The following is a 46,355-nucleotide window of genomic DNA, read 5'->3' on the forward strand; positions in this document are numbered from 1 at the left end:
CCACGCTGGATCTCTGGAAGGCGGAGTTCGGCGCGGGCGAAGTGACCCTGCAGGGGAACAAGGCATCCGGCTGGGGCGGCGGTGTGGCCACGAACTATGTTCCATTTGTTCAGTGCCGGTGAGAGGAGGAGCGCAGTGATCAGGAAAGTGGAGTGGGGAAGACGGTTGGCACAACGCGATGAGCGGGGTTCGGTTCTTGTTCTGGCGGTACTCATGATCGCGCTCTTTGCGATGGCGGGGGGGACCTTTCTGGCAATCTCCACATCCGAGGGGCGAATCGCAACGAACCGGGAGAAAGCGACGCAAGCGCTCTATGTCGCAGAGGCGGGTGCGCATGTGGCGTACCGGGAGTTCGCGGCGTCGAACTTCCGGGGGAGAACGCACAACGGGGACGGCACAATGGCCTCTGCGGGTCTCTTGGCTGTTGCCGCGTTTCAGGGCGGACTCACGCTGGACGACATGGACGACAACGGTCTTGCGGAAGAGCGGAACGACGGGTGGTATGTGTGGGAGTGGAACTTGGGCGACGATCAAGCGGAATCCCTGACGGGTTCCGGCCTGGCGGAGAGTTTTCGGTTTGCGCTCCGCCCCGCCAGCACCGACGCGGATGAGGACGAGTACATCATCGATGTGATCGGCAGTGTTGGGATCTTCAGTCGAAGGCTGGAAGTTCTTGGGTACACCGAACCGGCGTTCGGATATGCACTCTACTCGGATGGGGATCTGTCCGAGTTCACCCGCGGAGTGGATCAGGACATCAGCGGGAAGATCCATGCCAACGGGAACCTGTACTTTCGACCCGCCGGAACGGTGTTGTCTGTGGACTCGCCCATGATCACGGCAACCGGGCAGATGATTCGCACGGAAGATGCGTGGGGGCGTCCGGCCCCCGGCGGAGAGACGGTGTTGATCAAGGACCGGGACGGGAACTGGGTGGAGATGGCGGGAGGAGGGGCGGGGGTCGCCATGGATTCGAACCACCCGGACTGGACAAACGATGATCCGGACGACGGCGTGGACGGGGCGTTGGATCTATGGGATGGGATTGTACGAGACGGGACTCTGGGCGCGACGAGCGTCGATCCTCCTCCGGTGGAGACGATGGAGGTGGGCGGGTACTTCGATCTGCGGGCCTCGCTCCGGATTCGAGCGGGAGACCTGCAATATGACAATGCCGGAAACGACATCAGCGCGTGGGTCGGGGATGCGATTCAGGAAGTCACCTTCTGGAATCCGTCCGTTGACCAGTATGTGACCGTGCAGGAGATCGACCTGAACATTCTTGCGTCGGGGGGGAACTTCCCGGCGAGCGGTCTGATTCACTCCGATGTCCCGCTTCGTGTGGTCAACGCATCCCAACTCGAGAACGATCTGACGATCGTGGCGGACCACTCGATCTACACAAAGGGCAGCTTCAACAGCGTGAACAAGAGGGCGGCTGCGCTGGTGTCCTCCGGGCGAATCTGGCATGTCTCCGACGCCTGGCAGGATGACGATGCCTACACCATGGCGCCCAAGAGTTCTCGTCAGGCGGCCAATGGAACCACGGAGATTCACGCCGCGATGGTGGATGGCCAGCCGGTAGTCGAGGAAGCGAACTACGCAGACCTGGACGGGGACGGCTTCCCCGACGACCCGGGCGCCGGCGACACCTGGGCGAACAACGACCACCTGCTGGAGTCATGGGGTGGGTCGCGCACTCTCCTCAAGCGCGGGTCCATCGTTCACATGCAGTTCGCCGACATGGCGGACAACCTGAACAATGCGGGCATTCTTCCCGAGGAAGTAGCGTGGTCCAAACACGCAGCGTACAGTCCGCCGCATCGCGACTATGGATATGATCCTTCCCTTGCGGGAATGTCGGGGCAGCCTCCGTATGCCCCGCTGGTTTCGAGGCTCTTTCTCTGGCGGGAAGTCACTCCCTGACACGGGAGGGTCGCGGCGGGATGTTCACGCACTGCTCGCCGTGGAACGCGCAGGTGGAAGCAAATCCCGTTGACCCGCTTCCGTCTCTCCCGCTAGCCTGACTGGTTCAGACGGGCACCTCCACCTCTGTGCATGGGTGTGTGATGGGAACGGGCCGAACCAGGAAGCGCACGAGCAACGGCAGAGGAGACTCGCGTCTGCAGCGTGCGGTGCAGACGGATGTTCTTCACGCTCTTCTAGAAGCGAATCGGGACGCGATTGTGGTGATCGATTCCGACAAACGGTTCGCGGAGTTTTCGGCATCCGCCGAATCCACACTGGGGTGGTCTCGCGCGGAAGCCATTGGCGAAAGCTGCCAGAAGATCCTCAAGTGCCAGGATACGGACGGCGCTCTTCTGTGTGACGCGGGCTGTCCGCTGGATGCGCTCCTGAACGAATCCTCCGTTCGGTCCTGTGCCGCCATGTATATTCTTTCGAAGAACGGAGATGTTCGGTTTCTTGAGTCGGACTATACCTCCGTGCCGGACCGATCCGGGAAGGCCCGCCATTTCGTCGGCGTTCTCCGAAACGCGGGAGAAGGGGAGTGGCTGGGAAGTTTTGGCGCGGAGACGCGTCGGCTCCTGTCACTGGGGACGATCTCTGCGGGGATCGCCCATGAGATACGCAACCCGCTGACGGGAATCCGCACGACAATCCAGTATGTGCTGAAGCATCAGGATCGCGGAGACCCCTACCGGGAGAGTCTGCACGCGTCTATCAAGGAACTGGATCGCATCGAAGCGGTCATTTCCGATTTTCTTGCGTATTCCCGCCCGCCATCTCCACGCCGGCGCTCCCGGGATGTGAACCGCGTTCTCTCCGACTCTCTTGCGCTGGCGCGGGAGTCGCTGGAATCCGTAGGTGTGGACCTTGTGACGGACATGGAAGAGGAACTGCCACGGCTTTCCATCGATCCGGGTATGATGCGGGAGGTGTTTCTGAACATCGTCATGAACGCCCGGGACGCCATGCGAAAGAAGGGGGGAACACTCCGCGTGTCCAGCTGGCTCAGCCCCCGATCGAAGCCGTCGTCGCCGACCGGGATTCGTATCGCCTTCAGCGACACCGGCCCCGGCATTCCCGAGGGAACTTCCGCAGACATTTTTGAACCGTTTATGTCGGGTCGTGCAAAGGGTCTTGGCCTCGGCCTCTCAATCAGCCAGAGAATCTGCAAGGCGCATGGGGGACTTATCTCCGCGACCAACAATTCAGAAGGCGGAAGCCGGTTTACCGTGATTCTCCCCATCCCGCAAAGCGAGACGCGTCCGGTATTGCCCTCGAAAGAACAGAGAGAAGAGAGGGCGAAGCCCGTGTCGGAGGGGAGTCCCGCATGACCGACAGCGTTCTTGTGATCGACGATGAGCAAACGGTGCGCTCCACGCTCCGACGCGCGTTGGAGGACGAGGGCTTTTGCGTGGTGACGGCCCCGTCCGGCCGATCCGGATTGCGTGCTGCCAGAGAGAACGCTCCGGATGTGGCCGTCGTGGATCTGAAGCTGGGCGACATGTCGGGCCTGGAGGTCCTTCGGGAACTCAAGGCGCTGGACCCTCGACCGGTGGCCTTGATGATCAGCGCCTACGGGGAGGTGCAGGATGTTGTGCAGGCCATGAAACTCGGTGCGGAAGACTATGTACGCAAACCTTACGACCTCGACGAGATGGTCCGGTGCGTTTCCCAGAACCTGCGTGCATCTCGAATGCGGCGCTCCATTCCCGCCTCTACTGAGATGAGAGAAGACGGTGGGCTCGGGCGGATTCTCGGGGATTCCGGCGCGATCGAGGAAGTCCGGGAGACCATCCTGAAGGTCGTTCCGAGCGGTGCTCACACGGTGCTGATCCAGGGGGAAACCGGGACTGGAAAGGAGCTGGTTGCGCGAGCGCTGCATCTTGAATCGGATCGACGGGATCACCCCTTCGTCAAGCTCAACTGCTCCGCGATTCCTGAATCGCTCTTTGAAAGTGAGCTTTTCGGACACGAGAAGGGGACATTCACCGATGCACGCGAGACTCGGGAAGGCCTTGCGGAGACGGCGGACGGGGGGACGCTCTTTCTCGATGAGATCGGCGACGCCGGGGCTTCCGCGCAGGCAAAACTTCTGACATTTATCGAGGAGCGATCATTTCGCAGGCTTGGCGGGCGAGAGGATCGAGTGGTGGATGTCCGCATCGTGGCGGCAACGAACAAGGACCTGGACGCAGAGTGTGACGCGGGTGAGTTCCGAAGCGATCTGTTGCATCGGCTGAAAGTGATCGGGATCGCTCTTCCACCACTTCGCGAACGCGAAGGAGATGTGGTGTGTCTCGCCAGAGAGTTCCTTTCAGAGTTTGGGGAACTGGCCGGGAAGCCGGGGATCGCGCTGTCCGAAGATGCGGTGGAGTGTCTGGAGAGTTACGACTGGCCTGGAAATGTGCGCGAACTCCGCAACTCGCTGGAGCGGATTGTTCTTCTGGAAGACATCGACACGCTTCTCCCTGGCCATCTTTCCCAGAAGATCCGCGAGAGCTCTTCATTGTCGCGTGCCCGAGGACTGATCGCGAAGCGTTCGGTTCCTCTTTCTGAAGTGGAGCGCGAACACATCCTCCGCATTCTTGAAGAAACGGATGGCAACCGCACTCGCGCGGCCGAGATACTTGGCATCACACGGCAGACGCTGATCACCAAGCTGAAGTTGTACTCGTCGACCGGTGACGAATGCGCGCCCCTTGTGTCAAAGAAATAGACGCGACTGAGCATGCGTTGTCGAACTTCTTGACGCGTGTTGCGTTCCTGCACCCTTCCTCGGGAGGGGTTGTCGCCTTCCTGTTCTCTCTCGCAGCGTGCTCAGTGCGGCAGAATCGGTAGAGAACACAAGGGTTGGAGGTCGTGAAGCGTTCGTCATGGGCGGAATGATTCGATGTGGGGAGTTCATCGACCAAACTGGCATGAGAGATGCAAGGCTTTCAGCGAACTCGTGCGTTCATGCAGTTCGCCTGTATGTCAATCGAGAGAGCCTGCGGAGCGTGGAGGCGCGTCAGATGCCGGGACGACTGCTGATTCTCATGGACGACGAGCCGGTCACGACAAGAGCATTGGCACTGGATCTTTCGGAAGCAGGGTACGAGGTGGAGACGGCCGTGGATGAAGTGGATGCCCTGCGGAGGTTTGACAAGGATCCGTATGATCTCGTGATCGCGGCCGAGGACGCGGGCTCCGGGGGCGGAGGGTTTGTGAAGAACCTGCGTCTCGCCAGTCCCTCGGCGAAGGTTGTGGTGATGACGACGCGAGGAGGAAGACGGGAGAGGGTCCGGATGGAACCCGGCGGTGCCCGCGTCCGAAAACCCTTCGATCTGGATGAGTTCCGCTTGCTGGTGGATCGACTGCTGGCATCGGAGACGACAGGAGAGTCGGGGAAGACGATGTGACCCTCGCCCTTGGGCGGTGGTCATTCGGCGCTTTCCCGGGATCAGTACTTTCCCGATGCGTCGTTTCCGGAGACGGTGCGGCCCGCGTGCGGGCCGGGAACGAGTTGCCACTTTGGAGGTGGTTCTGAATGGCGATGGCTCGCTCGAAGGCGAAAGCCAAGGCGAAGACCAAGCGTAAGGTGAAGGCGAAGGCCAAGCGCAAGGTGAAGGCCAAGGCCAAGCGCAAGGTGAAGGCCAAGGCCAAGCGCAAGGTGAAGGCGAAGGCCAAGCGCAAGGTGAAGGCCAAGGCCAAGCGCAAGCGCTAGGAAGAGTCGTGCGGGCCTCTGTCCGCAACGGCCAAGTGTGGGAGCGGGGGGGAGCAATCCTCCCCGCTTTTCATTGGGAGCGTTCCGTCAGATCATGGGGAACTCCCCGGGGAGGGTGGGGTTCTCATGGTGCGGCGGACAGGAATCCACAGCGCCAATCAGGCACGCGGCCAGGAGGCTGCGCGGGTTCGATTCCGTCGCCTTGAGCGATTCCGGGCGCAATGACTCCCAAACGACGGCTGGGCTTTGCGAAAGGCTGGTAACCGGTACGCGAAGAGGATAGAGTGACCCGTTAGCGTGGGAGTCGGCTTCCGAGCGAAGTGTCGGAATGGGTCTCTCTGTGTAGATCCTTTAGCGGCAGTTACTTTGCACTTGACATATTTGCGGATACTTGCCTTTATTGGAGTCCATTGAGAGGGTCCGTTTGGCGGACAAACGGGCTGCAAGGATGCCAGGAGCGGAAAGAGGGGACATGACAACACTGGTCCAGGAGACGGCAGAGCGGGTGACGCGGATCAAGGATTGCCCGACCTGCGACGGACGAAAGAAGATGCGGGTACTTCGGGCACTGGACGACACCGGGGTGGAGTGGCTGAACTGCCTGACCTGCAACAGCATTGTTTGCTTTGAAGGAGATGAAGAGACCGGTTCTTTACGGAATCCGACCGCTGTCGGGCTTCTTGGAGACGCGGCACCAGGTGACTTCCGGACCTATGTTCCTGAGGAGTGTTACGAAATAGGCGAGTTTTTCTATCATCAAACCTGGCGCGATGTCGGGCGTGTGATTCGCAAACAAGTGCTTCCCGGCAGCCGGAGTGCCATCGAAGTGGCTTTTCTAAACGGGGGACTGAAGTTCCTGATCGAAGGCTGCACCCCGGTCGAACTCTGAGCCGAGAGATCGGCGGAACTGCGCGCGTTCCTCCGAGGCGGACTCTTCTGTTCCGCTGGCGAGGCCCCCGGGCGATTCACGGGCAGAGCAGATGTTCCTTCCTCTGAAAGATGTGAATCCTGCCACTCGCCGGCCGTGGGTGACGCTGGCACTCATGGCCGCGAACACGCTGGCCTACCTGGCACAGGTGCAGGCGGAATCGCGCGGGTACTCCCTTGTGGCGGTCGGAGGGTTTGTCCCGGTAGATCCCGCACCCGTCGCGCTCCTGACATCGATGTTCCTCCACGGGGGAGTTCTGCATCTGGGGGGGAATCTCCTCTACCTCTGGATCTTCGGGAACAACGTCGAGGATGTGCTGGGGCACGGACGGTTTCTCGTGTTCTATCTCCTGGCGGGACTGGGCGGGCATCTCGCACACGGGCTGGTCTATTCAGGCTCTGCCATTCCCACGATCGGTGCAAGCGGTGCGATCTCAGGCATCCTTGCAGCGTATCTGATTCGGTTCCCGCGTTCTCGCGTAGTGTCCATCCTCTTCCTCGGGTTCTTCTTCCGCCTGATTCGCACGCCTGCCTCCGTGGTGATTGGCTGGTGGATCGTGATTCAACTTCTGCGTGGCGTCGTGGGTTTCGGAGAGGGAGGGTCCCCGGGCGTGGCCTGGTTCGAGCATATCGGAGGGTTCGCAGCGGGGTTGGTACTCTTCAAGTTGCTGGAGGCGATGCGAAGATGAGACTCAGAAGGTGTCTTGCCGCTCCGGCGATCCTTGCACTCTGGGCGGGGTGCTGTCCCCGGCCTTCGGTCTCTCCAGTCATCGATGGCCCGGATTCGACAGACCTTCGTGCCCGCCTGGATTCTCGCGCTTCGCTGGCAGGGAGGATCACGGGATCGCTGAAAATGGAGGATCCGGCCGAGGGCGTGGAAGAGTCCTGCCGCGTCGCCATCACACTGGCTGGTCCCGATCGGCTGCGCATTCGTGGCACCTCCAGGCTCTTCTTCGACGCATTTGACCTTGCGGTGAGTTCGGACACGGCAGTTCTGCTCCTCCCGCGCGAGAAAATCGCTGTGGTGGGGCCACCTGACAGCCCGGGATGGCGGGAACTGGCGTGGTCCCCGCAGGACCTGCTCATCGCGCTTCTGGCGCATCCCCTGGCGGGTCGCCCGTTGGATTCCGGTGCGGTCCGGGCATCCGCCGACGACTCGGGACTGGCGGGAGGGAACTGGCGGCTTGAAGCGGACCCGCCCACGGGGATGCCGTCAGAACTGATCGGAGGGAGCGGCCCGGAACTCCGGATTGTCTGGACCGATTGGCAAGTTCGCGGAGGCGTGGAGTGGCCAATGCTCATCACGATCGAACGGGGTGGCCGACGATTGCAGCTGAGGACGGATCTCGTGCAGCTTGACCATGCCCCCTCAGAAGGCACCTTTCTGCTGGCGCCCCCTGAGGGTTTTGACCTCTACTCACCCGGGAGTGAACTCCTCCGCGCAGGGGAATGACCGCTCCGCCTCGATGCCACCCGACAAATGCACCCAGTAGGCGGTGAATCCCAACAAGCAAGGGACCGCGGGGTCGAGACTCTCGATTTCAGTTGACACTCAGTCGCAGGAAGCCGAACAATGGGAGTCATTCGCAGGTGAGAACCCCATCCTAGGAAAGGGGGGACGAACCATGGCCACCGCCAGAGCTTCGCAAACGGTGCCCCTGGATGACTCCTTCGGCATGTACCTTCGTGACATCGGGCGCATTCCTCTTCTCACCCGAGAAGAAGAGGGCGTTCTGGGCAAGAGAATCCGTGCCGGTGAAGAAGCCGCAGTGCATGAACTGGTCCAGGCCAACCTTCGCTTTGTGGTCAGCGTCGCCAAGCGATACATGAACCGGGGTGTTGCCCTGAGTGATCTCGTTACGGAAGGCAACCTCGGTCTTTACGAAGCCGCACGGCGTTTTGACGAACGCAAAGGGTGCGCGTTTATTTCGTATGCAGTCTGGTGGATTCGCCGAAATCTGAACAAGGCCATGGCGGATCAGGTGCATCTCGTCCACTACCCGCACAGCCGCCGGGATACCCTTCGCAAGGTATGCAGCGCGGAGGAATCGCTGGAGAAGAGGCTCGAGCGGCAGCCGTCGCTTCGGGAGATCTCGGAGGCCATCGGCCGGGCTCCCCAGGAAATCCAGGAGGCCATGGCATCCGTGAGGGCGTATTCCATGGTGACGGACTACGAAGGAGTGAATCGAGAAACGCCGCTGAACCGAATCGCGGACTCCACGCTGCTGGGGACTCCGGATCGCGGCCTGGAGGATTGTGAACTCAACCACCATGTTCACAATGCGGTAGAGCGATTGAGCCAGAGAGAGGAACTCATCATCAACCTCTACTACGGGCTGGCCGGAGAAGAGCCGTACACGCTCGGTGAAATCGGGAAGAGACTCCATCTTTCGAAGGAGCGAATCCGCCAACTGAAGGACCGTGCGCTGAGTCGCCTTCGTACGGGTGGCCTGAGCCGGGCGCTGCACGCGCACCTCAACTGAGCCAGGCGGCGTCGCCGTGGATCAGGTTGTCACGGGGGGATGATACCGATGACTCGCAGACCTCCGGGAAGACCACGCGCAGCCCCTCAGGGCTCCGCGGCGGACTGGCGTCGTGTCGGGCTTCGCCGTACTCCGCAAAGAGATGTCATCCTGAACCTTGTGCGGGGTTCCCCCACGCATCCCACCGCGGTACAGATTCACCAGGATGCCGTTGCCTCGATTCCCGGCATCAGTCTCGCCACGGTCTATCGGACGCTCCGTGTTCTCAAGGAGCGCGGGCTGATTCACGAGTTCGGCGGGGCGGGGGTTTCATCTCGCTACGATGGAGCCATTCCGGACCATGAGCATGTCCGTTGTGTGCGCTGCGGCGATGTTGCGGATATCATGCTCTCCGGAATGGACGAAGTTCGACAGCGAGTCGCCGAGGCCACAGGGTATCGCGTCAGTCATCACCCGCTGATCTTCATGGGGCTTTGCCCTCACTGTTCGAGCAGCGAGAAGGTCAGGACGCCGGGGGCGCGGAAGCCGGGTTCTCCGGATGCGGAGGAGTCGAGGGCGGGAGAAGAAACTCAGAAGGATTCCGACTGGTCCCGGTGGTACTGGTGAGGATCGAAGTCTTCCCGATGGGGCCGTTCCAGGTGAACTCATACCTGCTCACCTGCAAGAAGACGCACGAGGTCGTCGTCGTGGACCCCGGCGATGAGGCCGAAGTCCTCGTCCGACTCCTGAGGGAGCGGGACGCAACCCCCACGGCCATTCTCTCTACCCACGGACACCTGGACCATGTCAGCGGCAACCGCGTTGTGCAGGATGCGTTTGATTGTCCCATCCTGATGCACAAGGCGGACCTTCCCCTGCTGGAGGCATTTGACAGTCAGGCCGCCGCCTTCGGTCTGGATTTGCCCACTCCCCCGGCTCCCGGCGGCACCCTCGTGCCGGGACAGCCGTTCTCATTCGGAGAGTGCTCGCTGGAGGTGCTCCATACCCCGGGGCACTCGCCGGGGAGCGTGACCCTCGTGTCGGGGCAGGACGCGATTTCGGGAGATGTCCTCTTCTCCGGTTCCATCGGTCGGACCGACCTCCCCGGCGGGGACATACGAACGCTCCTGCGCTCCATCGACGAGGTCCTCGTTCCGCTTGGAGATGAGATGCGCATCCACCCGGGACACGGCCCCGCGACGGATATCGGGCGGGAGCGACGGTCCAATCCCTTCCTGCAGCCGGAAATGCGCTCTCAGTTTCTCTAGACGCGCCGGGGGCCGCGCGGCCCCTCGCGCTCAGTGCCGGACGCCGCTCCAGTCGACGGAAGGCAGCGCGTATTCGGTCAGGCCGAGTTTTCGGCGCACCACGAGTTCCCCGTAGAGCCAGAGAGCTTCCTCGTGCGTGGGTGCCACGGCGAGGAACGCGCCGGTTTCCGCAAGCGCCTGTCGCTCATTCCCGAACTTCCGGAGCAGGCGGATGCGTGCGAATCGTTCGGGGAGGGGCAGTGCGTCGGCTGGGCCTCGCAGAAGTTCCTCGGGTCCCCGGGGAGATCCGGCCGCAGGAGGGGGAAGGAGCCGGCCCAGCGACTCCAGGTCGTCCAGCATCGCGAGTGCCAGTGCGAGACCGGTCCGCGCCACAGCCTGATCCGCTTCGGCCAGGAGCTGAAGCGCGAGGTCGCGGGCTTCCCCGGCGTGCCCGCGTCGCGAGAGCGCCACAAAGGCCCCGACCTGATCTTGTGCCGAGCGCGCATTCCACGCGATCCCTTCGAGTGATGCGTTTCGGTACCGAACCTCTGCCGCGAGGAGCGGGTCCAGCGCAAGGCCCGCGGCTTCACTCGCAGCATCTCGAAGTTGCCCCATGGCGAGGAGCGCCTCGGCACGCTCGCGGGAAGCCGCCGGGGAGCGGAGCGTTTCTTCGGGAAGCGCGTCCAGCACCGTCACGGCTTCCTCGGGCGATCTGGTTGCCGTGAGCCACCTCGCAAAGTCCAGTCCGGCTGACGGGTCTTCAGCGGAGACCGCGCGCAGGTCGTCAGCGCACACATCGTAGATGCGCCAGGTATGGCCGATCGACTCCCGGGGGGAGAGCCGCCGGAGCCAGCGCAGGGGACGATCATCAAACGAGAGGATGCTGTGGAGGGCGTTGATGTTTGCGGCGACGACGCCATCGGTGGGCCGCTCCGGATTGACACGAACACCCCGCTCTTTCGCCCATGCCCGGAAACGCCCCTCATCCTGCCCCCAGTCCAGGTTGGAGTCGATCAGTGCCCGATCCCCGCGAGCCGGTCCTCCCGCAAGTTCATTGAAGTACGCGAGATGGTCCGGCGTGACTCGCACGGCGCCAAGGGTCAGCCAGCCGAAGAGCAGCACGAGCGCGCATCGTTGCCCCCGCCCTCCGGAGCCGAGTCGCGCGGCTCCGGCTCCGGCCAGTGCCAGGATTGCCGGAAGCGCGGGGAGAATGTGCCGGTACCCGATGTCGATCCGGTGCAGCAGCGACATCGCCACGAAGATCCATGCCGCCGGAAGCAGGACGAAGGCCAGAAACCCCGCCCGGTCCCGGCACGGCCCGAGGAGCGCCGCGAGTCCGGCAGCGGCCAGAATGAGGATGGCCCCCGGTGTCTTGAGCAGGACGGCCACAAGGAAGTAGTGGGGGAAGCCGTCGGTGGACCGCGCGCCGAACAGGTACGAGAAGTGCCCGGATGCGCCATGCTCCCACTTGCCGAGAATCCCCCGGGCGAATGCGTCGGGGAGTGCGGCGGTGAGCACGCGGGCCACCGGCTTGGTGGCCATCGGCTCAGGGAGTGCCCCCGCCCCAAAGGAGTGAGGGTGGACGAACCACGCGACGGCCAGCACCCCTGCGACAGCCGCCCCCCCCAGCACGAGAGTTCGTCGGATGCGCTCCTGGATCGCTCCGGGAACCAGGAGTGCCCCCAGTGAGATCGCCGGGAGGAGATGGAGCGCCGTGTGCTTGGTGCAGGCCGCCACACCGACGGCCGCGGCGAAAGCCACGAGGCGCCAGGTGGAAGGACGGGCCGCGGCGCGCCATGCGAGCAGACACGCCAGAAGTGTGGAGGCTGTCGCGGGCAAGTCGAGCGTCGCCAGTCGGGAGTGTGCGATCAGGTTCGGCGAGAGCGCCGCGCACGCCATCGCGAGGAGCCCGGCGGAAGTTCCGAAAGCGCGCCGGGCCACCGCGGCCGTGCCCAGGAGTGTGAGGACTCCGAGCAGCAGTACCGGCAGGCGGGCCGGCAAGAGGTGCCCGGGCGAGTCGTTCAGCGGAGCGTCGGCAGTTCCGGTGAGGACCGGCCCGAGGCCCAGCATTCGTTGCCCGAGGGGCGGGTTGTTGAGTCCGCTGGAAGCTCCCCCGGTCTTCCAGAGGAGGATCCCCGCCGGGATGTGTGCCCCGAGTTCGTCGCAGGTGCCCGTCTTGACCGCCAGCCCGTGGAGAGCCTGGGCCAGAAAGAGCGCAGCCAGAACCCAGGGAACAGCCCGGCCAAGCCTCCCCGGCCGGGGAGGATGGCATGTTGGATTGGCGGATGATCCCACGATCACGGCCCCCCCGCGAAAGACCTGACAAACTCTACCAGAGCTACCACAGACCGGGGACCTTCCTTGCAGATCCCGGCGTCGTGGGGTAGAGTGTTCGCCGGTCGGCCCCGCGAGCGGGGGATTTCCCGGTTCTTCCCGGAGAGAGATGAAGTGAAGAGGCTTCTTCTAGTCCCGATTCTGGCCGTATTGCTGCCCGCGGAGGCTTCCGCGCAGGTGGCTCCCGAACGCGTCCGCTTTGAGTGGCTCACCGGTTTCCTTGTGCAGGGGACCGTCGGCACCGCCTCCTTTTCCGCGGATCTCAGCGGTTTCCAGAACGGGCAGCTTGTGGAGCGCGACGAGGGCATCGTGGATGTGGACCCGGCGTTCTGGAACGGCATCGGCGCCACCTACCGGCTGAACTCCCGGTTCATTGTGGGAGCCTCCTGGATGCACTCGGCAGCACGCTATCGTGTGCAGTTCCCCGCGCAGGCTTCAGACCCCGGCAACTTCGACCTGGAAGGATACCTTCTGGCTTCCGCGGACTGGACCAGTCTGTTCCAGGGCGGAGATCCACCGGAGCGGGCCATGAGCGACGCCGTGACCGATGCGTTTCTTCTGTCGGGAACGGTAGAGATTCCCCTCCAGAGCCGCCGAGTCTTCCCCTACGCGAAACTGGGCCTTGGCGTGTTCCGGCAGAGCTCCCAGGGGACGGTGTTCGACATGGTGTACGGAAGCAATCCCCCGTTGTTTGTGAGACAGCTGGAGGCGGCCGGGCTCACCGTGGAGGAGGATGCATTCGGAGTCCCGCTGTTTCAGGTCCGGGAGACGAATGCTCTGGTTTCTCTTGGAGCCGGGGTCCGCGTATCCGTTACGGATCGATGGGCGGTCGGCGTGCACCTGGAGGATCTCGTCCGCATCAACCCGGACCTCTCGGAGTTTGAGGTCTCTTCAAGGGAACCGGATGTCGAGGCGGGTCGTGTCTTTTCCACGACGCTCAGTCCGGTGAGTGGGAGTGTTCACAACTTCGGCGTGCGCCTCTCCGCCAGTTACTCCCTCTGGCCACTGGGTGTGCCCCGCTAGGAAGCGTCAGTTCCCCGGCGGTCGAGTCACCTCTACATCCAGCGGTCCGTCGCCTACCAGCCACTGGCCGGTCACGAGGCCCGTGGCGGCGTGGACCTCGACCAGCACATCCAGATCGAAGTGAACCGCGTAGAGGTGTCCGGTCGCGGTGTCGGCGGCCACGGAAGAGAACCCGGGCGTTGCCAGAATGGGGTCCGGCGGGGGCGGGAGAAGAGTCAGCGTCACGGCATCGTATCGGCGGAGGCCGTCCGCAAAGCCCGCGACCCACGCCGTGCCGTCCGCATCGATCGCAATGTCCGCGGGGGAGCCACCGAGGGGGATGACCCCGGCGACGCCCAGGGTCACCGGGTCCACCACATGGATCTCACCCGCCTGCGGGGGGGTGCCGGTTCCATAGTCGCCGGTGCATACAATGTGCAGCCGACCATCCGGTGCCACGACCACTTCCTGCGGGTTGGTCCCCACTCCGATCGAGGCGACCTGTGACCAGGTGGTGAGATCCACAACATCCACCACGCCGGGCCCATAGGAACCGGTGTCGCCCCGATAGTTCGTGCACGCCACGAAGGCGCGTCCCGCACTCACGGCCATTCCCTCCGGCCCCGGGGCGGACGAATCCAGCGGCGGTTCGCTCTCCCCGAGATAGATGGAGACGGAGCGAATCGTCCCGGAAAGCCAGTTGCTGACGATGGCCCGCGTTGAGGACACGGGAAGGGCGACCCACGGGTTCCGCCCCGGCCCGAGCGCGATTCTACGGCGGAGGGCGAGGGTGGAGGTGTCGAATACATCGACCGCGTTGTCTCCCGATGCGGTCACCAGAAGAGACCGGCCGTCAGGAGTCGCGCGGACGCGGTTCGGCCAGGCGCCGAGCGTCGCTGCGTGAACGACCAGTTCGCCCGTCTCCGGGTCGAGCGACGACAGCGTCTCTCCGAGGCCGTTCACCACCACCACCCGAGCCGGGGGCGGGTCGTCCGTGCCAGGGGGGGTGCCCCCTCCGTCGTCGGGCGGGGAGGGCTCAAGAGGTGGTCGGTCCGCGCATCCGGCCCAGGCCATGGCGATGACGAGAAGCGTCACAATCCGGTGTGCCGCGCGCGTCATCGGAGCACCGTGATGCGGATCACCGGCCCCTCGCGTGAGGCGGCCAGGAAGTAGACGCCGCCCGGGACAGGATGCCCCCTTCGGTCGCGAAGATCCCAGAGGGCGCTGTCGGGCCCGGGCGGTGCGAGGCGACGAACCTCTCGCCCGCGGACATCGACCACGCGCAGCGTTCCAGCTTCGCGGCCTGTTCCGAGGTGAACGCGCACCGGCACTCCGCGACTGGGGTTGGGCCACGCGCGCGCCTCGGCGAGCCGTCGCGGGTTCTCCGGCGAAGCGAATGTCGCGTCATCCGCCAGGCGGCGGTAATGAATGTCAAAGTCGCCGTCGCGGTCGTCCTTCCAGAGGACTGACACGGATCCGCCGTGAGCGATCACACTCGGACGAAGCGAACGCCCGGCAGAGTCCGACACGCGGTGGTCGGCGGCACCGGTCGTATCCCACGGCGCGCCGGGTGCGCGCGACCGGAGGAATACCTCTCGATTGAAGAGGGACACCCGTGCGTCGCTCCAGACGAGATGCATCGCCTGATCCGGCCCCCGGGCAAGGGACGGCTCGTCCGCGCCGTCCGCCGGGCGCGTGATCCGTTCCTCGGCGGACCAGCTCCCGCCGGGGGAGCGCACGCGGACGAAGAGGGCGCGACCGCCATCCCGAGAGTCCGGCCAGACGACATGGGCCGAACCGTCCGTCGCGCAACCGAGAGCGGGGGCCCCGCCGACGGCTCCGGCCGTGTCCACCGTGTCCGGCGTCGTCCATGCCCCGGTTGCGGGATCGCGGAGTGCGTGAAGGATTCTCGCGCCGCCGTCCACGCTTCGCCAGACGGCGTGCAGGGTCCCGTCGGGAGCGGCGTCGGCAGCCACCAGTTCCGAAAGCGCGGAATCGGCGGTGATGCGGTCATCCGGAGCATCTCCCGCCGAGAGATCCCAGGCCGCTCCCGCACCTCGCGACCGGGCCAGGATCTCCGCGAAGTTCCCGTCAAAGCGGAAGTCGTACCACAGCACATGCAGCGCCCCGCTTTCCGCCACCACGGGAACGGGGACATACCCGTTGTCTCCGTTGGTCTCGGGGTGGTCGGAAGTCGTGAATCGAATGTCGGCGGCGGGAGAGGCGTCCCAGCCACTACCGGGGGAGCGGGTCTTCGTGAAGATCTCGACATTCTGGATCCCGGCGACCCGGTAGTCGTGCCAGAAAAGGTGCAGATCCCCGTCGGGTGTCGCGGCCAGCGCCGGGTACTTGGCCCCGGCGAGCGCGCCGGGATACGCCTCCAGATAGTCCACGACGAGTTCAGCAGGTGTCCACTGACCCGACGAACATTGTCGGGAGTAGATGCGGTAGTTCTGGTTCGGGCCGTCGCGCTCCGCCCAGACGACATGGAGAGCCCCGTCGTCGGTCACCGCCATTGCGGCATGGTTCAGCCCGGTTTCGGAATCGGTGGCGGTGTCGGAGAGGTTTCGCTCCGCGGTCCAGTAGCCGCCCGCGTCCGCGGTCCAGACGCCCGCAAAGAGCGCGATGCTTGAGAGCACTCCCAGGAGCCGGGTCATGGCGTTCGCCCCCAGGTCAGTCCCGCCGAGAAGGACCGCCCCGGCAGCGGGTACTGGCGAAGGTCGCGGGCGTCGCGATCGGTCAGATTCGTGACGGAGAGGACTGCGCGAAGATCGGGGCGCACAGGAATGCGAAGGTGCAGGTCACCGAGAAGGCGCCCGCCGAGGGCCTTTGTGTTCGATCGGGTCAGGAAGACGCGATTCACCCCACGCCATACCGTCTCGATCTCCCCGAGGCTCGCATGCCGGACGATGACACCGGCGGACCCGCTCCAGGGAGCGCGGTGGGGGAGTTCCATTCCGTGGGTGTTGGGCTCCCCGGTTCGGTCGCGGGCGTCCAGTCTCGTCACGGTGCCGGAGAGCGTGGCGGACAGCGAATGCCCCAGCGGAAACGCGGCGGCTGCTTCCGCCTCCCATCCGAAGATCCGTGCGCGGCCGATGTTGTGCGGTCGCCAGATTCCCGCAGCCCCCGGGGTCCACTGGATGAGGTCGTGGATGTCGCGGAGAAAGGCGTGCGCTTCCAGACGGGCGCCGCCGGGGAGGCGCGAGAGAAGGACTCCGGCGTCGAGGTCGCGACCCGTCTCCGGGCGCAACCCGGGGTTCCCGGCAGCCGTGGCCCGGGCGGGCCAGAACAGATCGTCGAAGGAAGGCGCGCGACGGGAGAGTCCTGCCGACGCACTGAGTACGGCGCGGCGGGGGAGAAGCTCCCACGACACACCGGCTCGCGGGGCCACGGTCGGCGCGAATCCTTCGATGGCATCGACGCGGAGGGCGGCGGTCGCAGTGAGGTCGCGGCCGAGGAGACGGCCCCGGGAACCCGCACGAAGCGATGCATACCCAAGGACGCGCCGCCGATCGCCGTCTGTCGTGCTGAGGAGATGGTCCAGGCTCGCTCCCGTGGAGGCCACGAGCGCCACCGGTCCGGCTTGCGCCGGGAAGCGTGCGTCACCCGCGAATCTCGCATTTCGGTGGCGGTCGTCCACCGGCCCGAACGCGGCTCCCGGTTCGCGGTAGGTGCGTTCCGCACGGAACCACGAGAGATCCACGAACGCGTCTCCGTCCGGCGTGTCGCTGGTTTCGATGCGAAGCGCGCCCGAGATCCGCGAGTCCCGCAGCCTGGCCGTGGGGGAGGGGAACTCGTCGCTTCCGGGGACGCCGCGCTCCGCGAGGAAGGCGGAGAGGTTCACGCGTGCAGCGTGGCCGCCCACGGCGAGGTCGGTGCGAAGGTCGGCCTCGGTGCGCGAGATGTCGCCGTTCGTGGAACTGCCGGAAGGCGCGTACGAGTCGGACGCGGCGAACAAGCTCGCGCCGACGCGTGTGCGCGTGCCCCACGGCGTGCGTTTCGAGAGCCAGCCCGCCACGCGCTGCTCTCCGCGGGACCCTCCGCTCGCGCGGAATCCGGCGGCCCCGGGGCGCACTTCGCGAGTGCGGACATGGACCACGCCAGCGAGGGCGTCCGTGCCCCAGAGCGCGGACGCGCCTCCGCGGAGAACCTCCACGCGGGACACGAAATCGAGTGGAAGGGACGAGAGATCCGCGCCGCCACCCTGAGCAGTACTCCACCGTCGCCCGTCCACGAGAACCAGCACCTGTTCGGTCGATGAACCGCGAATGGATGCTCCCGTTCCGGTTCCCGGCCCCGCGATGGAAGCGATGCGCACTCCGGCGAGCGAGGCGAGCAGTTCGCCGACATCCCCGCCCGGGCGCCGGTCGATGGCCGCGTCGCCGACGATGCTTCGCGGGATGGGAACCGCCTCGGCGGGCCATTCGTCGGCGCGAATGACCACCGGAGGCAGGCGCCATTCCCGCGGGGGAGGCGTCGGCGCGGGCGGGTCGGTCCCGGTCGCCGCAGCTGGAAGGAGCGCCAGCAGCAGTGCGCCCGGGAGGAGGGGGCGAAGGTTCATGGCTACCGGACCCGGAGGATGCGTCGGCAGACGGACTCGCCCGCGGCGCGAACCCGGGTGAAGTACACTCCCGGTGCGGCATCTTCGCCGGCGTCGGTGCGGCCGTCCCAGGTGACGCGGGACCCGCCCGCGGGAAGGCGTCCCGGCCGGAGTTCGGCGACGCTTCGTCCCGAGACATCGAACAGTGTCACGGTGGCCTCGGCCTCGTTCGGAAGCGAAAGCTCGAGCGTCACCGTTGTGCGAAACGGTTGCGGGAAGGCGCGTCCCACGGCGAGAGTCGGGGCCGCGGGCGCACTCCGAACAAGGGTCACCGGCGGGAGGAAAGTCAGATCTCCCGCGGAATGGATCCAGCCGACGCGGTAGGTGTACGAGTATCCGTCGCGCGTTGCGGCATCGGTCCACTCGGACACTTCGGCGAACGGGAGATTCGTGGCGACCGGAGAGAAGATCGTGTTGGCGGGACCCTGCCGATCGATGGCAAAGCCCGCGACCCCTGCGTACGGACTGGCGGTCCACGAGAGCCGGATTCCGTCCGGGGCGTTCCATGCACTCGGAGGGCGCATCGCCAGGCCCACCGATGCGTCGGTCTCCACCACGGCGAGGTCGATCGGGCCGTCGTTGACCGCCCACGCGTGCAGGCTGTCGGGTGCGGAGTGGTCCAGTCGATAGAGCAGATCCGCACCGAAGTCGGGCACGAGAAGGTGGCCGTCCGGGTCGAGGCGCGGGTTGCCGTAGAATCCGCCACCAGGGATCAGCGGATCGTCCGGGCCGTGAAGAAGCGTGAGCGTGTTCGCGTTGTAGGACCAGATCTCGGAAGCGAAGGAAGGCGTGGTGATGCTGAGCCAGCCGAGACCGGTCGTGTCGATGGCACCGCCCCCGGGGAAGGCCGGGATGGGAAGCGTGTCCAGCGGGGCCAGTCCTACCGGGTCCACCACATGGATCTCACCGGTCGTGAGGAAGAAGTCGCCGGTACAGATCACATGGACCGTGCCATCCGGGGCGGGCAGACAGGCTTGCGGGTTGGTGCCGACCGGGATCGTGGCCACGACAGAGAGGCCTGCGGGGTCGAGGACGGTGACGGTTCCGGGATCGTAGGCGTAGGTCGTGAAGTCGAAGCCGGTGTTTGCGACAAAGAGCCACCCGCCCGCGCGACACATTCCCTCCGGACTCTTGCCGACCGCAGCCGTATCGGTGACGGCACCGGTCCACGGGTGGACCTCGTACACGGCGTTTGCGCCCAGTGCCGAGACGAACGCGGACTCCCCGGGAAACTCAACGGCCCACGGATTGGATCCTGCGGGGAGCGAAGTGGTGGTGAGCGTGGACTGGGTGAGCAGATCGAACAGCGTGAGGTCTCCTGAAGAGGAGTTGACCACAAGCAGTGCCGATTCATCGTCGGAGAGTTCGACGCGGTTGGCGCCGGAGCCCACCGAAGCGATGGCGTTCACCACACTTCCCGAATCGAGATCGACGCGGGTGATCGTGGCATCGTTGGAGCCAATCACATAGGCGGCATTCGCGGGCGGCGCGGCGTCAGCAGACCCGGACGAAACGGGGGCGGCAAGGAGCATGGCAAGCAGCATCGACAAGCGTGAATGCGTCAGCGTCTTCCACATGATGAGAGTCTCCGGAAGCGGGATGGAAACTCGGCGGCCGATCCGCACTGGGCTTCGCATACGGAGACATCGTCCGCCGGTTGGCGGAACCCCGAAGCCGAAGTGTTGACAAGGATCGGAATCACCGGCCTCACCCTCGAAGGCGGTCCACGAAAGTGTTCGGGTCGGTCTCCTGGCTCGCGGGTCTTCCTCGCTCCGCGCCTTCCGGTTTCCCGTGGCATGAATGCGGAGGTTGTCGCCGCTTACAGTGGCGGGGCCGCGCCGGCGTTGAACCGGCTTCCCTTTACCCGAACGCGATGGTCATGACAACCGCCCCTTGCGGAAACGACTGCCACGACCGATAGAATCATGCGGGGGAGGCAGGGTCAAGGTGGCGATTCCCCGAAGGAGAGCAGAGTGGTAGGATTCCACCATTGGCAAATGACGCACGGCCGTTTGGCGGCCGATGACCCGAAGGAGCGTTCCTTGTCCCGACTTGCGAAGCGCTTGGTGCTGGCGGTACTTGTGTGGATCCCGATCGCGGTGGTTCTGACCGCGCTTCCGGCAAGTGGCGGAGACTCCGAGGAGTCTGCCGGTTCTGTAGCCCTTCCCGCCACCGCGGCGGGAGTGGACAGCCTTCTCCACGAGATGGAAGAAGACTCCCACGATCTCTTCTTTGGTCCTTTCGGACCCGACCTCCTCCTCGTCTCCACGACGGATGGGCGCGGAGAAACCGCCCCCTGCGGGTGAGGCAAGAGCCCCCGGGGGGGACTGGCCCGGCGGGCCGGTTATCTTGCAGAGATGAGAGCGAAGTACGAGAGTGTTCTCCTTGTGGACGCGGGCGATATCGCCGGGCACCAGAAGCCGACCGCGCTTCCTCGCGCGCTCTTTCTGATCGAGGCGTTTGCCCGCATGGGATACGACGCCGCCACACTCGGACCGGCGGACCTGGAACTGCCGCGGGAAGTGGTGCTGCCCGTGATTCAGGAAGCGCCCTTTCCCATTCTGTCCGCCAACCTGCTCGACACCGTGACCGGGGAAGGAATCCTGCCGCATTCGGTCGTGCTGGAAAGAGGGGACTTGCGCATCGGGGTCACCGCGGTGCTGTCTCCGACGACCGTGGAGCCGAGTGTTCTCGCCGGGTTTGGCGTGGTGGCGGAAGACCCGGAAGAGGTGCTCCGTGAGCTTCTCCCCGAGCTTCGGGAAAAGTGCGATGTGGTGGTCCTCCTGTGCCGCTCGACCATTGCCCAGGCGCGCGTCCTTGCGGAGTCGCTGGATGGATGGATTGATGTGCTGGTCCTCGGAAGCGGCTCGCCCGGTTACGGCACCGTGCTCCCCGCGGAGGGAGGTGCGCTCTATCTGGTGTCCGGATCGCGGGGACGCAGCGTGGGCGTGGCGCGCCTTGAACTTCGCGGAGGCCATGTGTCACGGGCGATGGGCGAGTTCGTCTCGCTGAGCCAGGGTCTTCCGGAAGATGAGGAGATGGCCGGCTTCGTGGAGGAGTTCCATATTCGCCTGAACGAGATTGTCCGCAGCACTTTTATGGCGGACGCCATGGAACTGCGCAGGCACGGGGACGAGTACTACATGGGCGCGGACTCCTGCCGCCCGTGTCACCGTCCCGAGTTCCTGAGCTGGAAGCAGACCGGCCATGCCAGCGCGTTCGAGACGCTGGTGGAGGAGCACTCCGACGCCCTCCCCGAGTGCGTCGCGTGTCATGTAGTCGGGGCGGGAGAGGCAGCCGGATACAACCCGAGGGTGAAGGGGTTGTCGGAACTCGTGAATGTTCAGTGCGAGGTCTGCCACGGTCCCGGCAGCGAACACTCCCGCGACGGCACCTACGGAGACGGGCTTGGGGAAAAGGGATGCACGATATGCCACGATGCCGACAACAGCCCGGACTTCGATCTGGAGACCTACTGGCCGAAGATCGCGCACTGACCGAGCGGGTCAGTCGCCGACATAGCCCAGGCTTTCCATGCGCTGACGGAGCTCGTCGTCGATCGTGCGTGTCCCCGCATCGGTGACTCGGGAATCGCCCAGCCGGACCCACGCATTCAGGATTTCCACAAGGTCCGCCAGCTCACGGGGTCGTTCCCCGGAGAGATCGTGGAGCTCGCCGGGATCGAGGCGAAGGTCGAACAGTTCCATGCGGGGTTTCTCCGCTCCCGGTGTCCGGACGAGCTTCCACCCGTCACGGATGACGAAGCGCTGCTTCGCGCGATTGGCACTGGCCTCCCAGTCCTCTCGCCAGTTCCCGGCCAGATCCGGATCCTGCGCGATCTCCTTCGGGATGTTCGAGTCGATCCGGTCGTTCAGGTGCGGGAACCGACAGAACCCGGACTCTCCGAAGCGAATCCGCGACGCGTCGGCAAGCGGAACCGCGCCGGAGTTCTCGCGCGGAAGGTCCACAGCCTCTTCGACAAGCGGGAAGAGATCGGTGAGGCCGGTCGCGGCCGCGGGGGGGACATCTCCGGGCGGGTAGTCAAAGCCTGCGAGAATGAGCGGAATGTCGGTAGCCGGGCCGTAGACGAAGTCGCCGTGGTTGAAGTGATACCCGTGTTCGTTCAGGCTCTCCCCATGATCCGAGGTGGCGATGATCCGCGTGTTCTGAAGCCACCCCGATTCCTCCATGGTCTTGAGAAGGCGACCGAGCGCGCGGTCCGCCGTGGCCACTTCGGCGTCGTAGAGGCGACGAGCATGGGCGCGAGTCCGGGCGGAGAGTGGATTCCGGTAGGTCATTTCCCCCTTCCCGATCCGGTGGTAGTCGAAGGCGTCGCGATACTCCCCCTCGTAACCGGGATCGAAGCGTCGCGCATAGACTCGCGGGGGATCGTAAGGCATGTGGGGTGCGAGCCAGTGAACCCACAGGAAGAACGGTTGGTCTGCGGGGCGAGCGCGAAGCCACGCAATCGCGCGATCGGTGATGACTTCGGCGCGTTCGCGGTGGCGCATGGCGGCCAGCGTCAGGAGCCGGAGGAGGCCGCGTTGCGGGGAGAGGCGTGACCAGTCGTCGCCGCGGTCATCGGCCACCGTGAACCCCCGGTAAATGCCGCTGTCGTGGGAGAGCACCGGGTTGGAGTTGACGGCAGCGGTCGCCCATCCGGCTTCACGGAATCGGGACGCCAGCGTGGGACGCGCGTCGCCCAGCGTGTAGTGGAAGTTGTCGCGCACCCCGTGGTCGTGCGGATAGGCGGCGGTCATGAGCGATGCGATGGCGGGAAGTGTTCGCGGAAGCGGCGTCACCGCCCGGGCGAAACGGACCCCGCCGCGTGCAAGCCGGTCGAGGTGCGGACTCGTGGGGGAGGGGTGCCCCGCGTATCCGAGACGGTCGGCCCGGAGAGTGTCGATGGTGAGAAGGAGGACGCTGGGTCGGTCGCCGGGGATCACGCCTTGCGGGCGTATCGGGATGAGGGCGGGCAGAACGAGAAGGAACGCGATCAAGGCGTCCGAGAGGCGCGGCCGCCGAGTCGGGAGGGCGCGGCCGATCAGCACGCCGAGTCCCTGCCCGAGGATGAGTCCGGTCAGAGCGGAGAGGACCGCGCGTCCGGCGAGGGCGACCGGCGCGACTTCCCCGAGGAGGGTGGAACCGGAGACGGAGTTCAGCCAGAGTGCCCCGCCCGCCCCGGCTCCCAGTACGGTTCCAAATGGAGAGAGGCGGCCGACTCGGGGGATCTTCGGCAGGCAGGCCACGACGATGCCTGCCATGGCACCGACGAGCGCCAGTTCGGAGAAGTCGCGCACGGGCCGGGAGAGCGCGGGTCCCGCGCCCAGTCGGACGCAGAGGTCGGGGACGCCGATCAGGAGCAGTCCGGCCGCCCCGCGAAGCGCACTGCCCGCGAGGCGGTGGCGAAGCGTGGGATCCCCCCGGCCTTCGGGGGATGCCGTCACCGGTAGAGGGCCTTGACGCGTCCCCAGCTGGCCGGAGCGAGGGAGGTCGTCCCGCAGGCGTCGGCGGCGTCGTGGGCTCCCATGTCCGAACCGTCGAGTCCTGCGCCCAGACACGGAGAAGACGCGGCGAGCGCCAGGTCTGCAGGGAGCGCGGAGGCATCGCAATACTCGGGGTCCGCGCGGATGTTCCCGGCAATCCCCGTTCGGTCTTCGCAGGTGCCCCCGTATCCATCGTCCGGGTTGGCGGGGTCGTTGTAGACATCGTTGTAGTGGAACACGGGATTCGCGGAAGCACCCCCGCAGGAGAATCCGGCGCCTGCGAGCGTCCCGGCGATGATGTTGTTTCGAATGGTCCCGATGGACTGCCCGGTGACATGGATCCCGCCGCCGGTGCCGACAGTGGTGTTTGCCGAGAAAGAGTTGTCCTCCACGGAGTAGAAGGCAAAGCTCCCCGTGGACGGCCCCTCCAGGAGGAGCCCGCCTCCGTTGGCTGCCGAGTTTCCGGCGATGTCCGTTCCGCGGACTTCGTCCGCCATGCTGTAGGCCAGGTGAATCCCGCCGCCGTCGCCCGTGGCGGTATTGTTCAGGATGGACCCGTTCAGGAAGCGATTGGATCCATCGGTAGAGGCCAGACCTCCGCCGTTGATGCCCGCCGTGTTCCCATCGAGAATGCAGTGCTGATGAACGCTGGTTCCGCCATCCAGATAGATCCCGCCCCCATTCTCGGTGGCCTGATTCGCCGTGATCTCGTTCCACCATCCGGCCAGCCCTGTATCCATCAGCATGATTCCGCCGCCGTGCCGCCCGGAGAAGTTCCCGTCCACGAGGTTCCGCTCGAAGAGAATGGCGGATCGGGAGAAGAACCCGCCCCCGCCGGATATGGTGGAAGCGGCGGAAGGGTCTGCCGAGTTGGAGAGGATGGAGCAGTCGGAGACGACCGCGTCCTCTGAGTCGATTGCGACGGAGATGCCTCCTCCGCGAAGGCCGGCGATGTTGTCCTGGATGGTGCACTGGGTCACGCGTGCCGCAGAGCCGGAGATCTGGATGCCGCCGCCGTTCTGGCTGGCGTAGTTGTCGCGGACGATGCAGAGCGAAATCTCCAGCGCAGTTCCCGTGCCGCAAAAGATGCCGCCGCCCAGGACCGTGTCGCCTCCGGTGATGGTGAAACCCTCCAGCCGTGTGGCCGCTCCGGCGGTGCCAGCCTCCACGACGCTGCCGGTTGTGCTGTCCGGGAGCTGGATCACGGTCTCATGCGAGGAAGGATCGAAGGAGGTGAAGGTGGCGTCATAGCCCCCCCGAAGCACCACGCCGTCGACCAGGAATATCTGTTCCTCGTAAGGAGACCCGGCGTCGGAGACATGAACTTCGTCCCCCGGAGTCGCTGCGGCCAAGGCCGTCGAGATGGACGAGTGATGGTCGGGGACCAGGATGACCGCCGCGGACGACGGCAGCGCGACGGAGAGCAGCAGACAGAGCGCGCCGCAGAGCAAACGGGGGTCTCCAGTGACACAGCGACGGAGGGCCATCAGTCTCAACCTCCCTGACGAGCGGATCTCGAAAAGAGTGTCCAAGGTGGCTCACCTTGATGGAATCGTAGCAAGCGTCCCCCGAAGCGACAACGGGCATTCTCCGGAGTTGTCGAGTGACGAAATCTCTCGATCGTAGTGAAGAATCGGCCGATTCCCTTCAGGGGCCGCAGTCTGAGGGTGTGCCTTCAGTCTGGCGCACCGGAAGACATCCGGGCTACGATTCCCCGCGTACTTCGCTCGTCGGGGGAAGTGCGTGACACACCCACCGGGAGGGCTGCGTTGATCCAGGTCGGCGTTGTGGGATTCGGATACTGGGGGCCGAACTTCGCTCGGGTCTTTCACTCGCTGTCCGGCTGCGATCTGGTCGGAATCTGCGACACCCGGCCGGAAGCGAGGGCCTCCGCCGAGAAGCTCTATCCCGGCGTTTCGGTCGTTCCGGATCTGGATGATCTGTTGGAGATGGGAATCGATGCCGCAGTCGTCGCCACGCCCGCGTCGACACACTGCGAAGTGGCGGGCCGCCTCCTCGACGAAGGCGTGGATGTCCTCGTGGAGAAGCCGCTGGCGATGTCTGTGGCGGAGGGCCGGCTTCTTCGTACGAAAGCGGAGACCCATCGTCGGGTTCTCATGGTCGGGCACCTGCTGGAGTACCATCCGGGCCTCGTGGCCTTTCGGGACACCGTCCGATCCGGGGAACTCGGAGACCTGTACTACCTCTACTGCACGCGTTTGAATCTCGGGAAGGTCCGCGCCGCGGAGAGCGCGCTGTGGGATCTTGCCCCGCACGATGTCTCCATCATTCGCTTCCTGACCGACGCCAGGCCGATCTCCGTCTCCGCGCAGGGAGGGTCCTATCTTCGGCCGGGGCTGGAGGATGTCGTGTTTGCGACCATCCGTTTCGAAGGGGGGATTGTCGCGCACCTGCATGTGAGCTGGCTTGACCCGCACAAGGTCCGGCGCATCACGGTGGTCGGGAGCCGCCGGATGGCGGTCTTCGATGACATGGAACCCTCCGAGAAGGTGCGCATCATCGACAAGGGGATCGACACTACCGAGTACTACGAGAGCTTCCAGGACGCCATCACCGAGCGCGTGGGGGATGTGCGCATTCCGCCGGTTCCGACCGGAGAACCGCTGAAGTTCGAGGCGCTGCACTTTCTCGATTGCGTGCTGGACCGGTCGAAGCCCCGCACGGACGCTGACAATGGCCTCCGGGTGCTGGAAGTGCTGGAGGGAATCGAGCGGTCGATCGCGAACGACGGGTCGGCGTCGGCGATCGGGGGGGACGCATGAGCGACGGCTACATTCACCACACGGCGGAAGTGGATCCCAGCGCGATCATCGGTGCGGGAACCTGCGTCTGGAACAATGTGCAGATTCGCGAGAACGCACGCATCGGCACGGGGTGCGTGGTGAGCAAGAGCGTGTATGTGGATCATACCGTGGAGATCGGCGACAATGTGAAGATCCAGAACGGGGTGTCCATCTATCACGGGGTCACCATTGAAGACGATGTCTTCCTCGGGCCGCATATGACCTTCACCAACGATCTCTACCCCCGCGCATTCGACGCCGAGTGGCATGTGGTGCGAACCCTCGTACGGAAGGGTGCCTCCATCGGGGCGAATGTCGTCGTCGTGTGTGGCGTGACGGTCGGTTCGTACTGCATGGTGGGCGCGGGCGCTGTCGTCACCAGGGATGTGCCGGACCACGCGCTGGTGCTGGGGAACCCCGGCCGAATCGTGGGATTCGTCTCGGTCATGGGGCGCCGTGTGGCGGAAGTGTCCCGCGAAGAAGGGATGGTGGTCGCCCGGGCCGCCGAGACCGGCGAAGAGGTTCGCATTCCCGAAGGCCTGTGGGACGGCGCACACCAGCCGATGTCTTCTTCTCCTCCTCACGGATCCTGAGCGGGCTGTGCGGGTTGTCTTCCTCGGGAGTCAGGAGATCGGGGAGGCGTGCCTGCGGGTCATCCTCCGGGGTGGCGATGAAGTGGTCGGCGTCGGGACTTTCGAACCGGCTGCGCACGAAGCCTGGACCGATGGCGTGGCGGGGCTTGCGCGGGAACACGGGTTGCACCGTATCCGCGGCCGACGCTTTCGCACTGCCGCGGCCATTCGCGAACTGCAAGACCTCAAGCCGGACATTCTCTTCGCAATCGGGTGGCGGTGGATTCTGCCGCCGGAAGTTCTGGCGATTCCGGCAAAGGGATGCCTCGGGATTCACGGCTCGCTTCTGCCGCGGCTTCGGGGATTTGCGCCGGTGAACTGGGCGCTCATACGCGGCGAAGCAGAGACCGGCCCGACACTCTTCTACTTTGACGAAGGCACCGACACGGGCGATGTGGTGGGGGCGCGCCCGTTTCCCATCACCGATACCGACGATGCGGCCACTGTCCGCGCGAGGCTGGCCGAGGAGAGCGTGGCCTTGCTCGCGGAGCATCTGGACGGGCTTCGCGACGGGACGGCTCCGCGAACCGGGCAGGATCATTCGCGGGCTACCATTGCGCCGCGTCGCCGACCGGAAGACGGTCGCGTGGACTGGTCGGCCTCCCCGCAAACGGTGGTGAACTGGGTGCGCGGACTGACTCGGCCCTACCCGGGAGCGTTCACCACGCTCGCCGGGGAAACGCTTCGCATCTGGAAGGTGGCCGAGGCGTTCGAATCGCTGGAACCGGGTGCCTTCCGGGTCGCGGCGGACGGAGCCGCGTACGCGGGTGTGTCCGGAGGGGCGGTTCGGATCGTGGACGCGACGCTGGGCGATGAAGATACTCGCGCAGAAAAGGAGCGTGCCTTTGGCGCGTTGTCCCGGGGTGGGCGATTCGAAAGCTAGATGCGCCAGGTCTCCCGCAGGAAGGGGAGGGCTCCCTGGCCTTCCTTGAACTGGCAGAGACCGGCGCTCAGTTCTCCGTCGATCGACGATGTGCCGAGGTCCAGCCAGTCCAGGCCGAGGTCTCGCGTCGCGGAGATCACCGACAGCCCCAGAAGGTGCATGCAGCCGTCGCTCGCGGGGGTGGCGGAGCGGGCGGGGTAGAAACTGAGCGCGGTCTTTGGTGAAGTGACGATGACCACATTCCCGCCCACCAGTTCGCCACCCGATTCCGCGACAAAGAGCAGAAAGTCCTCCGGGTGTCGCCCAAAGAGATCGGAGAGCTCTTCCAGCGTATGCGTGGGGCGTGAACTCTTGGCGCGGCGGTCGGCGTCCAGCAGTGCGTAGAACGCGGGGAGTTCACCCGCGCTCGCGCGCCGTACCGTTGTTCCCGCGCGGGTGGCCTTTCGTGCGGCACGCCGGGTGGCTTCGCGAAGTCGTGGCGGATCTCCCGCGGAATTCAGCGGAACGATGTGCGTGACTTCTCGCGCGGTGATCACGGCTCCGCGTGCCCCGAGGGCGAAGCTGACCCAATCGCCCGCAGTCCTGTAGGGAGCCGGGGGAGCGCTGTACACGAGCGCTTGAAAACCGTGGTGCCGCGTGTACTCCATCAGGAGGTCCACCAGTTCCAGGTGCTCCCTCCCGGAGAGGGAGGGAGCACCTGCCCACCCTCCGAAACTCCCGCCGTAGGGCGTTCGAAGGAGGCGTCCGCCACCGTCTTCCGATTCCGCAAGGGAAATCACGGCCTGGATCTTGTCGCCCTGCATCGCCGCGAGGTGGTGCTCCTGAAATCTCTCCGGCGGGTGATAGCCGAGAAAGGAACGGCGGTGAAAGATCAACCCCCCGACCCGATCGACAAAGCCGTCCCAGGGCGCGGGATCGCGATCATTCCATGACACCAGTTGCACGACAGATCTCCCGTTACGGTGCCGCTTCGCATGGCAGCGAATGGATTCTGAGGCACACGCTAACAGCCACCCGCGGAGGTGTCACGCGGCGGAAGTACACGGAGCACGCCCTGCTCTCCGTGAGTGGCCCCGGGGATCTCGACGAGATAGCTGCCCATGGCCGCGCGGTCGACACCCAGCCTTCGGCTGAATCGGTAGGCATCGCCGGGAGTGGCCGCCAGAGGTTCGCCGGGGAGTCGAAGTGGAGCGACCGCCAGGCAGGGCACGCCGGTGCGGTGTTCGTACTCCGCGAGGATCCGCATGAGGGCCGCATTGCTTCTTCCGGACGCGATCTGCGTTCTCACCGCACCGTCCGGTGCGACCAGATTCGGGCAGAGTTCGCGAAACCCCCTGCGGGCACGGAGTGGAAGCGGATGATGAGTGAGGTCATTTCGATCCAGTCCGTCCGGAGAGTGGAAGAGTGCGTCCAGATCCCCTTCCGGAACGAGTGCGTGGAAGCTCCCGGGGGGCAGCGGGTCTGGATTTCGCCGGGTTGCACTCCGCGCCTCGCGAAGAATGGCCCGGTTTCCGAGGCTCTCCGCACCGACTTCGGACGGGCCGAGGAAGCGTGAGACCGTCTTCCCGTGAGCCAGGAGTTTCGCGATCTGCTGTTCCATGTCGTCGGGTCGCTCGAATACGGCGGGCTCCCGTCGGAGTTCTTCGGCAATGAGGGAGTCATCGAAGAACGGTCCGGTGCAGGCATTCGCGATCCCGGGCGGGGGAGGGCGAAACGGCTGGGGCAGAGTCCCGGGGAGGCACGCGGTGAAGGCGGTGCCGAGCGCTATGCCCCCTCCTCCCAGCGCGACCGGAAGGTGAACGGTGGCTCCCCGTGCGGTCTCTACAACATGCCTGACCAGTGAAGGGAGTTCGAACAGGACGCCTCCCAGCACCACATGCCGATGTCCCGTCCGGGCAAGCCAGCGGGACGCATGAGCGGCCAGCGTTTCACCGGCCGCGGCAAGAACGCTGGCGGCCACATCTTCGGGCGAAGTGCGGCGGGGAACTCCGGCCAGGGGGCCGCCGAAGCGAAAGAGGGCTCGATGAGCGTGGTAGCGATCGTCCTCCAGACAGAAGAGCGTGGAAAGCGAGTCCTTGTAGACCGGCGATCCGGCAGAGGCCATCTCCTCCAGAACCCGGCACCGATCCGCATTCGGAAGAAGGCCGAGGCGCGTGCAGGCACTTTCGAGGAGGGTATACAGCGAGTGAGTGCCACCCTGCCGGGAGAGCACCTCCACCCGGCCCGCCTCCACGGAAGCGACCGCGGACCACCATCGGCCCGGCCAGCCGCGATCGAGCAGCAGCACCAGTGCGTCCGGGACTCCCGCCGAGTGGATGGCCCCGGCAGCGAGCGCATGCAGACGCTCGACGAAACGAATCGGGCAGCCGAATCCAAACTCCGAGCGGAGTGCTTCGTCCAGTCGGCGCCTTCGGGCGCGAGACACAGCGTCGCGAATCGGCCGGGAGAACCGCCCCGGGGCCGCGCGCTCCAGGGCGGACCATGCCGCCTGCACCGAGCCGTCGCTTCCGTCTGCGGCAAAGTGCGTGCCTGACCGGGGAGCGATGAGGACGGCGTCCATGTCGCCCCCGGACACGCCCGACGCGGCCAGCACCGACTGAATGGAGGCGCGTGGGAGTCCCGTGACGCCGTGGATTCTCCGGAGGCGGTCCTCTTCGAACACGGCCGGGGGATGCCCTTCGCGGAAGAGCGCGGCGGCGCCGGAGGGTCCGTCGTAAAGACCGAGCACGAGCCGATTCACTCCAACCCCCGGGCCTGCCCGATCCCGCAGAGAAAGACGGGCTGACAGCTACTATCTGGGTGACACGCGGCCCCGCCCAACAGGGGAGACCCCGTGCCTGAGCGAGACGCGAAAGACGACCTAACCGACGAGTGTACAGGCTGTTAGCGATCCTGTCTACCAGATCGCATGAAGAGCGCGGATCACGCGGTCCTGATCCGGAACGGATAGCCCGTTGTAAAGAGGCAGCGCGACCGAGGCCTGTGCGGCGTGTTCGGCCTCGGGGAGTGCGGGGATCTGCGGAAAGAGGTCTGCGAAGTAGGGTTCCCGGTGAACGGCGAAGGTCCCGATCCGCGTGGAGATTCCCTGATCAGCGAGGGTTCCCATGAGCGCAGGAGCGTCCACGGGCGCGGGAGGATCCAGCACGACCACGAAGCTCTGGAAGCTGTGCCCTGCGTCCCCCGGCAGCGGCGGGAGGCGGAGTCCGGAGAGTCCGGCCAGCCCCTCGGCGTAGCGCTCGGCGAGTTCGCGTCTTTCCTTCAGGAAAGCGGGAAGACGGCTCAACTGCACGCGCCCGACCGCGGACTGGATGTCCGAGATGCGGTAGTTGTACCCCGGCCGTCCGAAGCGAGGCGCCGGAGGAGCGGAGCCCTCTTTCTGTCGCTCCTCCGCGGAGCGATCCGCACCGTGGTTCCGGAGGCTTCGGAGGAGATGAGCCGTGCTCTCGTCGTCGGTCGTGAGCATTCCCCCCTCGCCGGAGGTGAGAACCTTCCGGGCGTGGAAGGAAAAGCAGGCCACGCGACCCACCGATCCGGCCGGGCGGCCTTCGACCATGGTGCCCACCGCGCACGCGGCATCTTCGATGAGGAAGAGGTCGTGCTCCCGGCAGAGGCTCTCCAGCGAACTCATGGGGCATGCGCACCCGAAGAGGTGGACGGCGATCACCGCCTTCGTACGGGGCGTGACGGCCGCTGCGGTCTTCTTTGCGTCGAGGTTCAGCGTAACGGGGTCGATGTCCACCGGAACGGGCGTGCCCCCGGCGTGAAGGACGGCATTGGCGGTCGCGGGGAATGTGTACGCGGGGAAGAGAACTTCATCGCCCGGGCCGATGCCTGCCGCCTCTACGGCCAGATGCAGCGCAGTCGTGCAGGACGAGGTGGCCACCGCGTGCGACACCCCGACATATCCGGCGAACTCCCGCTCGAACGCCACCGTCTCCGGACCCTGCGCCACCCACCCGGAACGAAGGACCGCGGCGACGGCGCGCTCTTCTTCCTCGCCGAAGCAGGGGCGTGCAACCGGGATCACGGGGAACCGCCCGCCGCGGAGGCATACCACTTCCATGTGGATTCGAGGCCCTCTTCCAGCGAGGTCGGCGGACGGAAGCCCGTGACTTCGGCCAGGCGGTTGCCGTCTCCGATGTGATGGTCGACATCTGCGGTGCGGCGGTCTTCGCGGATCCACTCCCCGTCGAAACCCGCCACGCGGCAGAGAGTCTCCAGAAGTTCCAGAACGGATGTCTCGATGCCGGATGCGAGATTGAACTCCTGCCCGCGCGCGTCCGGGCAGGCGGCGACAGTCAGGAGTCCGCGTGCCACATCCCGGACGAAGACGAAGTCCCGGCCCTGAGATCCGTCGCCGTGAAGGATCGGGGCCTTCCCCGCGAGGAGGCGTTCCATCGTCAGCGGGACAATGCCCGCGTATCGTCCGGTGTTCTGACGCGGCCCGTAGTTGTTGAACGGACGGACGATCCGAATGTCCAGATCGAAGGTGCGCGCGTAAGACTGGAGGATCAGATCCGCTCCCGCCTTTCCGGCGGCGTACGGGGTGGTGGGGTTTCTCGGGTGGTCCTCGGTCATGGGGCGTTCGCGTGCCGTGCCGAACACTTCGGACGAACTCGTGTGAAAGAGCCGTTCGTAGTGCCCCTTGCGAAGCAGTTCCCCCAGCGTCAGGGCGATGTCTGTATTGACGCGCGCGGCACCCGCCGGGTTGTCGAACGAGTACTCCAGGGCTTTCGTGGCAAGGTTGAAGACATCCTGAATCTCCTCGCGCTCGATGATTTCACGCATGGCGGGGAGGTCTTCGGCATTCTCATGGATGATGCAGAGCGCCCCGTCGGCGGCCTGCGCGTCCGCGAGGTTCTCCCGGGTCCCGAGAAAGAAGTTGTCGACCACGACCACTCGCGAGGCCCCGTCCGCAAGGAGAAGGTCCACGAGGTGGCTTCCGATGAAACCGGCTCCCCCGGTCACGAGCACGCGTCGGTTGTTCACGACTCCCCCCGCCTGGTTGGTGTGGCACTCGCGCCGAGAATAGCCCCAATCGACGCGACCGGGAAGACTCTCCCGGCTCTTGGCCCTCGGCAACCCCTCTGCTACGATGGCGCGTCCAATCGACTCGTTCAGCTTGTTCATCGGCTCATTGACCAAGCTCATTGATGCTTCGCAGCCTCGGATGAGATGCCGCAGGCGGGGAAAGGTGGAGACCTTGGCTCGACAGAACCCCTCCGGGGCGGCCCGTCCGCGCGGCGTTGTATGGATTCCGCAGGCCACCGTGTTCCTCTCCAGCTTCTGCGTGATGGTGGTGGAGCTGGTGGCGGGACGGATTGTATCGGGGCAGCTGGGAAACTCCATCTACACCTGGACCTCGGTGATCGGAATCGTTCTGGCCGGTATCGCCGTCGGGAACACCGTCGGCGGGCGGCTGGCCGATCGCGTCCCCGCTGCCCGCGCGCTTTCAGTCCTGTTCCTTCTCTCCTCGGCGCTCTGCGTCTCCATCACCGTGGTGGGGAACCTTGTCGCCGGATGGGTCTTCCTGTGGACGCTGGCGTGGCCGGTTCGCGTTGCCGCGCATGTGGCCGTGGTCTTTCTGCTGCCTTCGGTCATGCTGGGGACCATCAGCCCGGTGGCCGCCAAGATGGCTCTGGACGGAGGCGGGAAGACGGGCCGGACGCTCGGCAATGTCTACGCCTGGGGAGTCGTGGGAAGCCTGGTGGGGACATTCCTCACCGGCTATATGCTGATTGCTCTTCTGGGAGTCTCCACGGTCATCTGGGGAGTGGCCGCCATCCTCGCGGCGCTGGGTCTTCTCTTCGGCGCGGGTTCGCGTGCGGCGTGGTCCTGGGCGATCGCACTGGGAGGGCTGGCGTTGCTCGGGACCGGCCCCTGGAGCTGGGCACGCGATGCCGGTTCCGCGTTGGCGCTTCGTACGGAGCCGGGTTCCCATGTCATCTACGAGGACGAGAGCCAGTACTCGCATATCATCATTCGCCGCGTGGACGGGCCGCCGATCCGGCACGAGATGTACCTCAACGGGCTTCTTCACAGCGCGATGATCCCCGGGGTTCCCTTCGACCATCAGTACGGGTACGAGCGGATCTACTCCGCGGCCACGGAAGCTCTGCGCGGAGATCGAAGGCGTCTGCACACGCTCACCATCGGCGGGGGGGGGTATGTGTTTCCATATTATCTGGACAGCGTTTATCCGGGGAGCCGGACGGAGGTCGTGGAGATTGACCCGGCGGTGACCCGCGCTGCCGTGGAGGCTTTCGGCCTGCCCGCAGACCACGGTCTCGACATTGGCCATGTGGACGGCCGGGTCCATGTGCGCCGGTTGGTGGAGGAGGCGTCCGGTGGTGCACTGAACGATCCGTACGACTTTTTGTACCTCGACGCCGTGGACGACTTCTCCGTGCCCTACCAGTTGACGACGGTGGAGTTCCTGCGGGATGTGGAGAAGATCCTGGCCCCGGACGGCGCGTTTCTCATGAACCTGATCGATGTGTACGCAAGCGGTCGTTTCGTCGGCGCCATGATGAACACCGTGGCGGAGGTGTTCCCCTTCGTGACGGTGCTCATCGAGGGAGACGGGCCTTCCGCGTCTGAAAGAGCGCGCACCACATTCATTCTTGTGGGAACCCGGGAAGCGCCCGACTTCGCGCATGCGGTCCGAACCTACGACCCGCGCCGCCAGTTGCATCCGTTGACCGCGGCGGAGCTGCGGGTTCTTCGCGAACGCTCCGGGGGGATGGTGTTGACGGATGACCACGCTCCCGTCGAGAACCTGCTTGCTCCGGTCGTGCGAACTTCCGCGAGGTCGCTGGCCGCTTCCGCGCTGGTGCACCGGGCCGAGGAGTTTATTCGCGAAGGGCGCACGGACCGCGCGACGGCGCCCTGCCGGAAGGCGGTGGACATGGACCCGGAGCATCCGGATGCGCACCGGATCCTCGCGAATCTCCTGGCGGCCTCCGGGGAACTGCGCGAAGCCGTCCGGCACTATGGGGAAGCGGTGCGGCTTCATCCAACCCACCCGACTGCCCGGATCGGATACGCCGGGGCGCTTGCAAGGACGGGCAGGCTGAACGACGCCCGGGAGCAGTTGGAACGGGCGCTGGAGTCCCGTCCCGGAGAAGGCCATGCGCTGGAGATGCTGGGCGTCGTCCAGCTGGAACTGGGAGCGCCCGCAGAGGCGGCGTCGGCGTTTCGTCTTGCGCTGGAGGTGGACCCCGACCGCCACGAAGTGCGCAACAATCTGGGGATTGCGCTCATTCGGGACGGGCGCGTCGGGGAGGCCGTCGAGGAGTTCCGGAGAGTGCTCCGGCGAAACCCCGGCCACGCGAAAGCCCGCGCGAATCTGGAGAAAGCTCTGGCCACTGCGCCGGAGTGATCCCCGCTACGCCCCGGGGACGGCCAGCATCCGCCGGGTCTCGTCCAGCGAGTCCGCCTCCACCCCGATGGCGACCGCCTCCACAGGATCCACCGACAGGAAGAGAAGTGTCGCGTCGCGAACCACTCGATCCGTGATCGTGGCGGCAGCGGTGGCGTAGGCGAGCAGCTGCTTCCGGTAGTGCTCGGCCCGCGCGGGGATCTCGTCGGCGGTCACGCGGTCGGTCTTGTAGTCGAAGACGGAGAGCGTGCCGTCCGGGTTTGAGCGCAGGACATCGATGTCGCCGGAAAGTGTCCCGTGCTCCAGTCCCAGAACGAAGGGAACCTCCGTGTGGCAGTTCCCTTCCGAACGCATGGTCGCCAGCACCGTCGAGGCCGCTGCCCGGTCGACGAGACTCCGCGCGGTCGCCAGGGACCGGTCGTCGAAGTGGAATGCCTCCTCGCGTTCGCGCTGGATCGATTCCAGCACGACCGGCACCGCCTGCTCAAAGGCCTGCGCCGCATCCACTCCCCCGGCCACGAGGAGTTCCAGCGCCTTGTGGACGAGCGTTCCGATCGCACGCCCGTCGCCGGTCGGTGGGGTCGCGCACGGGGCGGACGGTGGCGCGGGTTCGTCGTGGGCGAGCCCGGACGGCGTGAGTGCCACCGCCGGGCGAGAGGCGGCATGGATCGCCCCGGCCCAACCGGTCGGGCCGGGGGGGCGCGGGGAAAGCGCGGCGGCGGTCTCTTCCGCATCGTCCACCGAGAGCGTGCGACGGAGGGTGCCCTCTTGCCGGGGGGGAAGGGTGGCTGCCGGAATCGTGTGCAGCCCGGACTCCTCGGGCGCGGCCTCGCCCGGCGGCGGCCCGAGCTTGCCGCCGAGTGACGAGCCGGAGAGAGAGCCCGTCGCTCCTTCCGGCCACGAGATGACGAGATGGTCCCGGGCGCGCGTCATCGCAACATAGAGCAGACGGACCTCTTCCGCGCTCTGCCGGACCTTCTCCGCCGCCGCCGCCTCTTCATAGCCGGGGGTGGCGATTCGTGCCCCCAGCGAGAACTCTGTGCGCCCGGTCTCCCGGTCGAGAACCATCGTAGCCGTCCTTGAGTTCTCGGAACCAAGATCCGCCAGAATGACGATCGGAAACTCCAGCCCCTTCGCCTTGTGCATCGTGAGGATCTGCACGCCGCCCGCGCTTCCCGGATCCGGGTCTCCGGGCGCTTCGGCTGAGTCCAGGCCGGTTCGATCGCGAAGCCACGCAACGAAGGCCGGAAGGCTGTCGACTTCGGCCTCCTCCAGGGAGGACGCGTGGTTGAGGAGCATACGAAGCCCCTCCACGCGGGCGGGGCCGTCGCTTCGAAAGGCGAAGATGGCGAAGAGGGACAGCCTCTCGCAGACAAGTGTCAGAAGGTCCGCCAGAGGACGAGCGCGCGCCTCCCGTGCAAGGTCTGCGAGGAACGCTTCGGCGTCACGCACTTCGGCACTTCCGGGCGCGTCGTCCAGTGCCAGGAAGTGTGCGGCGAGGGCCCCGTCGGGGAAAGCCAGAGCGAGCGAGCGAAGTGCGGCGAACCGGAGGAACCGGTCCTCCGGCTGGACGAGATGCTCCAGCACTGCGAGCAGCGTGGCGATCTCTTCCCGGCGGAAGAAGCGGCGCCCTCCGGCCACCGTCGCGGGAAGGCCGCTTCGTCGGAGTCCGTCGAGCATGTCATCCGCGAGCTTCGTGTTGCGCATGAGAATGGCGATGTCATCCGGGCGGGCGTTGCGCAGTTTCCCGGTGGAAGGGTCGTTCACCCGCCATGGCCCCGCGTCCGACGGAGCGAGCATCTGCCGGATCAGGCGCACGGCGGAGTCCACCTCCATTTCTCGTCGGGCAGGCGCTTTGAGTCCGTGCTTGCCGCGTGCCTCCGGGATGGAGGCCTCCCCGGCCGGATCGGTGAGGAGGAGATGGATGCGTGGCTCGTCGTCGGCGCCCTCTCCATCCACCTTGCGAAGCGGGTTGGCGGCCAGCGGTTCATAGCGGGCCTGATGGGTGCCGTCGTCGGCGGACATCCACCCGGCGAAGAGATCGTTCACGAAGTTCAAGATGGCCGGATGCGACCGGAAGTTCGTGAAGATCGACGCTCCCTCGCCGCACTCGGCGACCCGGGCGCGCGCTTTCTCGTAGAGCTCGATGTCCGCGTGGCGGAATCGATAGATGGACTGCTTGGGATCACCGACGAGGAAGAGGCGACCGGGTTGGGGGGTCGCGGTGAAGAGATCGTCCGGGACGGGTTCGCTACAGGTCAGGAGAAAGGCAATCTCCATCTGCATGGGATCGGTGTCCTGCACTTCGTCCATGAGGATGGCGTCGTACCGCGCTGCGACCCGGCGCCGCACATCCGCTCGCTGGTCGAGAACGCTTCGCGTGATCCGTGTGAGGTCTCCGAAATCGAGAAGGCCGCGTTCCCGCTTGAGCGACTGGTAGGCGGTCCGACAGGCGTCGAACCATGTGGCGGCAATCCCGGTGAGTTCGCAGGCGCGTGCGCGAAGGCTCTCTTCGCGGTCCTCCTGGAATGCGTGGAAGAGTTCCAGGACCTCGGCCTTCGCACCGTCTTCCCAGTCGCCGGCTCTTCCCTTCCCTCCGGGCCTCGGGTCGGCGGACGTTCGGGACAGTATCCGCGCTCCGGCAGCAGCCCCGAGTGCTTCCGCGGCCTCGAGCTCGTGCTGAAGTGTCCGAACATAGCCAAGGAGACGATCCTCCGGGTTGGTGCATCGGGGAATCAGGGCGTCGATCGCATCCAGATGGCGGCGATGCACGGCGACCAGATCTTCCGAAGAGACGGGTTCCGGGGCCGGAGGCAGGGGGCGTCCCGACATGAAGTCCTTCGCCATCTTCCGCAGAGAAGCGGGGCGGACGCCGGCGTCGGCCAGCATCCGCAGGCCCTCCGCATCGGGAAGATGGCCGGGACTCAACGCGATCCGAATGGCCTCCTCCTTCAGCGCCTGCTGCGCGGTGTCGTCCGCCACCGCGAAGCCGGGTGGAACTCCGGCCTCCAGCGCAAAGTCGGAGAGGAGGGTCCGGCAGAAGGAATCGGTGGTGCCGATACAGGCCCGGTCGAACTCATCCAGCGCGGCGGCCGCCCAGTTCTCTTCGCGGCGTGCTCCCAGCTTTTCGCGAACCCGCGCCGACAACTCCGCCGCCGCCTTTCTCGTGAAGGTGATGACGGCAATGCGGGACAGCAGCATTCCCGATTCCAGGTGGGCGAGGACACGGTCGGTGAGGAGGGTGGTCTTCCCGGTTCCGGCGCCTGCTTCCACCGTGAAGGTTGCGCCGGTTTCCCGGATGATGCGTTCGCGGATTCTGCCGTCGGGCAGCGTCACTTGCTCACCGGTTCCTCTCCGCGAACAACGGCGTGGTGTTCGGCAAGGGCGGGGTCGGTGGCCTTGCGGCGGGCGCGCGCGCCGGGGGACGGGCCGCACGCGGGGGCGAGGTCTTGCGAGCAACAGGTGTCGCCCGGTACGGAAGCGAACCAGCCGCGCCGGACGCAGTCGAGCGCGTGCCCCAGACAGCGCGTCAGTTCCGGGCGCAGGCGCTCGACCTCTTCGCCGTCAAGGCCGCGATCGGCGAACTTCCCGTTGGCCGGACGATGCCGGTACTCGGCGCGCTCAACGCGCGCGCCCAGAAGGTCACCGACGGCATCCATGTAAAGCGGAAGCTGAAGTCCGACCCGGCTGCGCCCTCTGACTTTCGTTCGAAGCCCCTCGGGCTTTGTGCGGGCCTCCCCCGTCTTGTAATCCACAATGCGAAGGACTCCGTTCTTCGCCCGGTCGATTCGATCGACACGCCCCTTGAGCCGCAAGTCCTTTGCACCCGTGAGGCGGAGAGTGGCGGCGTCTTCGGTGGACATGGGGTCCGCGTCGCGTCGGGGGATGTCCGTACCGAACGAGAGTTCGAAGTGGGTCGGCACCGGGGCCGGGCGGTCGCGGGACAGGCACTCGCGGACCACGGATTCGGCCAGCGTGGCGGCCACTTCGCCTGCCGCAATGTCGTGGAGAAGGTGACGGGATCCGGAGGCTCCCTTCACAAACTCGCGCCGGTGTTCGCGTGCGATTCGGTCGGCTTCTTGATGTGCCGCGCGCAGTCGCTCCGGCGTGAGAGGGAGCTGTTTCTTTTCGGCGAGAGCACGGTAGAGATCCGCAGCCATGGCGTGGAAGAGCTGGCCTCGGCTTCGCGCGTCGGGGTCGTCGTCGTCGGGTTCGGGCGGGCGCAGCTTCAGGACATCGCGTACGAGGAATGCGAACGGGCAGTCCAGCAGTCGCTCCAGCGAGGTGGGGCTCCACCTCGTCCGGGCGCCGAGGAATCGATGGCGGATGGCGTCGAGGACGGGGCCGTCCGCCAGTACGGCGTCGTGGGCGGTGAGTGTTCCCCCGCGCCAGCGTTCGTTCGCGGCGCGGAGCGCATTGGCGAGATACGGGGCGTTGCCGTCCCGCAGAATCCGCGCCAGTTCCGAAGCGCCCGGCTGCGTGTCGGGTGTGCGAAAGAGGGTGAGCGCGAGGTCCGTCGGGTCGGTGGGGTACCGCTCGCGGAGTGCGCGGTCTTCTGCCGGAGCGTGGAGGCTGAAAGCGGGATCTTCGCGTGATATCCCGACTCCCGCTCGCGCGGACACAATATCGAGCAGAATCCCGGAGGGGTTCCGCACTTGGCCGCCTTCGGTGGCTCGTGCCGACCACGAGAAGACGGCGCGGCCGGAGGCGGCCTCCAGCGCGAATCGCGCCAGAAGAAGATCTTCCACCAGGACATCTTCCCGGCGGGCCAGTGTCCGCCCCTTGGACTCGAAGACATGGTTGACGCGCTCGCGGGTGGACTCGGGAAGGAGGGGGTCGCCCGGGCGGGGAGGGCGGATGGCTTTCTCCACCAGGCCCGTGTAGAACACGAAGGGACGCGTGACGGCGCGCGCCGCGTCAGCGCGCACCAGCAGGACGGCGGCCGTGTCCGGGTCATCCGGAGTGGGGCGGTAGAGCGTGGAGTGGAGCGTCGCGCGGAGCTCCCGCAGGAAGTCGACGGGAGAGGCCTTCGCATCTCCGTGGACCATCTCGATCGTCAACAGGCAGTTCTCGACGAACGGCGCAGGGTCGCAGTGGTGCCGCGCACGGTAGAGATTGCGGAAGGCCTCGTTCGCATCGGGCCAGTTTCGGGCGGACGCGAGTGAGCGCAGTGGCTCCTGGATGCGGGCGACCTCGTCAGGGAAGTCGACGGCCGCTCGCGCCGCTTCGCCCGGTCCGGAGGCCGCCATGCGTGCCAGCGCGATGGCGGCGCGTCCGGGGGGCGTTGCGGAGGCGGGGATGCCCGCGCGGTCGTGCAACGGGATTCCCGCCCGGGAGAAGAGGGAGTGAAAGAGCGCTGGAGACGGTCCGGCGGGCGGCACCACGATGAGAAAGTGATCGAAGGAGTGCCCGTGCGTCTCCACCTCCCGGCGAATCCTCCGGGCGACCGCGCGTACCTCGGCGTCCTCCACCGGGCAAGTGAGGAGTTCCAGACACTCCGGCCCCGGGTCGGTCACGACCGGGATCTCGAATACGCTTTCGTGGTAGGTGAGTGGGGGCGAAGGCGGGATGGGGTCGAGATAGACCGGGTCCGCCTTCGCTGTGCCCGCGTCGATCAGTCGCTGGGCGGCGGCGCCTCCGGGAGCCCCCGGCCCGGGAACAAGCAGCGTGACGGACCGGGATACGGATGCCGCATCCAGGACGGCGTGCTGGAGCGGCGTCAGGTTGTGGAAGCCGAAGAGAAGCAGGGCCTCGCGGTCGCCGTCCGGGCGGGCACGCAGGATTCGGGCCGCGGTGGCTTCCCGGCTGTGAGTGTCGTGAAAGCCGTCCCGGTCGAGGCGGGAGAGTACCTCCCGGTAAAGCCCCAGCAACCCGCGCCCCACCCGGTCGGTCAGCGTCCCGGCCAGCGCGTCCGGGTCGAGCCGGGCCTCCATCAGATCGCGAAGCGCCGCCGCCGCGAGTCGCGCGAGTCCCGGCGTGTCGGCGGCGCGCTCCAGCGGGCCGTCCGGGCTTGTTCCGCTCGCCGCGAGATCCGCACAGGCGCGGGCCACCACGCGCTCGAATCCCGCCTCGTCGAGGCGTCGACCTCCTTCTCCGAGAATCTCCGGCAGTGCGATCGAATCGACCCACGCGGCCCAGGTGGTCACCTCAATCCCAAGGAAGCCGCCCGTACGCGCCGTCAGGTCGCGGCGCACTTCGGCGCGAACCAGATCCCCGGGAGTGACGAGGCGGACGCGCGCCAGAGGGTCTTCGCCCCGGAGCCTCTTCAGTATGTCAGGGAGAATCGTTCGAAGCGTGCCGAGGTCCGGGGCCGCAAACAGGTTCAATGCGTCTCCGGCGATCCAGGGGTCTCGTGGCTGCGAAGCGCATCCAGAAACGCGTTCAGTGCTTCCAGCGTCTTCCGGTCCGGGACACCGGTTTCCTCCAGATGGTGATCCGACTGGAACTCCTGGACGGTGGCGAGAAGGTCCGCCGACAGCACGGGGGATCCTCCCTGGCTTCCGTACCCGGCATCTTCGAGTTTCTTCCGGAGCTTGAGGAAGGTGCGCGGGCGGAGAATCTTCGCGCGCTGTCCTTCGATGTCGGAGATCTTTCCCCGTTCCAGTATCCCGGATGCGGTGTGATACGCGTAGTCGCCTTCGCCCAGCCAGCCGTCTCCATCGTCGGTGTCCAACAGGAGGATCCGGCTGCCGGTGAGAAGGATGTCTCCACGGATGGTCCCGGACTTTGAGGTTCCCCCGCTCCAGGGAATCCCCCGGCCGCCCGCGGTCACCATCGGCGAAGAGGAGAGCGCCCGTCGGTGGATGTCGCGTGCGACGGGGCGGAAGAGCCAGTGCCACGCCTCTCCGTCCAGCGGTTCGGACGCGTCAGTGGGGAGCGGCGTGTGGGCGAGTTCGGAATAGGGAAGGAGGGCAAGATCGACGGGGCGCAGACCGGTCCGTGTGCGTGCATGGGCAGCGGTGAGCGATTCGTGAACGGGAAGCCGGGCGAGTCCCATGGCGAGACCGATGAGAGACCGGTCCGAATAGCGGGAGACGCGGAAGCCCCGCACCTCCTCCGGGCTTCGCCATGTGGGCCCCGGCGACCAGCCGGGCGATTCCAGAATGCGGGGGGAAGCGCTTCCTCCGGCGACATTGACGGCGGCGGCAAACCGACCCGTTCCCCACGACGGAAGGATGCCGGGCGCGGGTCGGCCGGGAAGTTCGTGCAGTTCGAGCGTCCAGCGGTTCTTTCCCCAACGGATACGATCGCGGGTCCATACGGAAGCGGTCTCGTCCGGAGTGAGTTCCGCCCAGTGGATCTCGGCGGACTCCAGACCGCATTCCGCGGGACTGGCGATGAGTGCGGACGGGAGGCCGCGTCCCTGAACGCGGACATCGGGAAACTCCGTGCAATAGACGGGAATGCCGTCCTGTTCCGCCTCGACCACCAGATAGAGTTCCACGGGAGAAGCGCCGCTGACATCGAAGCCGTGGTGGTCTGCGTGGGAACGGGATTCCAGCCCGACGATGTAAGCGCTCAAGAACTCCAGCTTCTCCGGGTTCACGGGAGGGGGTGTTCCCTGCGCGGCCATGGCGGGGAGTAGGCCGGGCAGGGTGGTGGCGAGCAGGAGGAGCAGCGGGATGGCACGGCAACCACTCAGCGGTCCGGCCGCGGTGCGCGTCTTGGCAGAAGTCATGCGAAGGAACTCCATCGTGTCGGATTCAGGGAGGGGGCGGCCCCTCTTGTGCGAACAGTTCACCGATGGTCTTCGTCGGACGGTCCCGCGTCAAGCATCCTCCACTGGACGGACCGGCAAACTTCCCGCAGGGTACGCATTTTCCGAGAGGGAGGAGAGTCGTGATCCGGACTTGTGCGCTTGCCGTGACGCTGTGCGGTCTTGTCGTGCTTCCCGTTCGCGCGGAGATCCTCGACACCGTGAGCGGTGGAGCACCGGTGGACTCCGGATACGCTGCGCAAGTGGAAGGTCGACTCGGAGCCACCGGAGGGAACAGCGATCTGACGGATCTGTCGCTCTCCGGGACCGTGACCTGGCGCGAAGGACGGGATGCGGTTCGCATGATGGCCGCGGCGGATTTCGCGGTGTCTGGTGGCGAGACGGTTCGGAACGCGTCCATGGGACATCTTCGCCACAATCGCGATTTTGCGGATCGGTTCGCCTCCGTGCTGTTCGCACAGATTCAGCGCGACCCCATGCAGAGTCTCACGGTGCGCTTCCTGCTGGGGGCGGGGGTGCGATTCGATGTCCTCCGCGAGGACAGGCGAACGCTTTCGGTGGGTCTCACACCGATGCTGGAAACGGATCGCATTGAAGACGGCGGGCAGGACACGATCGTGCGCGTGTCTTCATTCTGCCGGGCGGAAGTTCCGCTGGGCGAGCGTGCCACTCTCGACGGCACCGTCTTTCTCCAGCCGGGCGCTGCAGACCCCGGAGATGCGCGGGGGATGCTGTCCGCGTCCGTTCGATCTCCCCTGTCGGAGCGGCTTTCGCTGGTGTTGCGTCTGAAGATGGCCTGGGATTCGGAGCCACCGCCGGATGTGGAAAGCACCGACTGGAATCTCCGCGCGGGCTTCGCCTTCCGTATGTGACGCTGGTCTTCCGCGTCGGTGGCGGGTATATGAGAGACTCCCCGGGAGCGAACCCTCCCTCCACCATCCTTCCCGAACGAGAGCGGCAATGTGGGGCGGCCCAAGTGGTTAGCGATAGCACTTCTAGCGAGTTCGAGCATTCTCACTTCCGTTGTCGCGGAGTCCGGGCCCACCCCGACCGGCACCGGCACGATGCGCATTCACGCGACTCGGTACGGCGTGGGGTGGCGTCTGGCCGGACGCGCGGGCGGGGGGCGCTTCGAGGTGGGCACCTCCGCGGCAAGCGGGCGTCGGCTGCACGCGGGGTTCAAACTGGCGACGCGTCGAGGGGCGTGGTCGGTGGGTGCGCTGTCGGTCACGAATCTCACCTCGGGCCGGGGCTGGGGTTCGCCGCTCAGTCGTCGGGGGGCGGCGCGGGCGGCGCGGATTTCCTCTGCCGGAACGGTGCGCGGTGCGGCGGGGAGCGTCCTCCTGGGGCGCGTGCAATGCGAGGCCCACGCGGGGCGTGACACGGACGACGAGTCGCGTCTGGCGCTTCGCCTCTCGTTCCGGGGCGCGGAGATGGCCGTATCGAGCCGGGGAGACTCCGCGCAGGCCATGGGGGCGTGGGCCGCACACGGACGGATGCCGGTGCGGATGGAACTGATCGGCGGTCCCCACCGGGCGCGAGCGCGGCTTGCCGTGGGCGGCGGACGCTGTGTGTGGGGTGTGACGGCAAAGTGGGATTCGGACGGAGCGGCGCCGGGTCTGGATGCCGCGGCGGGACTTCGTGGCGCCAGCGGGATGGGAGAGTCCACCTGGAGAGCGGAGGCGGGCTGGAACGCGGACGCGGGAACCCGCGCCCGGTGGGTCGTTCGACGGGAGTTCCGCGACGCCGCCGTGACCGCCGTGGCATGGCGGGGGCAAGGGACGGGCGAACCCGGTCGCGCCGGCTGGCGTGCATCCTTCGCGGGAGCATCGGCGGGCGGAGCGCGCGGCGTGTTGCGCGTCGAGTCCCGATCCGGTGGGCGCAGTGCCGGACTGGGAGCGGTGGCGGGCGTGTCGCGACGCGGACGCCGCGTCGGCATGGGGTTTGAGGGGGGGCGAAGCACGACGGGAGCGCCGCTTCTCACGGTCTGGTCTTTGTACACGACACGGCCCGGGAGGCGGGTCACAGTGCGCTTCGTGCGTTCCGAAAGAGGGGACCGGTTCTCTCTTGAACTGGGCGGAAGGGTCCCTTTGGCGAATTGACGCGTCTCGCCTCAAGGGGCGACAATGAGCGTTTTCCGGGAGGGGGGAACCATGGCGCGTGAAGTCAGGGTGGGTCTCATCCAGGCGAGTACTCCGGTCAGTACGGGGTCGCTGGAGGGAATCCGCGATGCGATGTTCGAGAAGCACCTGCCCGTGATCGACGAGGCGGGGAAGCAGGGAGTGCAGATGCTCTGCCTGCAGGAGATCTTCAACGGGCCGTATTTCCCCGCGGAAGAAGACGCGAAATGGTACGCCATGGCGGAGCCCGTGCCGGGACCCACCGTCGATCGAATGCGGGAGTATGCGGTGAAGCACAAGATGGTGATCGTGGTTCCCGTCTACGAGGAGGAGATGCCGGGCGTCTACTACAACACGGCGGCGGTTCTGGATGCGGACGGCACCTACCTGGGGAAGTACCGCAAGAACCACATTCCGCAGCTTCCGAACTTCCGGGAGAAGTTCTACTTCAAGCCGGGGAACCTGGGCTATCCGGTGTTCGACACGGCTTACGGTCGTGTGGGCGTTTACATCTGCTACGACCGGCACTTTCCCGAAGGCGCACGGCTCCTGGGGCTGAACGGCGCGGAGATTGTGTTCAACCCGTCCGCGACCATCGCCGGGCTGTCCAAGTATCTGTGGGAACTGGAACAACCGGCCCACGCCGTCGCCAACGGGTACTGGATCTGCGCCATCAATCGCGTCGGAGAGGAAGAACCCTGGAAGACCGGACACTTCTACGGATCCAGCTACATCTGCGATCCTCGCGGCCGACTGGTGGCGCAGGCGAGCGAGACGGAGGACGAACTTCTCGTGGCGGATGTGGATCTCGACCTGAACCGGGAGGTTCGGGATGTGTGGCAGTTCTACCGGGACCGCCGCCCGGATTCGTACGACGACCTCGTGGAGCAGGGGCCCTGATCGCGTGGACCTTGTGAAGCGGACTGGATGGGTTCTCGCGTCGCTGATTCTCGCTGTGGCGCTCCCTGTCGGTTGCGGGGGAGACTCGCCGGTGGTGGAATCCGTGGTTCTGATCACGGTGGACACCTGGCGGGCCGACTGTTTCGGCGCGGGTGGGCATCCGGATGTTCGCACGCCGAGAATCGATCG

Annotated in this window: 35 protein-coding genes and 1 riboswitch; of the genes, 21 read left to right on the plus strand and 14 right to left on the minus strand. The window is 66.0% G+C overall.

Translation table 11 applies throughout. From position 1 onward, the window contains the following. Positions 1–135: 135 nt before the first annotated feature. The 11 genes from QF819_07840 to QF819_07890 all read left to right on the plus strand — a co-directional run bounded on the left by QF819_07840 (position 136) and on the right by QF819_07890 (position 10,328). A complete protein-coding gene (locus QF819_07840; GenBank protein MDP6803070.1) occupies positions 136–1,926 on the plus strand; it encodes a pilus assembly PilX N-terminal domain-containing protein in 1,791 nt (596 codons plus the stop codon). A gap of 209 nt (positions 1,927–2,135) precedes the next feature. Next, entirely contained in the window at positions 2,136–3,299 is a 1,164-nt protein-coding gene (locus QF819_07845) for an ATP-binding protein (GenBank protein ID MDP6803071.1), read from the plus strand. Next, positions 3,296–4,684, plus strand: a complete 1,389-nt coding sequence (locus tag QF819_07850; GenBank protein ID MDP6803072.1) for a sigma-54 dependent transcriptional regulator — start codon at positions 3,296–3,298, stop codon at positions 4,682–4,684. The genes QF819_07845 and QF819_07850 overlap by 4 nt, the downstream gene beginning before the upstream one ends. A 202-nt stretch (positions 4,685–4,886) precedes the next feature. Then, positions 4,887–5,366, plus strand: coding sequence for a response regulator (locus tag QF819_07855; GenBank protein MDP6803073.1), 480 nt, complete (start codon positions 4,887–4,889; stop codon positions 5,364–5,366). Between the two features lie 128 nt (positions 5,367–5,494). Then, positions 5,495–5,671, plus strand: coding sequence for a hypothetical protein (locus QF819_07860; protein ID MDP6803074.1), 177 nt, complete (start codon positions 5,495–5,497; stop codon positions 5,669–5,671). Between the two features lie 472 nt (positions 5,672–6,143). Then, positions 6,144–6,560: a hypothetical protein gene (locus tag QF819_07865; protein MDP6803075.1), complete on the plus strand. Its 417-nt coding sequence runs from the start codon at positions 6,144–6,146 to the stop codon at positions 6,558–6,560. Between the two features lie 91 nt (positions 6,561–6,651). Continuing rightward, positions 6,652–7,287, plus strand: coding sequence for a rhomboid family intramembrane serine protease (locus QF819_07870; protein MDP6803076.1), 636 nt, complete (start codon positions 6,652–6,654; stop codon positions 7,285–7,287). After that, a complete protein-coding gene (locus QF819_07875) occupies positions 7,284–8,051 on the plus strand; it encodes a hypothetical protein (GenBank protein MDP6803077.1) in 768 nt (255 codons plus the stop codon). Before QF819_07870 ends, QF819_07875 begins: the two co-directional genes overlap by 4 nt. A gap of 172 nt (positions 8,052–8,223) precedes the next feature. Continuing rightward, positions 8,224–9,081, plus strand: coding sequence for an RNA polymerase sigma factor RpoD/SigA (locus QF819_07880; protein MDP6803078.1), 858 nt, complete (start codon positions 8,224–8,226; stop codon positions 9,079–9,081). 48 nt (positions 9,082–9,129) lie between these two features. After that, on the plus strand, positions 9,130–9,687 hold the full coding sequence (locus QF819_07885) for a transcriptional repressor (GenBank protein ID MDP6803079.1): 558 nt from the start codon (positions 9,130–9,132) through the stop codon (positions 9,685–9,687). After that, the gene (locus QF819_07890; GenBank protein ID MDP6803080.1) at positions 9,675–10,328 is read left to right on the plus strand and encodes an MBL fold metallo-hydrolase; all 654 of its coding nucleotides are present in this window, start codon (positions 9,675–9,677) and stop codon (positions 10,326–10,328) included. Before QF819_07885 ends, QF819_07890 begins: the two co-directional genes overlap by 13 nt. Before the next feature lie 30 nt (positions 10,329–10,358). Here the strand turns inward: QF819_07890 and QF819_07895 are convergent, their stop codons facing one another. Further along, positions 10,359–12,608: a glycosyltransferase family 39 protein gene (locus QF819_07895; GenBank protein MDP6803081.1), complete on the minus strand. Its 2,250-nt coding sequence runs from the start codon at positions 12,606–12,608 to the stop codon at positions 10,359–10,361. A gap of 147 nt (positions 12,609–12,755) precedes the next feature. Between QF819_07895 and QF819_07900 the strand changes: the two genes are divergently transcribed. Continuing rightward, positions 12,756–13,664 (plus strand): hypothetical protein, encoded by a 909-nt coding sequence (locus QF819_07900; GenBank protein ID MDP6803082.1) that lies wholly within the window; start codon positions 12,756–12,758, stop codon positions 13,662–13,664. Positions 13,665–13,670: 6 nt separating this feature from the next. Here QF819_07900 and QF819_07905 read toward each other — a convergent pair whose 3' ends face one another. From QF819_07905 to QF819_07920, 4 genes are read right to left on the minus strand one after another with little or no spacing between them, the layout of a single operon-like run. Beyond that, the gene (locus tag QF819_07905; GenBank protein ID MDP6803083.1) at positions 13,671–14,762 is read right to left on the minus strand and encodes a hypothetical protein; all 1,092 of its coding nucleotides are present in this window, start codon (positions 14,760–14,762) and stop codon (positions 13,671–13,673) included. Beyond that, positions 14,759–16,300, minus strand: coding sequence for a BNR-4 repeat-containing protein (locus QF819_07910; GenBank protein MDP6803084.1), 1,542 nt, complete (start codon positions 16,298–16,300; stop codon positions 14,759–14,761). Before QF819_07910 ends, QF819_07905 begins: the two co-directional genes overlap by 4 nt. Beyond that, positions 16,297–18,204 (minus strand): TonB-dependent receptor, encoded by a 1,908-nt coding sequence (locus QF819_07915; GenBank protein MDP6803085.1) that lies wholly within the window; start codon positions 18,202–18,204, stop codon positions 16,297–16,299. Before QF819_07915 ends, QF819_07910 begins: the two co-directional genes overlap by 4 nt. A gap of 2 nt (positions 18,205–18,206) precedes the next feature. Continuing rightward, positions 18,207–19,820 (minus strand): FlgD immunoglobulin-like domain containing protein, encoded by a 1,614-nt coding sequence (locus QF819_07920; GenBank protein MDP6803086.1) that lies wholly within the window; start codon positions 19,818–19,820, stop codon positions 18,207–18,209. 144 nt (positions 19,821–19,964) lie between these two features. After that, positions 19,965–20,126, minus strand: a riboswitch (cobalamin riboswitch). Between the two features lie 159 nt (positions 20,127–20,285). Here QF819_07920 and QF819_07925 point away from each other — a divergent pair. Both QF819_07925 and QF819_07930 read left to right on the plus strand, forming a co-directional pair. Next, positions 20,286–20,549 (plus strand): hypothetical protein, encoded by a 264-nt coding sequence (locus QF819_07925; GenBank protein MDP6803087.1) that lies wholly within the window; start codon positions 20,286–20,288, stop codon positions 20,547–20,549. Positions 20,550–20,600: 51 nt separating this feature from the next. Continuing rightward, entirely contained in the window at positions 20,601–21,740 is a 1,140-nt protein-coding gene (locus QF819_07930) for a multiheme c-type cytochrome (protein MDP6803088.1), read from the plus strand. A gap of 9 nt (positions 21,741–21,749) precedes the next feature. On the opposite strand, the gene QF819_07935 is transcribed toward QF819_07930, so the two are convergent. Beyond that, the gene (locus tag QF819_07935; protein MDP6803089.1) at positions 21,750–23,690 is read right to left on the minus strand and encodes a sulfatase; all 1,941 of its coding nucleotides are present in this window, start codon (positions 23,688–23,690) and stop codon (positions 21,750–21,752) included. Then, positions 23,687–25,216 carry a right-handed parallel beta-helix repeat-containing protein gene (locus tag QF819_07940; GenBank protein MDP6803090.1) on the minus strand — a complete coding sequence of 510 codons (1,530 nt, stop codon included), beginning with the start codon at positions 25,214–25,216 and terminating at the stop codon, positions 23,687–23,689. Before QF819_07940 ends, QF819_07935 begins: the two co-directional genes overlap by 4 nt. 282 nt (positions 25,217–25,498) lie before the next feature. Between QF819_07940 and QF819_07945 the strand changes: the two genes are divergently transcribed. Genes QF819_07945 through QF819_07955 form a run of 3 tightly spaced genes read left to right on the plus strand, consistent with a single transcriptional unit; the run spans position 25,499 to position 28,048 of the window. After that, complete coding sequence (locus tag QF819_07945; protein ID MDP6803091.1) at positions 25,499–26,512, plus strand: Gfo/Idh/MocA family oxidoreductase; 1,014 nt, start codon at positions 25,499–25,501, stop codon at positions 26,510–26,512. Then, positions 26,509–27,126, plus strand: a complete 618-nt coding sequence (locus QF819_07950) for a DapH/DapD/GlmU-related protein (GenBank protein MDP6803092.1) — start codon at positions 26,509–26,511, stop codon at positions 27,124–27,126. Before QF819_07945 ends, QF819_07950 begins: the two co-directional genes overlap by 4 nt. A 7-nt stretch (positions 27,127–27,133) precedes the next feature. Beyond that, a complete protein-coding gene (locus QF819_07955) occupies positions 27,134–28,048 on the plus strand; it encodes a methionyl-tRNA formyltransferase (protein ID MDP6803093.1) in 915 nt (304 codons plus the stop codon). On the opposite strand, the gene QF819_07960 is transcribed toward QF819_07955, so the two are convergent. The 4 genes from QF819_07960 to QF819_07975 all read right to left on the minus strand — a co-directional run bounded on the left by QF819_07960 (position 28,045) and on the right by QF819_07975 (position 33,178). Beyond that, the gene (locus QF819_07960; protein MDP6803094.1) at positions 28,045–28,992 is read right to left on the minus strand and encodes a GNAT family N-acetyltransferase; all 948 of its coding nucleotides are present in this window, start codon (positions 28,990–28,992) and stop codon (positions 28,045–28,047) included. The two genes, QF819_07955 and QF819_07960, sit on opposite strands and share 4 nt — an antisense overlap. A 59-nt stretch (positions 28,993–29,051) precedes the next feature. After that, a complete protein-coding gene (locus tag QF819_07965; protein MDP6803095.1) occupies positions 29,052–30,788 on the minus strand; it encodes a carbamoyltransferase C-terminal domain-containing protein in 1,737 nt (578 codons plus the stop codon). A gap of 156 nt (positions 30,789–30,944) precedes the next feature. Then, a complete protein-coding gene (locus QF819_07970; GenBank protein ID MDP6803096.1) occupies positions 30,945–32,075 on the minus strand; it encodes a DegT/DnrJ/EryC1/StrS family aminotransferase in 1,131 nt (376 codons plus the stop codon). Beyond that, the gene (locus tag QF819_07975; protein MDP6803097.1) at positions 32,072–33,178 is read right to left on the minus strand and encodes a GDP-mannose 4,6-dehydratase; all 1,107 of its coding nucleotides are present in this window, start codon (positions 33,176–33,178) and stop codon (positions 32,072–32,074) included. Before QF819_07975 ends, QF819_07970 begins: the two co-directional genes overlap by 4 nt. 73 nt (positions 33,179–33,251) lie before the next feature. Between QF819_07975 and QF819_07980 the strand changes: the two genes are divergently transcribed. Then, entirely contained in the window at positions 33,252–35,429 is a 2,178-nt protein-coding gene (locus QF819_07980) for a fused MFS/spermidine synthase (protein MDP6803098.1), read from the plus strand. Positions 35,430–35,435: 6 nt separating this feature from the next. On the opposite strand, the gene QF819_07985 is transcribed toward QF819_07980, so the two are convergent. From QF819_07985 to QF819_07995, 3 genes are read right to left on the minus strand one after another with little or no spacing between them, the layout of a single operon-like run. After that, positions 35,436–38,765, minus strand: coding sequence for a UvrD-helicase domain-containing protein (locus QF819_07985; protein MDP6803099.1), 3,330 nt, complete (start codon positions 38,763–38,765; stop codon positions 35,436–35,438). Next, a complete protein-coding gene (locus QF819_07990; protein ID MDP6803100.1) occupies positions 38,762–41,755 on the minus strand; it encodes a PD-(D/E)XK nuclease family protein in 2,994 nt (997 codons plus the stop codon). Before QF819_07990 ends, QF819_07985 begins: the two co-directional genes overlap by 4 nt. Then, on the minus strand, positions 41,752–43,107 hold the full coding sequence (locus QF819_07995; protein ID MDP6803101.1) for a peptidoglycan-binding domain-containing protein: 1,356 nt from the start codon (positions 43,105–43,107) through the stop codon (positions 41,752–41,754). The genes QF819_07990 and QF819_07995 overlap by 4 nt, the downstream gene beginning before the upstream one ends. Positions 43,108–43,268: 161 nt before the next feature. On the opposite strand from QF819_07995, the gene QF819_08000 reads away from it, so the two are divergent. The 3 genes from QF819_08000 to QF819_08010 all read left to right on the plus strand — a co-directional run bounded on the left by QF819_08000 (position 43,269) and on the right by QF819_08010 (position 46,166). Beyond that, positions 43,269–44,018 (plus strand): DUF481 domain-containing protein, encoded by a 750-nt coding sequence (locus tag QF819_08000; protein MDP6803102.1) that lies wholly within the window; start codon positions 43,269–43,271, stop codon positions 44,016–44,018. 192 nt (positions 44,019–44,210) lie between these two features. Continuing rightward, positions 44,211–45,248 carry a hypothetical protein gene (locus QF819_08005; protein MDP6803103.1) on the plus strand — a complete coding sequence of 346 codons (1,038 nt, stop codon included), beginning with the start codon at positions 44,211–44,213 and terminating at the stop codon, positions 45,246–45,248. Positions 45,249–45,299: 51 nt separating this feature from the next. Then, on the plus strand, positions 45,300–46,166 hold the full coding sequence (locus QF819_08010) for a nitrilase-related carbon-nitrogen hydrolase (protein ID MDP6803104.1): 867 nt from the start codon (positions 45,300–45,302) through the stop codon (positions 46,164–46,166). Positions 46,167–46,355 lie beyond the last annotated feature (189 nt).

The organism is Gemmatimonadota bacterium (genome assembly GCA_030747075.1).
Taxonomy (GTDB): Bacteria; ARS69; ARS69; order ARS69; family ARS69; genus ARS69.

Coding starts and splice junctions, on each gene's coding strand:
- QF819_07920 (MDP6803086.1), bottom strand. CDS start 19,820: ATGTGGAAGACGCTGACGCATTCACGCTTGTCGATGCTGCTTGCCATG.
- QF819_08005 (MDP6803103.1), top strand. CDS start 44,211: ATGCGCATTCACGCGACTCGGTACGGCGTGGGGTGGCGTCTGGCCGGA.
- QF819_07870 (MDP6803076.1), top strand. CDS start 6,652: ATGTTCCTTCCTCTGAAAGATGTGAATCCTGCCACTCGCCGGCCGTGG.
- QF819_07910 (MDP6803084.1), bottom strand. CDS start 16,300: ATGACCCGGCTCCTGGGAGTGCTCTCAAGCATCGCGCTCTTTGCGGGC.
- QF819_07875 (MDP6803077.1), top strand. CDS start 7,284: ATGAGACTCAGAAGGTGTCTTGCCGCTCCGGCGATCCTTGCACTCTGG.
- QF819_07905 (MDP6803083.1), bottom strand. CDS start 14,762: ATGACGCGCGCGGCACACCGGATTGTGACGCTTCTCGTCATCGCCATG.
- QF819_07995 (MDP6803101.1), bottom strand. CDS start 43,107: ATGACTTCTGCCAAGACGCGCACCGCGGCCGGACCGCTGAGTGGTTGC.
- QF819_07915 (MDP6803085.1), bottom strand. CDS start 18,204: ATGAACCTTCGCCCCCTCCTCCCGGGCGCACTGCTGCTGGCGCTCCTT.
- QF819_07975 (MDP6803097.1), bottom strand. CDS start 33,178: ATGAACAAGCTGAACGAGTCGATTGGACGCGCCATCGTAGCAGAGGGG.
- QF819_07850 (MDP6803072.1), top strand. CDS start 3,296: ATGACCGACAGCGTTCTTGTGATCGACGATGAGCAAACGGTGCGCTCC.
- QF819_07950 (MDP6803092.1), top strand. CDS start 26,509: ATGAGCGACGGCTACATTCACCACACGGCGGAAGTGGATCCCAGCGCG.
- QF819_07865 (MDP6803075.1), top strand. CDS start 6,144: ATGACAACACTGGTCCAGGAGACGGCAGAGCGGGTGACGCGGATCAAG.
- QF819_07880 (MDP6803078.1), top strand. CDS start 8,224: ATGGCCACCGCCAGAGCTTCGCAAACGGTGCCCCTGGATGACTCCTTC.
- QF819_08010 (MDP6803104.1), top strand. CDS start 45,300: ATGGCGCGTGAAGTCAGGGTGGGTCTCATCCAGGCGAGTACTCCGGTC.
- QF819_07885 (MDP6803079.1), top strand. CDS start 9,130: ATGACTCGCAGACCTCCGGGAAGACCACGCGCAGCCCCTCAGGGCTCC.
- QF819_07930 (MDP6803088.1), top strand. CDS start 20,601: ATGAGAGCGAAGTACGAGAGTGTTCTCCTTGTGGACGCGGGCGATATC.
- QF819_07860 (MDP6803074.1), top strand. CDS start 5,495: ATGGCGATGGCTCGCTCGAAGGCGAAAGCCAAGGCGAAGACCAAGCGT.
- QF819_07940 (MDP6803090.1), bottom strand. CDS start 25,216: ATGGCCCTCCGTCGCTGTGTCACTGGAGACCCCCGTTTGCTCTGCGGC.
- QF819_07855 (MDP6803073.1), top strand. CDS start 4,887: ATGAGAGATGCAAGGCTTTCAGCGAACTCGTGCGTTCATGCAGTTCGC.